41 protein-coding genes and 2 rRNA genes (2 of these 43 only partly in view) are annotated in these 52,329 nt (G+C 39.6%); 22 read left to right on the top strand and 21 right to left on the bottom strand.

Going from position 1 to position 52,329, the window contains the following annotated elements:
• Together AC0L7T_RS23300 and rrf are read left to right on the top strand one after the other, a co-directional pair.
• Positions 1-1,965 (top strand): 23S ribosomal RNA (locus AC0L7T_RS23300); it begins 923 nt to the left of the window's first position.
• Between the two features lie 103 nt (positions 1,966-2,068).
• Positions 2,069-2,180 (top strand): 5S ribosomal RNA (rrf, locus tag AC0L7T_RS23295).
• Between the two features lie 645 nt (positions 2,181-2,825).
• On the opposite strand, the gene AC0L7T_RS23290 is transcribed toward rrf, so the two are convergent.
• On the bottom strand, positions 2,826-3,776 hold the full coding sequence (locus tag AC0L7T_RS23290; protein WP_473338776.1) for a sugar phosphate isomerase/epimerase family protein: 951 nt from the start codon (positions 3,774-3,776) through the stop codon (positions 2,826-2,828).
• A gap of 134 nt (positions 3,777-3,910) precedes the next feature.
• On the bottom strand, positions 3,911-4,852 hold the full coding sequence (locus AC0L7T_RS23285) for a 3-keto-disaccharide hydrolase (protein WP_473338774.1): 942 nt from the start codon (positions 4,850-4,852) through the stop codon (positions 3,911-3,913).
• A 1,081-nt stretch (positions 4,853-5,933) separates the two neighbouring features.
• Here AC0L7T_RS23285 and AC0L7T_RS23280 point away from each other — a divergent pair.
• Entirely contained in the window at positions 5,934-6,179 is a 246-nt protein-coding gene (locus AC0L7T_RS23280) for a hypothetical protein (protein WP_473338773.1), read from the top strand.
• Between the two features lie 747 nt (positions 6,180-6,926).
• Positions 6,927-7,823: a DUF6807 domain-containing protein gene (locus tag AC0L7T_RS23275; RefSeq protein WP_473338771.1), complete on the top strand. Its 897-nt coding sequence runs from the start codon at positions 6,927-6,929 to the stop codon at positions 7,821-7,823.
• Between the two features lie 6 nt (positions 7,824-7,829).
• On the opposite strand, the gene AC0L7T_RS23270 is transcribed toward AC0L7T_RS23275, so the two are convergent.
• Positions 7,830-8,402 carry a phosphatase PAP2 family protein gene (locus AC0L7T_RS23270; RefSeq protein ID WP_473338769.1) on the bottom strand — a complete coding sequence of 191 codons (573 nt, stop codon included), beginning with the start codon at positions 8,400-8,402 and terminating at the stop codon, positions 7,830-7,832.
• Positions 8,403-8,740: 338 nt separating this feature from the next.
• Between AC0L7T_RS23270 and hisH the strand changes: the two genes are divergently transcribed.
• From hisH to AC0L7T_RS23215, 11 genes are all read left to right on the top strand, one after another.
• Positions 8,741-9,325, top strand: a complete 585-nt coding sequence (gene hisH, locus AC0L7T_RS23265) for an imidazole glycerol phosphate synthase subunit HisH (RefSeq protein WP_473338768.1) — start codon at positions 8,741-8,743, stop codon at positions 9,323-9,325.
• The gene (gene hisA / locus AC0L7T_RS23260) at positions 9,325-10,047 is read left to right on the top strand and encodes a 1-(5-phosphoribosyl)-5-[(5-phosphoribosylamino)methylideneamino]imidazole-4-carboxamide isomerase (protein ID WP_473338767.1); all 723 of its coding nucleotides are present in this window, start codon (positions 9,325-9,327) and stop codon (positions 10,045-10,047) included. The genes hisH and hisA overlap by 1 nt, the downstream gene beginning before the upstream one ends.
• 1 nt (position 10,048) lies before the next feature.
• Positions 10,049-10,810 carry an imidazole glycerol phosphate synthase subunit HisF gene (gene hisF, locus AC0L7T_RS23255; protein ID WP_473338766.1) on the top strand — a complete coding sequence of 254 codons (762 nt, stop codon included), beginning with the start codon at positions 10,049-10,051 and terminating at the stop codon, positions 10,808-10,810.
• 48 nt (positions 10,811-10,858) lie between these two features.
• Entirely contained in the window at positions 10,859-11,464 is a 606-nt protein-coding gene (hisIE, locus tag AC0L7T_RS23250) for a bifunctional phosphoribosyl-AMP cyclohydrolase/phosphoribosyl-ATP diphosphatase HisIE (RefSeq protein WP_473338764.1), read from the top strand.
• A 12-nt stretch (positions 11,465-11,476) separates the two neighbouring features.
• Positions 11,477-11,893, top strand: coding sequence for a gamma-glutamylcyclotransferase family protein (locus AC0L7T_RS23245; RefSeq protein WP_473338762.1), 417 nt, complete (start codon positions 11,477-11,479; stop codon positions 11,891-11,893).
• Between the two features lie 40 nt (positions 11,894-11,933).
• Positions 11,934-12,368, top strand: coding sequence for an HYC_CC_PP family protein (locus tag AC0L7T_RS23240; RefSeq protein ID WP_473338761.1), 435 nt, complete (start codon positions 11,934-11,936; stop codon positions 12,366-12,368).
• Positions 12,369-12,463: 95 nt separating this feature from the next.
• Positions 12,464-16,288 carry an efflux RND transporter permease subunit gene (locus tag AC0L7T_RS23235; protein ID WP_473338760.1) on the top strand — a complete coding sequence of 1,275 codons (3,825 nt, stop codon included), beginning with the start codon at positions 12,464-12,466 and terminating at the stop codon, positions 16,286-16,288.
• Positions 16,285-17,514, top strand: coding sequence for a TolC family protein (locus AC0L7T_RS23230; protein ID WP_473338759.1), 1,230 nt, complete (start codon positions 16,285-16,287; stop codon positions 17,512-17,514). Before AC0L7T_RS23235 ends, AC0L7T_RS23230 begins: the two co-directional genes overlap by 4 nt.
• 1 nt (position 17,515) lies before the next feature.
• Complete coding sequence (locus AC0L7T_RS23225) at positions 17,516-17,974, top strand: DUF305 domain-containing protein (RefSeq protein ID WP_473338758.1); 459 nt, start codon at positions 17,516-17,518, stop codon at positions 17,972-17,974.
• Between the two features lie 71 nt (positions 17,975-18,045).
• Positions 18,046-19,830 (top strand): efflux RND transporter periplasmic adaptor subunit, encoded by a 1,785-nt coding sequence (locus tag AC0L7T_RS23220; RefSeq protein WP_473338757.1) that lies wholly within the window; start codon positions 18,046-18,048, stop codon positions 19,828-19,830.
• 134 nt (positions 19,831-19,964) lie between these two features.
• A complete protein-coding gene (locus AC0L7T_RS23215) occupies positions 19,965-20,507 on the top strand; it encodes an SRPBCC family protein (protein WP_473338756.1) in 543 nt (180 codons plus the stop codon).
• 80 nt (positions 20,508-20,587) lie between these two features.
• Here the strand turns inward: AC0L7T_RS23215 and AC0L7T_RS23210 are convergent, their stop codons facing one another.
• The 5 genes from AC0L7T_RS23210 to AC0L7T_RS23190 form a co-directional block, all read right to left on the bottom strand.
• Positions 20,588-21,298, bottom strand: a complete 711-nt coding sequence (locus AC0L7T_RS23210) for a 2-phosphosulfolactate phosphatase (protein ID WP_473338754.1) — start codon at positions 21,296-21,298, stop codon at positions 20,588-20,590.
• Complete coding sequence (gcvT, locus tag AC0L7T_RS23205; RefSeq protein ID WP_473338753.1) at positions 21,295-22,386, bottom strand: glycine cleavage system aminomethyltransferase GcvT; 1,092 nt, start codon at positions 22,384-22,386, stop codon at positions 21,295-21,297. Before gcvT ends, AC0L7T_RS23210 begins: the two co-directional genes overlap by 4 nt.
• 115 nt (positions 22,387-22,501) lie before the next feature.
• Positions 22,502-23,875, bottom strand: coding sequence for a RagB/SusD family nutrient uptake outer membrane protein (locus AC0L7T_RS23200; RefSeq protein ID WP_473338752.1), 1,374 nt, complete (start codon positions 23,873-23,875; stop codon positions 22,502-22,504).
• 11 nt (positions 23,876-23,886) lie between these two features.
• Positions 23,887-26,955: a SusC/RagA family TonB-linked outer membrane protein gene (locus tag AC0L7T_RS23195; protein ID WP_473338751.1), complete on the bottom strand. Its 3,069-nt coding sequence runs from the start codon at positions 26,953-26,955 to the stop codon at positions 23,887-23,889.
• Positions 26,956-27,595: 640 nt separating this feature from the next.
• Complete coding sequence (locus AC0L7T_RS23190) at positions 27,596-27,922, bottom strand: HesB/IscA family protein (RefSeq protein ID WP_473338749.1); 327 nt, start codon at positions 27,920-27,922, stop codon at positions 27,596-27,598.
• Positions 27,923-28,390: 468 nt separating this feature from the next.
• On the opposite strand from AC0L7T_RS23190, the gene thiL reads away from it, so the two are divergent.
• Complete coding sequence (gene thiL, locus AC0L7T_RS23185; protein WP_473338748.1) at positions 28,391-29,422, top strand: thiamine-phosphate kinase; 1,032 nt, start codon at positions 28,391-28,393, stop codon at positions 29,420-29,422.
• 33 nt (positions 29,423-29,455) lie between these two features.
• Here thiL and AC0L7T_RS23180 read toward each other — a convergent pair whose 3' ends face one another.
• Complete coding sequence (locus AC0L7T_RS23180) at positions 29,456-29,833, bottom strand: hypothetical protein (protein ID WP_473338746.1); 378 nt, start codon at positions 29,831-29,833, stop codon at positions 29,456-29,458.
• Positions 29,830-31,242: a 23S rRNA (uracil(1939)-C(5))-methyltransferase RlmD gene (rlmD, locus tag AC0L7T_RS23175; RefSeq protein WP_473338744.1), complete on the bottom strand. Its 1,413-nt coding sequence runs from the start codon at positions 31,240-31,242 to the stop codon at positions 29,830-29,832. The genes AC0L7T_RS23180 and rlmD overlap by 4 nt, the downstream gene beginning before the upstream one ends.
• Before the next feature lie 322 nt (positions 31,243-31,564).
• Between rlmD and AC0L7T_RS23170 the strand changes: the two genes are divergently transcribed.
• The 3 genes from AC0L7T_RS23170 (at position 31,565) to AC0L7T_RS23160 (ending at position 37,398) form a co-directional block, all read left to right on the top strand.
• Positions 31,565-32,062 (top strand): hypothetical protein, encoded by a 498-nt coding sequence (locus AC0L7T_RS23170; RefSeq protein ID WP_473338743.1) that lies wholly within the window; start codon positions 31,565-31,567, stop codon positions 32,060-32,062.
• A gap of 525 nt (positions 32,063-32,587) precedes the next feature.
• Complete coding sequence (locus AC0L7T_RS23165; RefSeq protein ID WP_473338742.1) at positions 32,588-33,400, top strand: SDR family oxidoreductase; 813 nt, start codon at positions 32,588-32,590, stop codon at positions 33,398-33,400.
• A complete protein-coding gene (locus AC0L7T_RS23160; protein ID WP_473338740.1) occupies positions 33,400-37,398 on the top strand; it encodes an AAA domain-containing protein in 3,999 nt (1,332 codons plus the stop codon). The genes AC0L7T_RS23165 and AC0L7T_RS23160 overlap by 1 nt, the downstream gene beginning before the upstream one ends.
• Positions 37,399-37,483: 85 nt before the next feature.
• Here the strand turns inward: AC0L7T_RS23160 and AC0L7T_RS23155 are convergent, their stop codons facing one another.
• The 4 genes from AC0L7T_RS23155 to recQ are packed head-to-tail and all read right to left on the bottom strand — an operon-like array spanning position 37,484 to position 42,860.
• A complete protein-coding gene (locus tag AC0L7T_RS23155; protein ID WP_473338739.1) occupies positions 37,484-37,957 on the bottom strand; it encodes a gliding motility lipoprotein GldH in 474 nt (157 codons plus the stop codon).
• On the bottom strand, positions 37,947-39,326 hold the full coding sequence (locus AC0L7T_RS23150) for a PSP1 domain-containing protein (RefSeq protein WP_473338738.1): 1,380 nt from the start codon (positions 39,324-39,326) through the stop codon (positions 37,947-37,949). Before AC0L7T_RS23150 ends, AC0L7T_RS23155 begins: the two co-directional genes overlap by 11 nt.
• Positions 39,327-39,371: 45 nt before the next feature.
• Entirely contained in the window at positions 39,372-40,667 is a 1,296-nt protein-coding gene (purD, locus tag AC0L7T_RS23145; RefSeq protein ID WP_473338737.1) for a phosphoribosylamine--glycine ligase, read from the bottom strand.
• A 15-nt stretch (positions 40,668-40,682) separates the two neighbouring features.
• Positions 40,683-42,860 carry a DNA helicase RecQ gene (gene recQ, locus AC0L7T_RS23140; RefSeq protein ID WP_473338736.1) on the bottom strand — a complete coding sequence of 726 codons (2,178 nt, stop codon included), beginning with the start codon at positions 42,858-42,860 and terminating at the stop codon, positions 40,683-40,685.
• A 99-nt stretch (positions 42,861-42,959) separates the two neighbouring features.
• Between recQ and AC0L7T_RS23135 the strand changes: the two genes are divergently transcribed.
• Entirely contained in the window at positions 42,960-43,928 is a 969-nt protein-coding gene (locus AC0L7T_RS23135) for a KpsF/GutQ family sugar-phosphate isomerase (protein ID WP_473338735.1), read from the top strand.
• Between the two features lie 2 nt (positions 43,929-43,930).
• Positions 43,931-45,007, top strand: coding sequence for a mannose-1-phosphate guanylyltransferase (locus AC0L7T_RS23130; RefSeq protein WP_473338734.1), 1,077 nt, complete (start codon positions 43,931-43,933; stop codon positions 45,005-45,007).
• A gap of 9 nt (positions 45,008-45,016) precedes the next feature.
• Here the strand turns inward: AC0L7T_RS23130 and murQ are convergent, their stop codons facing one another.
• The 7 genes from murQ to AC0L7T_RS23095 all read right to left on the bottom strand — a co-directional run bounded on the left by murQ (position 45,017) and on the right by AC0L7T_RS23095 (position 51,625).
• Positions 45,017-45,826, bottom strand: coding sequence for an N-acetylmuramic acid 6-phosphate etherase (murQ, locus tag AC0L7T_RS23125; RefSeq protein ID WP_473338733.1), 810 nt, complete (start codon positions 45,824-45,826; stop codon positions 45,017-45,019).
• Positions 45,823-46,665: an N-acetylglucosamine kinase gene (locus tag AC0L7T_RS23120; RefSeq protein WP_473338732.1), complete on the bottom strand. Its 843-nt coding sequence runs from the start codon at positions 46,663-46,665 to the stop codon at positions 45,823-45,825. The genes murQ and AC0L7T_RS23120 overlap by 4 nt, the downstream gene beginning before the upstream one ends.
• Positions 46,666-46,893 carry a cytochrome b5 domain-containing protein gene (locus tag AC0L7T_RS23115; RefSeq protein ID WP_473338731.1) on the bottom strand — a complete coding sequence of 76 codons (228 nt, stop codon included), beginning with the start codon at positions 46,891-46,893 and terminating at the stop codon, positions 46,666-46,668. It abuts the gene before it with no gap.
• A gap of 51 nt (positions 46,894-46,944) precedes the next feature.
• Positions 46,945-48,102 (bottom strand): formimidoylglutamase, encoded by a 1,158-nt coding sequence (locus tag AC0L7T_RS23110; protein WP_473338730.1) that lies wholly within the window; start codon positions 48,100-48,102, stop codon positions 46,945-46,947.
• Positions 48,103-48,194: 92 nt separating this feature from the next.
• Positions 48,195-49,499, bottom strand: a complete 1,305-nt coding sequence (gene nqrF / locus AC0L7T_RS23105; RefSeq protein ID WP_473338729.1) for an NADH:ubiquinone reductase (Na(+)-transporting) subunit F — start codon at positions 49,497-49,499, stop codon at positions 48,195-48,197.
• Between the two features lie 124 nt (positions 49,500-49,623).
• Positions 49,624-50,466, bottom strand: coding sequence for an acetyl-CoA carboxylase, carboxyltransferase subunit beta (accD, locus tag AC0L7T_RS23100; protein ID WP_473338728.1), 843 nt, complete (start codon positions 50,464-50,466; stop codon positions 49,624-49,626).
• A 103-nt stretch (positions 50,467-50,569) separates the two neighbouring features.
• Entirely contained in the window at positions 50,570-51,625 is a 1,056-nt protein-coding gene (locus AC0L7T_RS23095) for a mechanosensitive ion channel family protein (RefSeq protein ID WP_473338727.1), read from the bottom strand.
• A gap of 159 nt (positions 51,626-51,784) precedes the next feature.
• Between AC0L7T_RS23095 and AC0L7T_RS23090 the strand changes: the two genes are divergently transcribed.
• Positions 51,785-52,329, top strand: partial view of a carbon starvation CstA family protein gene (locus AC0L7T_RS23090; protein WP_473338726.1) — the beginning only. 1,090 nt of this gene lie beyond the right edge of the window; only the first 545 of its 1,635 coding nucleotides appear in the window; the start codon lies at positions 51,785-51,787; its stop codon lies off the right edge, out of view.

Genomic DNA, 52,329 nt, shown 5'->3' with positions numbered 1-52,329 from the left:
CCTACCAAATCCTGACGAACTCCGAATGCCATTATACAGAACCGGCAGTGAGGGCTTGGGTGCTAAGGTCCAAGTCCGAGAGGGAAAGAACCCAGACCTACCGCTAAGGTCCCAAAATCCGCGCTAAGTTGAACAAAGGCGGTCCAGCTGCAGTGACAGCCAGGAGGTTAGCTTGGAAGCAGCTATTCCTTTAAAGAGTGCGTAACAGCTCACTGGTCGAGCGGCAGGGCGTCGATAATAATCGGGCATCAAGTGCGGTACCGAAGCGAAGGAAAGTATTTATATTTTGGTAGGGGAGCATTCCAGCGACAGTGAATCCGGATGGTAATGTCCGGTGGAGTTTCTGGAAAAGCAAATGTAGGCATAAGTAACGATAATGGATGGGAACAACATCCACACCGAAAGACCAAGGATTCCTGATCAACGCTAATCGGATCAGGGTCAGTCGGGACCTAAGGATAACCCGAAGGGGGATTCCGATGGAAAATGGGTTAATATTCCCATACCGAACATACAGGTAATGGGGCGACGGAGTGTTGAAAGATCCGCCCGGTGACGGAATACCGGGTTAAAGGGTGTAGGTATTTGGACTGTAGTAAAATGCGCAGTCTTAGCCGAACCTGATAGTACCAAGCGTCTTCGGACAATTGGATAGTGGTCCTAAAAGCTTCCAAGAAAAACCTCTAGCGTTAAGCGTATGTTCGCCCGTACCGCAAACCGACACAGGTGGTTGGGGAGAGTATCCCAAGGTGCTCGAGTGAATCATGGCTAAGGAACTCGGCAAAATGGCCCTGTAACTTCGGGAGAAGGGGCGCCTCCTCTTGCTTCGGTGAGAGAGGCCGCAGTGAAAAGGCCCAGGCGACTGTTTATCAAAAACACATGGCTTTGCGAAATCGAGAGATGAAGTATAAGGCCTGACACCTGCCCGGTGCTGGAAGGTTAAGGGGGGACGTTATCGTAAGAGAAGCGTTGAACCGAAGCCCCAGTAAACGGCGGCCGTAACTATAACGGTCCTAAGGTAGCGAAATTCCTTGTCGGGTAAGTTCCGACCTGCACGAATGGTGTAACGATCTGGGCACTGTCTCAGCCATGAGCTCGGTGAAATTGTAGTCGCGGTGAAGATGCCGCGTACCCGCAACGGGACGGAAAGACCCCATGCACCTTTACTGCAACTTAACATTGGTATCGGGTACACGGTGTGTAGGATAGGCCGGAGGCTGTGAATCGGCGTCGCTAGGCGTTGAGGAGCCACCGTTGAAATACGGCCCTCTGTGTGCCTGGTATCTAATCCCTGAAACAGGGAGACATTGTTTGGTGGGTAGTTTGACTGGGGTGGTCGCCTCCAAAAGAGTAACGGAGGCTTCCAAAGGTTCCCTCAGCACGCTTGGTAACCGTGCGTGGAGTGCAATAGCATAAGGGAGCTTGACTGTAAGGCGTACATGCCGAGCAGGGTGGAAACACGGGTATAGTGATCCGGCGGTACCGTATGGAAGGGCCGTCGCTCAAAGGATAAAAGGTACGCTGGGGATAACAGGCTGATCTCCCCCAAGAGCTCATATCGACGGGGAGGTTTGGCACCTCGATGTCGGCTCGTCACATCCTGGGGCTGGAGAAGGTCCCAAGGGTTGGGCTGTTCGCCCATTAAAGTGGCACGCGAGCTGGGTTCAGAACGTCGTGAGACAGTTCGGTCCCTATCTGTTGCGGGCGTGAGAAGTCTGCGGGGGGCTGTCCTTAGTACGAGAGGACCGGGATGGACCGACCGCTGGTGTACCGGTTGTAGTGCCAACTGCACCGCCGGGTAGCTAAGTCGGGAAGAGATAAGCGCTGAAAGCATCTAAGTGCGAAACTCGCCCCAAGATGAGACTTCTAAACAGGGCCGTCAGAGACGATGACGTTGATAGGCTGTAGGTGTAAAGTCAGAAATGACATAGCCGAGCAGTACTAATAGCCCGAAAACTTGAACACCTTTGCTACGTTGCATTTTCCACAAGACAAGTCAATTTACTTTAAGACATATCGTAATAATTAACGAAATTAAGTGAGCGCTAGCGATAGCAATCACGAAGATTTAGGCGGCCCGGCGCAGGGGACCCACCTCTTCCCATCCCGAACAGAGAAGTTAAGCCCTGCCGCGCCGATGGTACTGGGGTTACACCTGGGAGAGTAGGTCGCCGCCTTCATTATTACAGACCCGTAGTTAACACTGCGGGTCTTTTTTTTGCCCTTTTGGGTAAATCAACCTAGACAATACTCCAGTTTTTCATAAAACGGTGCGCACACAAGGGCTCAATACTTACTGTATAAGCTAGGTTTACCTGCCAGCATCACTATTATTAAGGCAACCTCTACCAAGCTATGAATCTATATTTGGTGCTATTAAACAGGCCAAATCCAGACTTATCCGAATCAAAGATTATAATTAAAGCGTGTTTAACAGAAAAACACATTAGTAAAATAGAAAGGTGTAGATGCAATCTACACCTAGCGCATATCCTTGCTAAGTACAAGGTGGGTGATTATGCAATGGTATTCGTATTAGCCTGTCTTGTCTTTCCTCAGGAAGGATTGGGTATCCATAATTTAGTTTATTCTCCCGGATGACCTTCACTTAGTCCCCCCCCTCTAAGCCATCAATTTTACCTAAAAAAAATAGCTTACTTTTATTAAGTAGATTTAACCAAGATATTTTTAATAGGGAAAGTACGTCCCTAGAATAGAAAGGTGTAGCTGCAACCTACACCTGGTTTTTACCAAGGATTGGAGCAGAGGTAAAGGGGAAAACAGTTATTTTGAATTTATTATCTGCTGTAAATAGAATCATACAATTACACCCCTGCTTTATTAATCACTTCCATTGTTTTTCTTAAGCCTGTAATGGCGACTTCTTGTAAGTCCTGTTTCCAATATTCTGGGTTGTATAATTCCAGGGATACACATCCTTTATAGCCTGTTGACTTTAAGGTTTTTAATATTTCCGGTAAAGGCAAAATCCCGTCACCTGGATATACCCTGTGTTTGTCTCCTAATGCAGTAACATCAGGACTAGCTGGAGCATCTGCAAATTGGAAGATGGCAATAAGGTCTCCGTTTAGAAATTTAAGCCCTTCAAACCCACCTTCACTGATATGCATATGAAACGTGTCGGGAATGATCATCGCTTTTGGATGATTGGCATCCAAGGCCACGCCTGCTGCTTGCCCCAAAGTTTTAAGAGGGAAAAATTTCACGAAAACCAAGGCCGGATTAATACCAAACTCATTAATTCCGATCTCTATTAGTTCCCGGTATCTCTGGGATACGTATTTTTGATCATAATTTTCACCTACTGTATTGGGGATGGTTTGGACGTGCTGCGATTGGATGTCAGCAGCCATGCGCATTCTATTTCGGGTGTCTTTTAAGGATTCTTTAAATGCTTCTGGTGTTGGAGGCAAAGCATTCCATAATCCAATAACACTTGGCACAAACAAGCCAAGGTCTTTAATTTCTTTGCCCAAGTCTTTTAAGTTGCCTCCTTCTTTTTCAAATTCAGCTAGTTCTCTATCCCAAGGTTCTATGGCATCATAGCCAGCCTTAGCTGCAATTTGAACTTTTTCCCTTAATGAAGCAGGTCTAATGGTTGCGGTATCCAGGCAAATGGGCCAGGGGCTTTGGCCTTGTTGGTATCTTTTTTCGGTTTGGGAATTGTCTAATGGGATTTGTGTTGCCAAAGAAGGTGCTGTTCCTGCTGCAACACCAGCCAACGCGCCAAGACCAATAAATTTTCTACGTTTCATTTTTCTATTCATTAAAAGAAACTGATATCAATACCAAGGTTTCCAGGTTTAAATGGGAATACAATTACTCGCTTGTATAACCCAAAAGAGGGGTGGCTTTTGGAGCTTACCTATCTTTTGGGTTATTTCAATAGCTATTTAGCAGGAGTTACTTCAAATTTTCTAAACTCTACCGCTCCATGGTCACCCTGGATCATAAAAGCGCCTGGTTCGCCTTCATTGCTGTCAATGGCTCCACCCGTGATACCTGGAATGATTTGGTCAGTAATAATGGCTTTTCCGTTTGCCACAATGCTTACCCTTCTCCCAATCAAGGTGATTTCAAATGTCTGCCATTCTCCTGCAGACTTTACGGCCATTTCATTTGGTGTTAGGAATCCATAAACCCCACCGAAATAAATTGATGATGGAGGAGTGCCTGGATTGTCTTCGATTTGGACTTCATACCGCCCCCTAAGGTAAATGCCACTGTTGCTTCCTTTAGGATAACGGATTTCTGCGCTAAGTTTGAAATCTTCAAATTTCTGGTCAGAAATAAGATTGGATCCAGCAGCTTTTGAAGTCAATATCCCATCAATGACTTCCCATTGATTTTTGGCACCATCTACATGCCAGCCATCCAGGTTTTTTCCGTTAAATAGTTCTATTGTTTTACCCCATTTTGGCGCTTTTTCTCTTACCAATGATGGTGCTTTAACACCGGTAAAGGAATGCTTTTCACCAGTGCTTTGGGTGATTGTTCCGGATAGTTTTCCGCCAATTAGCTGTCCATTAAATACCAAGTCTTGATCGGAATCGTCCCATTGAGGAGGTATAGCAAAGCTTACTTTTCCATTTTCAAAGTTCACCTTTGAAATAGGTCTTGCACTACCATTGTGTGCCACATAATAACCAACCAATGTCCTTATTCCTGAGAGTTTCACTTCTAGCCAGGAAGGAGCTGGTTTGCCATCCATGTCTACAGTGAGGTCCCAACGCCCAGTCAACTGTTTATCATCCTGGGCACATGCCATATTTAATGTGCTTAAGAAACTGAAAACCAATATTCCGCACAATAATAATTTAGATTTTATCATGTTATTTTTTTTGAAGTTTATTCTACTTAAAATTACTTGATTTTTATCTCCTTTTAAAATTGTTTTTTGATTAAATAGTCAATTTTGACTTTGTAGCGTCCCAAGTTGATACTTACTTTTTTGAATTGGAGCTAAATCTAGCTGAAGTACTTTTTAGATACAGGCAATAAAGAAATTTATCACATTCTAACTATCAGTTAATCATCGTTTTTGTGAAACAATGATTAAAATTTCTATTATCCAGTAAGGCATCAAAGTAGCGTGAAAAAAAATGATTCGGTTCGAGTACGCATCTCTGGTTAAGCCTTTGGGGTGAATAGTTTTGGCAGAAAAAACAACTTTATAACCCGCTTGTTCCTGCAAGATCCATAGGCCATCACTTCAAGGAGTGACTTTCCAGCTTCTATTTATTGATGGATTTATACCTAAAAGCTAAAGTGAACTATCAATCCTACTTATTTAATTTGATAGGTAATCATAGCCTATGGTTTTTATAACGCGTCTTATTTAATGCACATAGTTATTGCCAATTATTATAAGACCAGGGTATCACCTAATATAACCTTATTTAAATCACTATTCTTGTCTTTAGAAGGAAGGTTTTCAATAATTAGGAAATTATTATGTAAAGAAATACAATTAATTATAATAATTTATAGGAAAATATTGAACTTTGCATGATTATATTTTTATAAATACTAATTTATTTATTTAAATATATTTTTGTTAATATGATTCAATTCAAAATTATAAATAAATTATATTCAATTTAAATTAAACATTTTTATTGAAATGTTTTGAGTAAAAACTATTTTGTTAAGGTAATTTTCATATCTTTGAAAACGTATTTCGAATCCCTAAAAATGGAATACACCAACTTTCAATCGGGTTTCCTTGAGACCATAAAGATTCGTCCAACCCTATATTAATTTGGCGGATCTTATATACGGTTGAGTTACTACCAATTAAGCTCTATGAAAATAGATGATGGCGTAGTTTAGCAATAATACTGCGCTAAATGATCTTGTCGGGAATTTTGTAACCAAATTAATTCCTTTTCAACTATTTCAATAATACCTACATGAACAAACTACCAATCTTCATTTTATTGTTATTACTATGTGTTGCATGTTCTACCAGCTACCCAGTTCTTGTGCCAGAAGCAAAGGTCTTTAAAAAAACGGGGAACGAAGTGATGTTTATCTTTAATGAGCATGATGGTAAACGCACTGGCTATCAATGGTTCAGGGTTGATAACCCTGATGAATATAAGTTGGATTCCACCTATTACCTCAGTCCTAAAGTAATAAAAGGAGTTTCGGATTAATTGTATAAGATTTTATACTTTGATAGAGCCACTGATAAGGAATTGCTTATTAAGCATAGTTGGTTTTAATAGCCCTTTAATTTAGGTGTTGACAAAATAGGTCTGCATTTATTGGAAATTTATTTTATTCTCTGGGATTTGTCGGTGAAAAATAATTGATTACTAGTGATCTATGGGTTTTTCTTATTATTAAGTTGTTAAGTTTCCCTGCTTTAGTTTTTCCATTCGGCGCCAATTTAGCCTATTTTAGTATATTATGGGGTTTCTAAAGGCCTTGCGTTTTATTTATTAAGCGTCAATTTACTATTGTCAGATTAATGATAAATAGTTGACCTTGTTTTATGGTTAGATTCTTCAGATGGTGTAGCAAGGGCAGATTGGCAAGGCATGTCTTCATTTTTTCACCTTGGATTTGTTAAGTTGCCCTATTACGCATTCATCCTTAATCAATTGCTCTTTTCTTTCAATAAATTCCCGCTTATGTTTTCAACACTGTTGATCCAATAGCTGTCACTATTCACCCTTTTTGGTAATGCCTTGATAGGCCTTAAACCGCTATTTATTGTAGAACCGCTATAGCGTATTAAGGATTTTAGTATTTTCGTTTGGATCTAATGTTAATGGTGAAATTTCTAAAAGTCAATGGGCAAATTACTTGGCCAAGGATTTATTTTTGCAGAAGATTTCGCCTATATTTTTTGAATCCCCGATTATTCTTACTTTAGTGTATCACCAGAATAGCTAATCATGAAAAGAATAACTTCCTTATTAATATGTATTGTATTATTGCTGCAATTACCTGTTATGGCACAGAAAATTTCTGCCCAAAAAATTGGTGATCGGATAGATGTCATTATTGATGGTCAATTTTTCACCAGCTATCATTTTGCGAAAAATGAGAAATACCCCTTTTTCTTTCCCTTGAATGGCCCCTCGGGAGCCTTGGTTACGAGTATGCGAAATGGAATTTATCCACATCACAGTTCCTTGTTCTTTGGTTGTGATAAGGTTAATGGCGGTAATTATTGGCAGGAGGGATTGGACCGAGGTCAAATTGTAACCCTGAGGGCGGAAATTGAGCAAAGTAGTGAAAGCGAATTAACCATACTTAATGAATGCATTTGGACAAGACCGGGAGCATCAGCCCCGATTAAAGATTTTCGAACAATAACCATTTCTTCTACTCCTGATGGAGCTTATCAAATTGATTTTGATGTGAAAATGGAAATGCTTGAGGATGTCACCATTGAGAAGACGAACCATTCCTTGTTTAGTGCGCGAATGGATCAGGACCTGAATGTGCTCAATGGAGGAACGATGATTAACGCTGAAGGTGATCGAGGAGAAAAAGAAACCTTTGGTAAGCCTTCTTCCTGGATAGATTTTTATGGAAATCGCGGAAAGGGTAAAGAAGGTTTGGCCGTCTTGCAACACCCTTCTAACGACTGGTATCCTTCACCATGGTTTACCAGAGATTATGGGTTCATATCTCCTACACCAATGTATTGGCCGGAAGATGAGCAAAAAGGAACACAATTGAAAAAAGGAGAATCAGTCAACCTCAAATACAGGGTAATCGTACACCAGGGAGATCACCTGGAAGCGGATATTGCAGGGAAATTTGATGTCTACAGTAAAGATTGATATCGGTTATGTAAAGTATAAAATTTCTATACCACAAATCATTCCCAGCACAAAACCCCAAAACAATTCCACTGGCAGGTGCCTTCCAAGGTACCACCTTGACCAGCCAATCAAAGGAGTAACAGCCCAAATGATCATGGAAAATTCTTTGTTGATCCCCCAAAGTCCAAAGCCAGTATAAACAGCGATGGCAACGTGTAAGGAGATTTTGATTTTATGGTTAAGGAAAAAAGCTAGTAGCAGCAGTTGGATCAGTATCAAGCTTCCTATAAGTACATTGGATGGCTGATGGCTAAACCACAAAGCGGCCATTACAATTACGGCCAATACCAGGATAAAGCGGTACATGGAGGAACGTTGGCTCCTGATAGAAACATCAAAGTTTGAATACAAACCTTTCCGGGTACGGTATAGATTCCAGCCTATAAGGGGTAAAATCCCTAATGAAACGATTATGGCAAGGGTCCAGAAGGCTTTTGCTGGATTATGAATACTGAAAAGAAAGTAGACCAAAAAAGTCAGTAACAAACAAATAGGATGACCTATCCTGGAAATAATTCTGGCGATTTTATGTTTCAAAGCTTAACGTGGATCAATTAATCTTCCGGAAATTTAAGGCTAAATTTAAGTGATTTAGTTGGAATAGGGTATCATTATATTTTTACCACAAATCAATATTTTCTAGTTGCTGCCTACCTTTCGGATCTTCTCACTTAATTATAATTAATTTTTTATCACTTTGTTAGCCATTAATTAAGTTGAAAGCCCTAAGTGGGAGGCTATTTTAGGACTGGTTTTGACAGCTATTTGTATAGCTATTGTATATTTCGAGGCTAAATCTTCCACCCTACCATGAAAAGCTTTAAATTAGCAGTTGCTTAAAATGAAAATGATTAACGCGGCCAAGGCCGATACCAATGGAAGTAGCAGTAATTAAGTACAATGCAGGGAATGTAAAATCTGTATTGTATGCCATGGAGCGTTTAGGAGTCAATGCGACCTTAACGGATGACTGGGAAACGATAAAAAAAGCAGATAAGGTGATATTTCCAGGTCAGGGAGAAGCCAGTACTGCGATGAAGTATTTGAAAGAAAGGAAACTTGATCAATTGATAAAAGAGCTAACGCAACCTTTTTTTGGAATTTGTCTTGGGCTACAGTTGTTATGTGAGCACACTGAAGAGTACGAAACAGACTGCTTGGGTATTTTCCCTATAAATGTAAAGAAATTCCCCCCTTTGGAGAAGGTACCACATATTGGCTGGAACAATCTTGAGAACTTGAAAACGCCACTTTTGGAGGGTTTGGATGAATCGGCTTATGTGTATTATGTGCACAGTTATTATGCGGAAGTAGACCCAAAATATACGATAGCGACTACTCATTATATCAATGATTTCTCTGCTATGTTGCATAAAGATAACTTTTATGCGATGCAGGGACATCCTGAAAAAAGCAGTGTGGTAGGTGAAAAAATTCTTAACAATTTTCTGAAATTATAATGGAAATCATTCCAGCAATAGATATCATAGGAGGTAATTGTGTACGCCTTACCCAAGGAGATTACAGCCAAAAAAAGGAATACTCATCAGACCCTACCGAGGTAGCCAAAAGGTTTGAAGATGCAGGTATTAAAAGATTACACCTGGTAGACCTGGATGGGGCCAAAGCCAAGAAGATCATCAATACCAAGGTGTTGGAGAGGATTTGTGAAGCGACCAACTTACATGTAGATTTTGGAGGAGGGGTGCAATCGGATGAGGACATTGCCTTGGCTTTTAAATTAGGTGCGAAACAGGTGACAGGTGGAAGCATAGCAGTGAAAAACCCTGATTTGTTCACAGGATGGCTCAAATCTTACGGAGGAGAGAAATTGATTTTAGGAGCAGATGCCAAAGATAGAAAAATTGCTATTTCAGGTTGGGAAGAAACGACCGAAATGGACCTGATAGATTTCATTAAAGATTACCATTCCAAAGGCGTCCAATACGTTATATGTACCGACGTGGCGAAAGATGGATTGCTACAAGGGCCATCATTGGAGCTTTACAAGGAAATCATGAAGGAGATCCCTGGGGTTAAGCTGATTGCAAGTGGGGGAGTAGCTTCCGTAAAGGATTTGGAAGAACTCGAAGCAGCTGGGGTTTATGGTACCATTGTGGGGAAAGCCTTTTATGAAGGAAGAATAAGCCTGGAGGAGTTAAGTAGCTTTACACGAAATTAATATGTTGACAAAAAGAATAATACCTTGTCTGGATATAAAAGATGGACGAACGGTTAAAGGAGTAAATTTTGTAGAGCTGAGGGATGCTGGTGACCCGGTAGAATTGGGCAAAATATATGCGGACGAAGGGGCTGACGAGTTGGTGTTTTTAGACATCACCGCAACGGTAGAGAAGCGGAAGACCTTGGTTGAATTGGTTACCAAGGTGGCAAAAACCGTGAACATACCTTTTACTGTAGGTGGTGGAATTTCTACGATTGACGATGTAAAGGCCTTGCTTAATGCTGGAGCAGATAAAATAAGCATTAATTCTGCTGCAGTAAGAAATCCTTCCGCAATAAACGAACTTGCAAGAGAGTTTGGGAGTCAATGTATAGTTGTTGCCATTGATACCAAAAATATTGATGGGATTGATTTTGTACATACCCATGGGGGAAGAAGACCCACCTTGTTGAAAACTCAGGAATGGGCAGCAGAGGTTGCAGAAAGAGGAGCGGGAGAGATTTTACTTACTTCAATGGACCACGATGGGGTGAAAAATGGTTTTGCAAATGGCATTACCTCTGAATTGTCATCCATTCTCCCCATTCCTGTTATCGCTTCAGGAGGAGCAGGAACCATGCAACATTTTCAAGAAGTGTTTACTGCTGGAAAAGCAGATGCTGCCTTGGCTGCCAGTATTTTTCATTTCAAAGAAATACCAATACCTGTATTAAAAAAATATCTCGACACACAAGGAGTCAATATAAGGATGAAGTCATAAATCTTCCTCAATTTTGATTTTACTATAATTACTTGAGCAATAAATAGAATGGAAAATATTAAGATAGATTTTGAAAAAGTAAATGGTCTGGTACCGGCCATTATCCAGGATGAGTTTACAAAAGAAGTATTGATGATGGGCTATATGAACCAAGAGGCCATCGATGAATCTGTGAAAAGTGGAAAGGTTACTTTTTTTAGTAGGACCAAAGGCAGTTTGTGGACAAAAGGAGAAACTTCAGGTAATTTTTTAATGATTAAAAACATTGAAGTAGACTGTGACCAGGATACGCTTTTGATTACTGTAAACCCAATAGGTCCAGTTTGTCATACAGGGAATGATACCTGCTTTGCACACGACAATAAAGGGAAAACCCATTTTATTGATCAGTTAAGAAAGGTAATTAAGGACAGGAAAAACAACCCTTCAGACAAATCCTATACCACTTCTCTATTCAATGCGGGTATCAATAAAGTGGCGCAGAAAGTAGGGGAGGAAGCAGTGGAAATTGTGATCGAAGCCAAAGATGATAACAAAGAATTGTTCATGGGTGAGGCAGCAGATTTATTGTATCATTACTTGGTATTGCTGGAAGCAAAATCCTACGAATTGGATGAAGTAATGGAAGTTTTGATCAATCGCCATCAAAAGTAAATTTTACTGAGATTGTCGTATTTATTTGTTTATGGTACCTTAAGGAAGGGGTTTGGACATCCAATGGCTGAGTTATTGGAGCGCTCTGGTGAACTTTTTACAAGTGGCACATGTAAAGGCCAGTTGTATGATTTAGGTCCCTATCCTGTATTTACTTATACCTCAGTTTTAGAAGAAGCTGTTTTTGGGGATGTCTATTTACTACACAATGAACAAGAGGTATTGACGATATTGGATGAATACGAAGGCGTAGGTGAGAAGCTGGAAACAGGGGTAACATACGAACGAATAAAATTAGACATTGAATCGGTGGATGGGGTGATCCTATCTGCTTGGGTATACCTTCATTTGGGGACTTTGGATCACCTGACCCCTATAGAGGGAGGCGATTATTTCAATTATATTATAGAAGGTAAGGGGAATCAGTAAATATTGATCTGAGATTCCTTATTTGATATATACTTTTTTAATGTATACCTTTGTATTGTTGAAGAAATCATTGTCCATATTGATCGCAGCATTTTTTCTTTTTTCCAGCATAGGCCTGGCAAAAAGCAGTCATATCTGTATGGGTTTTGAAATGATGAAAGGTTTTGGTTTGTCTGCTATGCATTTGGAATGCGATATGGATACCCAAAAGCATAGCCCACTTTCAGAAAATGAACAGAAGGAAAGCAAGGATCAATGTTGTCAGAATCAATTTGAATTGATTCAATTGGAGGTTGATCAAAACCTTAATGTTGTTAATGTCAGTGCCCCGCAAATGGTTTTCATTGCGGCCTTCACTCAAGCTTTTCTATTTGGCCAGGCTTTGATGTTGACACCCATCACCTCTTTTTCTTTTGACCCTCCTCCAATACATTCACAGGACTATACTGTCTTGTACCAAACTTTCCTTATTTAATCCGATTAGATAATCCGGTCAGCTATTGACCTGTTTTTCTGCTGTTTTTTAAAATGGCAGTCATTATCTAGTATTTCTTTATTTAGGATTAAATCATGCTTAATTCAATCATCAAGTTTTTCCTTGAAAACAAACTTGTTACTGTTCTCCTTATTTTGGTGATAGTAATGTGGGGGATTGTTACTGCGCCATTTGGCTGGCAATTTGGCTCTTTACCGTCCGATCCTGTTCCAGTGGATGCCATTCCCGACATAGGGGAAAACCAACAAATTGTGTTCACTCAATGGCCGGGAAGATCGCCTCAGGACATAGAAGATCAAATCTCCTACCCACTTACAACCTATCTACTTGGTATACCCGGGGTCAAATCCATTAGGAGCTCATCCATCTTCGGGTTTTCTAGTATCTATATTATTTTCAATGAAGACACGGAGTTTTATTGGTCGCGCTCGCGAATCCTGGAAAAGCTCAATTCACTTCCAGCCGATCTGCTTCCAGCTGAAGTCCAACCTGGTTTAGGGCCTGATGCTACCGCACTTGGTCAAGTGTATTGGTATACAATAGAAGGGCGGGACCAGGAAGGGAATGCCACAGGCGGTTGGGACCTACATGAAATCAGAACAGTCCAGGATTTTTATGTCAAATACGGATTAAATGCTGTGGAAGGTGTTTCCGAAGTAGCTTCCATAGGCGGATTTGTTCAGGAATATCAGGTAGATGTAAATCCAGATGCATTAAAAGCTTACAATATCCCCTTGACCAAGGTGATGCTGGCAGTAAAGCAATCCAACAGAGATGTAGGGGCTAAAACCATTGAAATTAATCAAGCTGAGTACTTGGTCCGAGGCCTTGGCTATATAAAATCCATAGCCGACATTGAACTTGCTGTAGTCGCCGTGCAGGACAATGTCCCAATTCGCATCAAAGACATCGCAGTGGTTCAATTGGGGCCGGCGACCAGAAGAGGACTCCTGGATAAAGGAGGAGCAGAAGTAGTAGGGGGAGTGGTCGTAGCCAGGTATGGTTCAAATCCATTGAAAGTCATCAATCAGGTAAAAGATAAAATTAACGAAATAGCTTCTGGATTACCTCGGAAAACATTGGCAGATGGAAGGGTCAGCCAACTGACCATTGTCCCTTTTTATGACAGGTCTACCTTGATTCAAGAAACTTTGGGCACCCTTGAAGAAGCGCTTTCTTTGGAAATATTAATTACCATTCTTGTCGTCATAGTAATGGTGTACAACCTGAGGGCATCGGTTCTGATTGCCAGTTTGTTGCCAATTTCCATTCTGATGGTATTTATAGCCATGCGCTATTTTGGTGTTGACGCCAATATCGTAGCACTTTCAGGCATAGCCATAGCCATAGGTACGATGGTGGATTTAGGGATTATACTTTCTGAAAACATCATCAAGCATGTAGACGAAGCGCCACCAGGTCAGAAATTAGTTACGACGATCTATAATGGATCCACAGAAGTAGCCGGTGCTATTCTTACCGCTGTTTCAACAACTATAGTAAGCTTTATTCCTGTGTTTACCATGCAGGCTGCTGAAGGGAAGCTTTTTGGGCCTTTGGCTTACACCAAGACTTTTGCCTTGATCGCTGCATTAATCGTTTCCTTACTGATTCTTCCCAGCATTGCGCACACATTTTTCGGCTTTAAAATAAGTAAGCCAAGATACAGAAGAGTTGGTAATCTACTGCTTGTTTTGGCAGGGATAGTTGCTCTTTTTATGGGTTTTATTTGGGCAGGAAGCCTACTCATTTTACTTGCAGGGATTGCACTACTGAGAGAATATGTAACGCATAGGGACCTCATCATTTCTGATAGGCTTAAACCTATCTATACTAACCTGGAAATTATCGTAGTTATCGCTGGTGTGTTATGGCTTCTGGCGGGTTATTGGCTGCCTTTGGGGGCTACTAAATCACTCTTGCTCAACTTTGTTTTTGTTGCCTTATTGGTCAGTCTTATTTTAGGTACTTTTATTCTTTTAGAATACAACTACAAGAAAGTACTGACCTGGTGCCTTGACCACAAAGTAGCATTTTTAGCTGTTCCAGCTTTAATTATCCTGTTTGGAACTATGATTTGGATAGGCTTCAATAGCACCTTTAGCCCTATTCGAAAAGCTAGCAATGGGCTAGGCTGGAATATTCAGGAATCCAATGTTTGGTCAGGATTAGCGCACACTTTTCCCGGAATGCAGAAGGAATTTATGCCTTCCCTAAATGAAGGGAGCTTTTTGCTGATGCCAACTGCCATGCCACATTCTGGAATAGCATTTAACCGTAAAGTCCTTGGGCAATTGGATATGCGCATTAGTAGTATTCCAGAAGTTGAACTAAGTGTAGGAAAGCTTGGGAGAGTTGAATCGGCACTAGACCCTGCTCCAATCTCTATGTATGAGAATGTGATCAATTACAAACCGGAATACTTATTAAATAAAAAAGGGCATCGACAGCGATTCAAGGTTGACAATGACAACCGTTTTATATTATCCTCCGGCGATAGCCTATCCAATACAGATGCGCTTGCAGAGGGGATTTCAGCTTCTCAGTTTATTCCAGATGAAAATGGAATGTATTTTAGAAATTGGCGGGAGCACATCCATTCTCCGGATGATATCTGGAATGAAATAGTAGCCGTCACAAAAATTCCTGGGATTACTTCTGCTCCAAAATTGCAGCCCATAGAAACCCGACTAGTAATGTTGCAGACGGGTATGCGGGCTCCCATGGGGATGAAGGTGTATGGTCCCGATTTGCAGACCATTGAGGATTTTGGCATTCAGGTAGAAAATATACTCAAGCAGGTGCCTTCGGTGAAAACCGAAGCAGTATTTGCGGATAGAATCGTGGGCAAGCCTTACTTGCACCTTAACATCAACCGAGAGCAAATAGCAAGACATGGGCTGAGTATTGAGGATGTCCAAACCATCATTGAGACGGCAATTGGTGGTATGAAAATCACTACTACTGTAGAAGGGAGAGAACGCTTTCCTGTTCGTGTTCGCTATCCTAGAGAGCTTCGTGATGATCCAGAGTCATTGGGTAAGCTGTTAATTCCTACTCCTACGGGGGCTCAAATCCAGCTGGGTCAAATCGTAGATTTTGAATATTTAAGAGGGCCTCAGGCGATCAAAAGTGAAGAGACATTCCTGGTAGGTTATGTGCTTTTTGATAAAAGGGAGGGTTTCTCAGAAGTTACTGTCGTAGAGGATGCTCGCAATTTGATTCAAATTAAAATTGAATCTGGTGAGCTGGAAGTACCCGCTGGGGTTTCATTCAAATTTTCTGGCAGTTATGAAAATCAAGTGCGTGCAGAAAAAAGGCTGGCTGTCATCGTACCACTAGTGCTATTGATCATCTTCCTGATTCTCTATTTCCAATTCAGGTCCATAACTACTTCGCTAATGGTCTTTACAGGAATTGCTATGGCATTTAGCGGAGGTTTTATCGCTTTATGGTTTTATGGTCAAATCTGGTTTGGCGACTTTAGCCTTTTTGGGACAAATTTCCGGGACCTTTTTCAAATACATACCATTAATTTAAGTGTTGCTGTCTGGGTGGGTTTCATCGCTTTGTTTGGCATAGCAACGGATGATGGTGTGCTTATGGCGACTTATTTAGATCAGAGTTTTGCAAGAAACAAAACAGATAGTCTCAAAGGGGTAAGGAATGCAATCGTGGAAGCAGGACAGCGCCGAATCAAACCAGCAATCATGACTTCGGCCACCACGATCATCGCTTTGCTGCCGATTCTGACCTCCTCAGGAAGAGGATCAGACATTATGATTCCCATGGCGATTCCTGCCTTTGGAGGCATGATAGTAGCTGCCATTACCTATTTTATTGTACCCGTGTTGTATTCAATTCGAGAAGAACGAAAACTTAAAAAAGCTATAAAATGAAAGCCTTAGCATTATCTATAACGCTCGTGTTGGTTCTGGTTTTTTCTGCTATAGGACAGACTTTAGAAGACTATTATGTGATTGCTGCCCAAAACAACCCTGGGCTGAAAGCAAAATACAAAGCATTTGAGGCGGCAATGCAAAAAATCCCGCAAGCCAATTCACTTGCTGACCCTAACCTTTCTTTTGGCTATTTTATTTCGCCAGTAGAAACAAGGAATGGTCCGCAACTGATGCGCTTTTCATTGACCCAGATGTTTCCATGGTTCGGGACCTTGCGCCTCCAGGGAGATGTGGCTACCGTTCTGGCTGAAGTAAAATACCAGGAATTTCTGGATGCCCGAAATAAGCTTTACAGTCAGGTTTCGGCAGTGTATTATCCATTATTAGAAACGAATGAGCTGATTGAAATAGAAAAAGAAAACCTTCAAATTCTTACGACTTACAAATCCATTGCTACTTCGAAATTTGAAAATGGTAGTGGATCACTGGCTGATGCACTTCGGGTAGACATCATGAGCATCAGTGCCAAGACCAATCTTGAAGTGCTAAATAAAAAGATTCAATCGGCTAATGCCTGGCTAAATGCTTTGCTTGGAAGAGTTAATGATTCACCAATTGAACTGGAAGAAAAGCTGATCATCCCAAATACCCCAAGTGAAGTATTAATTGATTCCCTGCAGAACAACCCATTATTGGAAAGTTTGGAGCTAAAAATTCAGGCAAGCGACCTCAATCAAAAACTGGCTACCAAACAAGGCTTGCCAAAACTTGGTGCAGGAGTGGAATATGTGATTTTGGAGAGTGGAAAAGACCTGGTGACAGCAAACAATGGCAAAAATGTTTTTATGCCCACTGTTACGATGAGTATTCCCATTTTTAGAGGCAAATACAAGGCGTCAAAAAAAGAAGCTGAGCTTCTCTCGGAATCCTATCAAGCGGAAATGACAGATGTTTCCAATCAGCTTTATGGCTCCTTTTATAGGTTTAAGATAGCAATGGAAATTCAGCTGGATCTTATTTCTTCCTATGACCAGCAGGTTCAAACGATTGAACAAACACTTGAATTGCTGTACAGTTCCTATGCCAATTCAGGACAAGATTTTGAAGAAGTATTACGCCTTCAGCAGCAATTGTTGGAGTACCGAAAAATGAAGATTAAAGCCTCTGTAGCCTACTACACTGCTGAGACACAACTTAATTATTTAACCGCTAAATCTTACTAATATGAAAAGCAAGAATTATCTAAAGTTCTCCGCAATGATGGCTGTTTCATTTGTCATCATGTATGCCGTAATGTTTTTAAATGCAGATCTCTTTGAACATGTCATGCTAAGTACTACCAGGACCTACATGACAATATTAATGGTAGCGCCAATGGCAGTATCCATGCTACTCTTTATGTGGGGAATGTATGAGAATAAGAAGGTCAATTTTACGATTCTCGGGACTGCTGTCATTTTATTTATAGCTACCCTGACCATGCTCAGAAACCAAACTTTGATCGCTGATGTACAGTGGATGAAAGCCATGATCCCTCATCACTCTTCCGCCATCATGGTAAGCCAAAAAGCGCATCTGAAAGATCCAGAAGCACAGCAATTGGCAAAGGATATCATTGAAGCCCAAAAGAAAGAAATTGCTCAAATGAAGGCAATGATCAAGCGACTTGAGGAGTCAGAGTAGAGAACTATAGGGGATTTAATTAAAAAGAAAAAGTATAATCCATACAGGAACAAAGCCATACCTAATGAAATATGAAAAAGTCAATTAACAATAAATACATTTTGATTGCCATCACATTGATTGTGGGTGTGTTGATAGGCTGGTTGATTAAGCCATCGGAAAATACTATTGAGCAATCATCAGAACATGCGCATGAAGAAGCATCCATTGCTGGGGTTTCTTCCATCTATACTTGTTCCATGCATCCCCAGATTCGTCAAAATGAACCTGGTGACTGTCCTATTTGTGGGATGGACTTAATTCCTTTGGAAAACGAAGCTGTAGAAGCTGGCCCAATGTCAATCACAATGTCTCCCACGGCACTTCAACTTGCCGGTGTGCAGACGATGACCGTAAGTACTGGCAATGCGGATAAAACCATAAGATTGAATGGGGAAATTCAAGTTGATGAGCGGTTATTGTTTACACAAGCTAGCCATATTCCAGGGAGAATTGAACAATTGATGGTGAATTTTACAGGAGAGTATATTGCCAAGGGCCAGACCATCGCCTTGGTATATTCCCCACAACTTGTGACCAGTCAGGAAGAACTTCTCCAAGCAAATAAAATAAAAGAAGAACAGCCAGCCCTTTTTAATGCCTCCGTGGCAAAGCTTAAAAACTGGAAGGTGTCAGAAGCACAGGTCCAAAAGATTCTGACTACCGGAGAGGTTATTAAAAATTTCCCTATCAAAGCAAATGTGTCTGGTTTTGTTTCTCAAAAATTCGCCAATTTGGGAGATCACCTTACTATGGGGCAAGCCATATATGAGGTGTCCAATTTATCTAAGGTTTGGGTGTTGTTTGATGTCTATGAATCTGAAATTCCTTGGGTAAAAACAGGAGATGAAGTAAGTTATACTGTTCAATCCATACCAGGAAAAACGTTTACAGGGAAAATAGATTACTTGGATCCTATTATCGATCCAGCCACCAGAGTAGCTTCTGCCAGGATAAGCGTGGCTAATCCTGATCTAAAATTTAAGCCTGAAATGTTTGTTTCGGGAATTGTCAAAAGCACTATTGCTGGCGCCGATGAGTCAATAGTTGTTCCAAAGACTGCCGTAATGTGGACAGGAACTCGGTCTGTAGTATATGTAAAAAATGCTACTGCTCAAAATGTATCCTTTCAATTGCGTGAGGTCACCCTTGGCTCAGCTTTGGGAGCTGAATACCTTGTCGAATCAGGTCTTCAGTCAGGAGACGAAATCGCAGTAAACGGAACCTTCAGTATTGATGCAGCTGCACAGTTGGCAGGCAAACCAAGTATGATGAGTCCTGATGGTGGGGCAGCAATGACGGGGCATAACCACGGAGGCATAGAATTGACAAGGGTAAGCCAAAAAGTTGGTTTAAAAAAGAATATGCTAACCCAAGCTGCTAAAGAAGAGTTGATCCCTGTTTTTGAGTATTATTTGAAATTAAAAAATGCACTGACTCAGGATGATTTAAAGCTTTCAATATCACAATCTAAGGAAATGCTTGCCTATTTATCCAATGTTGACATGAAAGCCTTCGAAGGGGATGCCCACTTGGAGTGGATGAAATACCAGAAAAGCTTATCGGCTTCCCTTGAAGAGTTAGGTTCCTATAAGTCTTTGGAAGAAGTTCGCAGGTCCTTCCTGTCGATTTCCGATGAGATGATTGGAATGGCAGAGAAATTTCAGCCTTTTCCTAAACCACTATTTGTGCAACATTGCCCTATGGCTGACACGAACAGGGGGGCAGATTGGTTGAGCCTGGAAGAAAAAGTGGAGAATCCCTATTTTGGAAAATCCATGGTGGACTGTGGAGAAGTTACAAGAACCATTAAATAAGGTTTGAAAATAGTTAGATAGGGCTGTTGCTTATTATCGATTTGTTTTGATAATTGTTTGACAATTGTTAAATTAAATCATTAATAAATTTTAATCCGATTATTTATTCTGTCCTTCTATAATTCGCCCAAATCATGAAGATTCTTAAAATAGTTCTTGCCATTGTTTTAATATTGGTGTCTATCCCTTTTATAGCAGGGATATTTATTGACCAGGATTATTCCGTAGTAAGGGAAGTAACCATTGACCAACCCAAGGAAGAGGTCTTCGAATATGTTAAGCTTCTCAAAAACCAGGAGCACTTCTCAAGTTGGGCACTTAGGGATCCCACAATGAAAAAAAATTTTAATGGTGTGGATGGAGAGGTTGGGTTTGTTTCAGCCTGGAACAGTAAAGATCCAAATGTGGGAGTAGGTGAACAAGAAATATTGGCGATTGATAAAGGTAAAAGGATTGACTACGCCTTAAGGTTTAAGGAACCCTTTGAGGCTTCTGATAAAGCGTATATTGAATTTGAAGAAGTTAATGAAAATCAAACCAAAGTTATCTGGGGATTTGAAGGTCACATGGACTATCCAATGAATACCATGTTATTGATGATGGATATGGATGAAATGGTTGGCAAAGATTTTTCCGAGGGACTTCATAGACTTAAATCAATCCTGGAAAACAATTAGAAACCGGTTGGTTGGTGAATGTTATTTTTATGTGAGTCATTTTAGTCTAAAAAAACCTTTTCTAAGAGGTAATTTCCGGTTTAAATAGAACCTTTAATTTTTAGACCTTCCTCGGATAGAAAGACGACGGAATTAAACTGGTTTAGTTCCAGGCAAAAATCGATGTCTTTTTCCAGGTCGTGATTTTGCAATCTTTTTGCGTGAGAGGCTTTTTGAAGATATGCCCGCAACTCTCCATTTACCTGTTCATAGATGTATTCCATTGCCAGGGTCGCATCACATTCATGTTTCCAGCCCAATGACCAGGACAATGCCCCGGCATACAAAGAATCCTCCAGGTTAAATTTACCTTTCCAACCTGCACACAAGACCAAAACATCATTTGTAGAAGCTTGCAAATAGTCTATGGTGGCCTGAAGGTTTAAAAATGAGCCAATGAGCACCTCAGCGGCCTGTTCCTTAGCCAAAGAAATTGCTCTAGTGCCATTTGTGGTTGTCATGGCTACATTTTCACCGGCAAATGCTCGGTTCAAATAAGCCAATGGGCTATTCCCTAAATCAAAACCTTCGGCTTGTTTGCCATTGCGTTCACCGGCGATAAGCCACCCCTCTTTTTTGTAAGCTTTGCACTGGTCCAGGTCTTTAACAGGTACAATTACATTCACCCCATTTGAAAGGGCTGTTACCATGGTAGAACTGGCTCTGAAAATATCAACAACGATTACTGTTTTGTTCGCTAACTCGTGCAGGTCCAACAAGTCAGGACTGATACAGGTTTCTATGGTTTTCATTTTTTAAGCAGGGGTAGTTTTTCAATTTTGGCAGGAATTCTTTTTTTCCTTATTTCAATACCAATTTCATTTCCAGGTTTGGCATATTCTATGTCTACATATCCTAAACCAATACCAATTCCCATGCTGGGAGATTGACTTCCAGAAGTAACTTCACCGATAACCTTGCCCTCTGCATTAACAATAGGATAATGTGCTCTTGGAATTCCCCTTTCCAAAAGTTTGAAGCCTACTAGCTTTTTTTTGATCCCCTCTTCTTTTTGCTTTTTTAAACCCTCATGGTTGATGAAGTCCTTGGTGAATTTGGTGATCCAGCCTAATCCGGCTTCTAATGGTGAGGTTTCGTCGTTAAGTTCGTGACCATAAAGGCAGTAGCCCATTTCCAGGCGAAGTGTATCTCTGGCTCCAAGCCCTATAGGTTTGATGTCCAGTTTGCTTCCAGCCTCAAAAATAGCTTCCCATACTTCTTTGGCCGCTTCATTTTTAATGTACAATTCAAAACCCAGCTCACCGGTGTAGCCAGTAGCGGAGACAATTACATCTTCTACTCCCGCAAAAGTTCCGGTCTCAAAATGATAAAATGGAATGTCTTTTAGTGAAATGGAGGTTAAGGATTGAATGGCCTTGATAGCGTTTGGTCCTTGAATGGCAAATAGGCAGGTTTGATCAGATATGTTTTCCAGCTTTGCATTTTGCGTATTGTGTTGCTGTATCCATTCCCAATCTTTATCGATATTGGATGCATTTACTACAAGCATGTAGCGTTCTTCATCCAGTTTATAGGTCAAAAAATCATCTACTACTCCTCCTTGAAGGTTGGGGAAGCAAGTATATTGCGCCTGGCCAATTTTGAGTGTAGCCGCATCGTTGGAAGAAACTTTTTGAATTAGGTCAAGGGCATTGGGTCCCTCTACGATAAATTCACCCATATGAGATACATCAAAAACACCAACATTTTCACGAACGGTTTTGTGTTCCTCCATATCGGAACTATACCTAACAGGCATGTCATACCCTGCAAAAGGGATCATCTTGGCGCCTAAAGAATGATGTATACCATCAAGCGTTACTTTTTTTACTTCTTCCATTAATATCCGACTTTATTTGAAAGCTTAAAGGTAAGAAATGTGCTTAATTTAATGGAAAAGGTTTTAGAAAAAGATCGCTGCAACCAAATACATTTTCGAATTAGTTAAAATAATTCTAGTATCCAGGATTTTGAATCAGTTTAAAATTAGCCGATAACTCTCTTTGAGGAATGGGAAAAATTAATTTTGGATCATCAAAAGAGTAACTGAGGTCAGGGGTATTATTATCTACTATAACTCCTTTGGTTCGTTTAATGTCATGCAAGTTATGCCCCTCATGCGCCAGCTCCAATTTTCTCTCTTTTAGTATGTCTTCAAGACTGAGACTGCTTTTCTCAAGCAGCGAAACCCTTCCTCTTATTCTATTAATATCCTCTAAGGGCGTTGCGCCTTCACTTGTTCCTTCACGAAAGTTCGCTTCAGCACGTGTCAGGTACAATTCTGCCAATCTTATAATTTTCACATTTGTATACTGCTCCCTCCATTTATCTGTTCGTATCGCTCCAGCTCTTTCTTGGTATTGCAATAAACGATCGTCTCCAGTCTCATAAAGATTTAAATGATTTTGCATAATACTTACATCCCCATCTCGGCCTCCAAACTCAGGTGTGGAATAGAAAAGATGCATGGCATTCTCAGGGTCCTGCGCATTGACTTGTATGGTAAATAAATCTTCGGGACAATCAGATTCATTGTTAAAAACATCCATGTAATCTGGCATGAGTTTTTTATCCTGTGCAATGGCCAGGTCGATGCTTCGATTGGCAGCATCTCGTGCTGAAGCAAAATCCGCCATCTGTAAGTAAACTCTTGAAAGCATGGCAGAAGCGGCGTATCTGGTAGCAAAAATATCGTTGCTTTCTGGTAATAACTGTTCTGCATTGGTCAGATCCTCAACTATTTGTTGGTAAACCTTCTCTACGGAATGTCGTTCAACAATCCCGCTATTTTCACCACCTCTGGAAGGTGCCAGGATCAGTGGGATGGCCAGATTTGTTTCTGGATTTCCAGACACATAAGGTAAGCCAAAAAACCTTGTCAATTCGAAATACACGACTCCACGAATAAACAATGCCTCACCTTTTACTCTATCTTGATCTTCTTCCTTAACTATAGCTATTGCACTAAGGATGTTGTTGGTAATATTGATGGTGCTATAGGCTGTGAGCCAGGTGTCTGTTACAAATGTATTGTTCGTTAAAATGCTTTTATTTAACATTTCTCTGGGTTGGGTAAAAGTGCCTTCCCATCTTATTTCATTATTTGCAGCTAGCATTTCGCTGTAAAGAAAAATTCTACCTCCCCATAAATCTGATTTTCTGAGGTTTGCATAGGCTCCTATAAGGACACGTTTAATATTGGCATCAGTATCGAGAGCAGTGAGCTCATCTATTTCCTGGGCCGGCTTTAAATCCAGTTGATCGTCACAGGAAACAGTAAAAAAGCTGAGACAAAGTATAATCGGAATATTAAAGACTTTTGATGGCATATTTGACATGTTTAAAATCCTAAATTTAATCCTATGGAGTATGTTTTAGCCTGCGGGGCAGAATAGAGATCTACTCCTTGAAATAAATTGGCATTGGCAAAATTGTTGGACAAGGCTTCTGTTCCTACTTCGGGATCCCAACCATTGTATCTTGTAAATGTCAGAAGATTTTGTGCCATAATATAGATTTTAGCATGGCTGATTTTTAACCTCTCATTCCATTTTTCAGGGAAGTTGTAGGCCAGCGATACCGTTTTTAGCCTAAGATAGCTTCCGTCGGAAATGTACCTGCTTGAGGCACTGCAGCCGTTGCATTTACCCAACCGAGCTTGAGGGACATCTGTTAGGTCACCAGGTTTTTGCCATCTTTCCATTTGTTCCGCCGTATTGTTGTCAAACCAATAGCCATTATTGGCATAATATCCACCTGCGGCTTCGTAAATTTTATTGCCATAAACTCCTTGCAAAAGAAAAACCAAATCCAGGTTTTTATAAGAGAAATCATTTGTTAAACCTCCAATGAAATCAGGGTTTGGGCTTCCTAGAAATAAACGGGCAGCGGTATTGTAATCACTGGTCGTTTCTATCTGCACTTCGTCCTTGAAATAAAGTGCATCTCCAGTTGCCGGATCTACTCCAGCGTATTTTGGTCCAAAAAACACGGCCATGGGTTGATCGACATAAATACCATTCAGATAACTTGAATAGGGTGGAGGGATTGCAGTTTGGTCCTTCGAAAGGGCTCGTACGCGGTTGATATTTCTAGCAAAATTGAAAGAAGATTTCCAGACTAGGTTACTATTGGTGTAGTTGATTGTGTTAAGGAATATTTCAGCCCCATAATTCTGCATCTTCCCAATATTTTGCCTTTGCGTGGAAAATCCTGTAGTGGAGGGAACAGGAACCAACAATAACAGATCCCGGGTAATTTTATTATAAAAATCTATTTCCCCAGAAATTCGGCCTCCAAAAAGGCCAAACTCCAATCCGACATCAAATTGTTGCGTCGTTTCCCAGGTCAGATTTGGATTGGCTATTTGAGTAGGCGATAAGCCAGGAGTAAGGGCATAGGGTAAAGGTTCATACAATCCCAAGTGGTCAAAATCACCAATCAGTGCATTGCCGGTAATACCGAATGAAGTACGAACCTTAAAGTAACTTAGATAGTTATTGTCTTTAAGAAAGTCCTCCTCACTGACAAGCCATCCTAAGGAAGCAGCAGGAAAAAAACCGTATTTTTTACTGTCCCCAAATCTGGATGAGCCATCATATCTTGCACTTAGGGCGAGTAAATACTTGCCGTCCAATTTATAATTGATGCGGGTAAAGTAAGAAAGGAAAGAGGCGTTTGTAAGTGTAGATACACCATCAACAATCTCTGCAGCAGATTTAATAGTAGTAAGGCCATCCAAAGGAAATTCCTGACCGTCTACACTTGTGAATCTATTTTCACTTTTTTGAAAAGACATGCCCAAAGTTGCTTCCAGTTTATGCGGGCCTTGAAGGAAAGGTTGATAAGTAAAGAAATTATTGGTGTTGTATGTAGCGATTTTTAACCAGCGAGACGATCCGTAACCATTTGAACTTTGTCCTGTTGCCGTACGTGATCCGAAATAACGGTCATCGTTCTGTACGAGATTGTCTATGCCAAATTCGGATCTGAAAGTAAGGTTTTTAACGATATTCAACTCTCCGAAAATACTGTTGATGTTTCTTAAGCTTGTGGTGGACCAATTGGAATTTTCAGAGTCTATTAGATTATTGTAATAAATAGTGGTGGGACGGTCAGTTAAATCTCCATTCAAATCCCTGATTGGAGAAATGGGAGCCAAGGCTACCAGTTGCATGGGACTGTTAAAAAGATTGTCACTAGGCAAAGTATTGGTAACAGTTCTCGTCAAACTGAAATTTGCACCGAACTTAAAGTTTTCTGAAACGCTATGGTCGAGATTAAGTCGGCCAGAGATCCGTTCAAAATCATTACGGATCAAAATACCTTCTTGCTTGTCATAAGCACTTGATAAATAAAACCTTGTTTTATCATCCCCGCCTGAAGCTGAAAAATTCACATTGGTTACTCCAGCGTCTCCATTGAAAGCCTGGTCCTGCCAATTGGTGTTGATAGTTCCATCTCTCCAGTCTGAATGGCCTGCATACTGGTCCAAACGATTTTCTACATATTGAAGGCCTGAATCAGGATATTCTAATGGGTTGTTCAAAGGATCTTTATTAGCAGCCAGATCATTATTATAACCTGCTTCACGAAACAATTCTACGTATTGGCTCGCATTTAAAAAATCCTTTTTACGGGTAGGGCTACTGATGCCTCTCTGAATTCCTACATTGAATTTTGTTTTTCCTGAACTGCCTGTTTTTGTAGTAATGACCACTACGCCATTTGATCCCCTGGCGCCATAGATCGAAGCTGCAGCAGCATCTTTCAATACATTGATTGATGCGATGTCACCAATATTGATCATAGACATAGGATTGCTGTTGTCTAGGCTACCTGCCGAAGTTACGGGAATTCCATCTAAAATGTATAAGGGGTCGTTACCAGCAGAAATGGAAGTAGTGCCTCGTATTCTTATTTTTACACCATCACCCAATTTTCCGCTAGATGAGGCTACAAAAACACCTGGAAGCCTTCCTTGCAGGGTTTCCTGAAAATTGGGGACTGGGATATTGGCAATTTCGTCCCCATCAATTATGGAGACACTTCCCGTCAGGTCCGACTTATTTATGCTTCCATATCCTACCACTACGATTTCATCAAGCGTATTTAGGTTAGGAACAAGGCGAATGTTAATTTCCCTTTTATTTTCAACTAGAATTTCCTGCGGAATAAAGCCTAAATAAGAAAAAACGATGGTTGCTTTGCTATCCAGGGTTAATTGGTAATGACCTGAAATATCTGTGACAGTAGATTTCCCAGACTCTTTGGTGCCAATACTCACCCCTGGAATTCCCATTCCATCTTCATCCGAAATAACTTTTCCGGAAATTGTTATGTTTTGAGCCAATCCTAATAATGGAGTTACCAATAACAAAACCAATACAATAGAAATATTGCTTTTCATAAATAAACTGGTGGATAAAAAAGGGTAATTAGGTGATAAGAAAATCCTATTGATCTGAAGGACTTTAAATAAGGTTTGGGGGTCTTTTAATTGTTAAACTGGTACTAATGTAGTAAAAAATTTAACCTTTGGCATAATCCATCCTGAATTATATTGATTTATGGATTTTTATTTCCTGAAAAATCTAATAGCTTAAAGTGTTAGTTATGTGTGGATTATAGCATTTAGTTATTTACTTAACCTAACCGTTTTAAAGTAATGTGTCTAAATTTTGAATGTCGCAGTCCTCGGGATTTAGATAAAACCAGCCTAACCATTTATAGGTCTGGGTAAGGGCTTTTTGTTAGATCAGTAGTATGCATTGACATTTTAATAGGAGGTGTAAATACCTCAAAAACAGTTGTTTAATTGTCACTTCTTAAGTGATATAGGCCTGTGGTGAGGCATCCAAAAAACAGTCTGATTCTATTGATATTAACATAATAGATGGGGATTCAAGAGACTCTCCTCAGCCAAAAGCAAGTTGGAGAAAAAAATAGTTACCCTAATTTTGAGACAATAAGTTCATAGAAAAAAAATCAAAAAGCCTAAAACAGGATATTGAAATCCATATTTTAGGCTTGTATTTGTTCCTTGATAATTAAATGGAAAAACTTTCCCCACAACCACATGTTCTTGATGCGTTTGGGTTGACAAATTGAAATCCTTTGCCATTTAATCCATCACTAAATTCTAAAGTGGTGCCTGCGAGATATAGCAAACTTTTTCTATCCACAATTATTTTTACTCCTTTATCTTCAAAAACATGGTCTGAATCCGAGGTAGCATTGTCAAAACCTAAGTCATACATTAAGCCAGAACAACCTCCTCCTTTGACAGATACCCTTATATTTTCTTCTTCATTCCTGTTTTCTTCCTGTCTAAGTTCAAGGATACGATCCTTGGCTTTATCTGAAATGATGATCATATTTTTTCAAGTTTATATACCCTATTCATTTAACGACAATTAACCAGTAATGTTGGAAATTAATTCCATTATTCCTATTGAATTATGCCCCAAAGTTAACAAATCAAAATGGAATACTTGCTATGGCTGTAGTGGAGGTTTATTCCTCATTTGGCAGGAACTGAATTTTAGGTTATAACTATTAAATAAGAACCGACTTAATTAATTGTGCCTTAAGTCAATTAATTAAGTGTCATATTTATTTATGGGTATTATCTCAGATGGTTAATAGGGTGGGTGGGAATCTTTGTTTAGAATTTGTTGCAAGACTATTTCCTATGGAAGGAGTAATAATATTTGAACTTTCAATTTGCAGTACCTGCTTAAGAATGATATTAATGAAATGGCACAGCTCACAAATAAATCGTACTTTTGTGCTGGAAATTTATTGCTCTTAATTGGAGGGCTTGTTACCAGAAATAAAATGCTATGAACAAGGAAAAAAGGACTGAAATTTCGACACTTGGAGAGTTTGGACTTATTGATATGATCAGTGAGGATATAAAAAACAATCATCCCAGTTCCATAAAGGGAATAGGAGATGATGCAGCAGTGATAGGAGAGGGTGATGATCTTCGCGTTGTGACTACAGATTTGCTTTTAGAAGGTGTTCATTTTGACCTTTCCTATACTCCTTTAAAGCATCTTGGCTTTAAGGCAGTTGCTGTGAACGTAAGTGATATCGCAGCAATGAATGCTATTCCAACTCAGATAACAATAGGTATTGGGCTTTCAAGTCGATTCTCTGTAGAAGCTGTCGAAGAACTTTATGAAGGGATCAAGCTAGCCGCAGCACATTATAATGTGGATATTGTAGGAGGAGACACTACTTCCTCCAGGTCAGGCTTGGTCCTAAGTATTACCGCTATAGGAGAAGTGAAAAAAGAAGCGATAAGTTACAGGTCTGGCGCTAAAATAAATGATATTATTTGCGCAACAGGAGATTTAGGAGGTGCATTTGTAGGCTTGCAGGTGTTGGAACGTGAAAAGGAGGTTTTCCTATCCAATCCTAACATGCAGCCTGACCTTGAAAAATATCCTTATATCACATCGAGGCAATTAAAACCAGATGCCCGAATGGATATCATTCATGAGTTTAAAGAGTTGGGACTAGTACCTACAAGCATGATCGATATTTCAGATGGTTTAGCATCAGAATTGTTTCATATCTGCAAAGCTTCGGATGTAGGAGTGGCCATTTATGAGGATAAACTACCTATCGATAAGCAAACTTATGATACGGCTTTTGAGTTTAACATGGACCCTACTACTTGTGTTTTAAATGGTGGTGAGGATTATGAACTTTTGTTCACCATTAGCCAGGATGATTTTAAGAAACTGGAAAAACACCCTGACATCCATTTTATAGGGCATGTGACGGAAAAAGAAAGTGGCAAGTACCTTGTCAGTAAAAGCGGTTCTGCCGTACCATTGAAAGCTCAAGGCTGGTCTCATTTTTGAGCCCTGCCTTGAGTGAATTATAGGGGACATCCCTTACTCTTCTGGATAAGGGATGTATAAAAACTTGGTGAATTCTTCATCGACGACAAAAAGACAACAGAATTCATCAGGATCTTTGTATGACGCCTTAAATTGTTCCACTCCTTCCTCTTTAATTAATCCTCGTTGAATAAATTCATCCAGGTAGGTGATGTAATAATTCCAGTCTATTGCCTTTTCTTTTCGACTTAGAAACAGTTGCCCTATCGGTTGCTCTTCCTTACTAATTGGAAAGATAGGGTATTCTGAAAACTTCCGTTGCCGCACCTGATAGGCAGCCTCTTTAAGGGTATCGCTAATTTTTATAAAATCACTGCTAATGGTCCCCAAGTATTTCCCATTGAGTTCAGGGTCATTTTCGTTGCTGATCATCTTTGATTTTTTAATTTTAGTAAAACTACGTTTTCAACATGATAGGTTTGTGGGAACATGTCCACAGGCTGAATTTTGATAATTTCATATTTTTCGGCTAGCAATGCAACATCCCTTGCCTGAGTAGCAGGGTTGCAACTTACATAAACGATTTTCCCTGCTTCAAGGCGTAACAGCATGTTTATCACATCCTCATGCATACCCGCTCTAGGGGGGTCAGTGATTATCACATCCGGTTTTTCGTGGTTGGCGACAAATTCATCATCCAACACATCTTTCATGTCTCCAGCATAAAACAGCGTGTTGTCAATGCCATTGCGGAGTGAATTCCCCTTGGCATCAACTATGGCAGGTTCAACATATTCAATGCCAATAACCTGTTTTGCATTTTTAGCAACGAAATTCGCAATGGTACCTGTACCAGTGTACAAATCATAAACTACTTCATCACCACTTAGCTCAGCAAATTCCCTTGCGACTTTATATAACTCGTATGCTTGGGATGAATTGGTTTGGTAAAAGGATTTGGGGCCTATTTTAAACTTCAGCCCTTCCATGGTTTCTTCAATATAATCTCTTCCCGCGTAGGTTTGAACCTCTAGATCCTGAAAAGTCTCATTTTTCTTAAGGTTGACAATGTACATCAATGCAGTGATGTCGGGGAAACGTTGGTGAAGAAATTCCATTGCTTTAGCAATACCCTCCTGATCATCTTCTCCAAACTGAACGATGACCATGGACTGTCCATCGAGTGTGGTTCTAATGATAAGGTTACGTAAAAGGCCCGTTTGATTTATTATGTCATAAAATGACAAGCCTTCCTTTAAAGCAAAATCGCCAAGTTCATTTCTGACATCGTTGGAAATATTGTCTTGTAAATAACAATGGTCAATATCAATTATCTTATCAAACCTTTTGGGAACATGGAAACCCAAGGCATTCCGTTCAAATACCTCGCCTGAGTCAATTTCTTCCCTAGTGAGCCATCTGTTGTTAGAAAAAGTGAAATCTAATTTATTTCGATAGTATTGGGTTTTTGCAGAACCGATAATAGGCATTACCTCAGGCAAAGGCACTTTTGCGATTCGCTCAAACTGATCAATCACCTGTTGCCTTTTGTAGGTCATCTGGAGTTCATAAGAGATATGCTGCCACTTACAACCACCACAAACACCAAAGTGGGCACAAAAAGGAGTAACCCTGTCTGGAGAGTATTCGTGAATTTTAATTGCCTCAGCCTCTAAGAAACTGCTTCGACCTTTGGTAACTCGGACATCTACAACGTCACCAGGAGCCACATTACTTACAAAGACAACCTTCCCTTCGTGGTGTCCGACACATTTACCTTCCGCAGCTATTCTTTCGATTTTTAACTGCTCGAGGACCTTATTCTTCATTTTTCTTGACATAGGTCACAAAATTAATCATTTTCGGTCAAAGGGTTGAATATTGTCCTTCTTGGTTTCAAACTTTTATATATCTGGGTCAATGCTGTCCTAAACTTTCCAACAGGGAAAAGTTTGTTTGAATTATCAAATTAATTTTTTAACTTGTAATTTAGTAGTTAACCCTGTTGGGAAATAATTAGGTGCAATTTTCAAACTATTTTTTCACAAAATTCAATCCATTAGGATCTTTTTTTGTGTTGTTTATCAACATTATTAAAGTAAACCTACTTAAAATTAAAATATAAAGACTTTTATAAAAAATGATACCCGAAATAAAAATAATATGAAAAATATTATATGGTCAATAATAATAACAGCGATACTAAGCACTTCTTGTTCAAGTAATCCGGATAAAATCACCTACCCAAAAGATTTAAAAACTTTTTCACTAAATGATTCAATAAAATTTGATGAAAAGTGGTATGATTATAAATATAAAATCGTTTCTTACTCAAATGGTTCCTCTACACACCTTATTAAATGGGCTGAGGCAATTGAAAAGTTTCCGGAAATAGCATTTCTATTTTACATTGACAAAAAAGACTCTATTAAAATAAAGGAAAGGTTAAAACAAAGAGAATTTTATTGGCCAGTTTTTTACGATCCTGAAAGCAAATTTCTAGAATCAAATAAAATAAAAGGCCTTGGAGCACGTCCCTATTATCGTTTTATTTTCGCAATTAAAGACGACAAAATAATTGATATAGCAAAAATGAAAAACAACCCCATGTTTCCTGAGGATTTTGAGAAATATTTAAATGATTTTTTATCAGAGAATTAAACAAATAAATTTTAAAACGGGTAGTTAAAACTTGAAAAAAGACTTCCCTGATAAAACCATTAAGTGGTTAACCTACCATTAGGCGAAATGAAAATATTAGCTTTATAAAGAAATGGCGTCTTAATTAACAAGGACGCCATTTAATTAAATCAACAATCACAAAGATTACATTGTTCATAAGCTGCACTGCAATTTTCACTGCTGTAGTAATCAGGATCACAATTGTAAACTGTCATCACACCACTACAATATTTCATTCTTTGATAACAATCAGCATCCGCATTAAAAACTGGAACCATACCAATAGTCCTAGCAACAGTACTTACAGCCCTTATCGGTTTACTTTTCCTTTACCAATTTCTTGAAAATTGAACGGTCAATTTTTTTAATAATCTGTGAAAACAATGTAATATTACACATAAGAGGTTCGCATTTTTTGGTGCAAATCCAAAACAACTATTTTGGGCAAAAAATTGAACTTCTCATTTTTTATTTAGAATGCATTGTATCTTGGTAATAAAAAACATGGAAATAAAAAATAAAGTAGTGGTCATAACAGGAGCTACTTCAGGAATTGGTCAAGCTTGTGCGCTTATTTTTGGTAAAGCAGGAGCTAAAATTTGGATTACCGGTAGGAGCAGGGTTAAATTAGATGAAACATTACTTCTGCTTCAAAAGGAAGGAGTTGATTGTGGAGGTGGTGTTTGTGATGCAGCCATTGCCGAACAAAACCAACAAATGGCCGATGATGCGATCAAGCATTTTGGAAAAATTGATGTATTGATCAATAATGCTGGGATTAGCATGAGGGCATTGTTTCGTGAATTGGATTTGAAAGTGTTTCATCAAGTCATGGACATTAATTTTTGGGGGACTGTTTACGCCACTAAATTTTGCATGGATGAAATCATTAAAAATAAAGGAGCCATTATCGGTGTTTCTTCAATAAACGGTTTTAGAGGTACACCTGCCAGAACAGCCTATACGGCGAGTAAATTTGCAATGAATGGCTTCTTCGAGTCTTTGAGAACAGAAGTGATGAAGTTAGGTGTGCATGTTATGGTAGTTTGTCCAGGTTTTACTGCCTCAAATATTAGGAACAATGCACTTCTAGGGGACGGGAGCAGCCAAAGTGAATCCCCTAGGGAAGAGGATAAAATGATGACGGCTGAAGAAGTGGCAGAGGCCATGCTTACCGCATTAAGGAAAAAGAAAAGGGATTTGGTACTTACCAGTCAAGGCAAAATGGCCGTATTCCTCAATAAATGGATACCTGGAATAATGGATACAATAGTATACAATCATATGGCTAAGGAAAAAGATTCACCCTTTAAATAATGTCTAAACTAAAAGATGTACTTCGGGTTTATTTGAATAGGTTAGTAGATCTCTCCTCTAATAATCGATCCATATTCCTTCCTAAAATCATTTCCAGCCAAATGATTGATTTGAAGGATTTCCATTTTTTAAATAACCATGCATCTTTTTTTTACATCACAGAATTATTAGGTAGAAAAAGAAATATTCCCCTAATCCAGGTTTTGGATAGCCGGGATCAGAATGTCAACCAGCTTTCTGTTCGCTTAAAACGCCTGAAACAGCAAGTTAACTATACAATTGAAGAAACCGGGGAGAAAAGTTTATTCGTAGGCTGGCCATTTGTGGAGGGGAAACTTTTAAATGGGCAACTCACGCGCTGCCCATTGGTCTTTTTTCCAGTGGAGCTTATTCTGGAAGACAAAACCTGGTACCTGAGGAAAAGTGTGGGCGAATTGCCATTTTTGAATCCCTCCTTATTACTGGCCTATAGCCAGGCAATGGGGAAACCATTTGATCCGGAATGGTTGGAAGCATCTTTGGAAGATTTTAACAAGGATCCGATGGGTTTTCGAACGGATCTTTACCAATTGCTCAAAAATCAGGTGGAGTTAAACTTTAGTAGGGAAATTTATCAAGACAAACTGGACTTTTTTCCTGACAATTCCAGGGACTTTTTTGAAGAATCTTTTGATGTGGGTTTGCTAAAATTAAAACCCTATGCCATTTTAGGGCAGTTTTCTCAAAAGAGTTCTTTCTTGATGGACGATTATGAGCAGTTGATCAAGCAATCTGATCATGTAAATTTAGAAGAATTATTTTCAGAGTATTTTGTAAATAAGTCCGACAATCCACAGCCCACTACAGAAAGTAATTTATACAATACCTTTCCGATAGATGCCAGTCAGGAATCCGTTATTCATCATACGAAGTCTGGCAATTCCTGTGTCGTACAGGGCCCTCCGGGGACGGGGAAGTCACAGCTGATTTGTAATATGGTGGCTGACTTTGCCTCCAGAGGCAAAAAGGTGTTAGTAGTGTCCCAGAAGAGGGCCGCGCTCGATGTTGTCTACCGGCGTATAGCTTCCCAGGGGATGGCTAATTTCACCGCTTTGGTGCATGATTATCGTGGAGATAGAAAAGAACTCTATAAAAAAATAAATCACCAAATCAGTTCCCTTGAAAATTACCAGGCCTTGAACAGGTCTATTGATGCGATACAGCTGGAGCGAAATTTTAGCCAGATGTGCCGGAACATAGAAAGGTTTTCTGATTTTTTTGACGCTTATAAGGAAGCCTTATATGATACCAGCGATTGTGGGGCTCCAGTAAAAGAACTTTACCTTACTTCAGATTACCAAAGTGTAGGTATAGACATGACTCAGTTTTACAGGTGTTTTCGGCTTGATGAGTTAGATGGGTTTTTAAATGACTTCGAGCAATACCAGTATTATTACAAGAAATTTCAAGTAGCGGCTTCATTTTGGCTGCACAGAGTGGATTTTTCCACAATGGGACCAGAAGCCATCAAAGGTGCGTCAGCTACTTTTCAGGAGCTTTTTTCAGTAAAGATCACTGCGAAAAATGATTTGAATTCCATGCTGGCAGATGCTTTTGAATATGGGCTTATCTATCAATCCTTCCAGCAGAAAGAGAAAATAGAAGCCTTGAGTTTGTCCATCAGTGACCAGGAGATCTATGAAAAGTTCAAGGCCCTCATGATCCATGATGCAGGTACATTGGACCTGCTATGGTTGGAGAATAAGGTGGATATGATCACAAAATTGTTGATGGATGAAGGTGTGGAATGGGGCATCAGCAATCAGGAAGTGGAGGAAACATTGCAGCATGCTGTCCATTATTCAAAGCAGCTGGAATCATTGTATGGCAAAATTTCCATGAAAGTTACCCCAAATAAATTTGGGGTAATTAAATCCCTGCTTGAGAAAAATGGATTAAAAAACAACAAAGAAGACATTGCAATTTTGGTTCAAAGGTTGGAGAACCGCATGAACTTAAACCATCAATATGCTCTTCTGGAACAGAAAAAGTGGATTAAGCTTCCTGATAAACCCTTTACGATTGACCAATTTGAGGAAGTAGCGGCATTGCACCTCAAAGCATTGAAGGCCAGGTTTATTATGAGTGAGCTCGGTGTTCTGGCCTCCTATTTTTTCAAAACACAATTCTCATTCGAGCACTTTCAGCATTTACTGGAAGGTGTAAGTGTTATTAACGATTGGGTAGAGGATCATTTTTCTTCCTGGCGGGAATACCTTACAGAGATACAAATAAAACACCTGTTAAGCACTGAAGATGAAGATAAACTAAAAGAAATACAAAGTAGTCTCCCAAAGGATATTGATGAATTAACACGTTTCGATAAGTTAAGGCATAGCATGCTTGAGGAGGAAAAGAAGGTGATTGAGAAATTAATTGATGAATTTCCTGACAGCGACTACGATGCTTTAAAAACCATGTTTTTGTCCAGCCTGAAGATCAGTTGGATAAGTCATTTGGAAGCCAAATACCCGGTTTTGAAGGAGATCTATGGACCTCAAATCAAAAGTAATATATCGGAATTCGAGAATTCTGTTGAAGAAAAATTGAAAATTTCCCGATTTATTATAGAAATGAGACTGAGAGAGGGGATTTGTACTGATTTGGAATACAATAGGTTAAACAATCTTATTTCCTATAGAGAATTGGCACATCAGGTAGGGAAGAAACGCCAAATTTGGTCTGTTAAGAAACTGATTGATCATTATAAGGAGGAAATATTTAGACTTATTCCTTGCTGGCTTGCCTCTCCGGAAACTGCCTCTGCTTTATTTCCACTTGAGCAATATTTTGATTTGGTAATCTTTGACGAAGCCAGCCAGTGTTATTTCGAGAGGGGTTTACCTCTGATGTTAAGAGGCAAACAGGTGGTTATAGCAGGAGACCGGCAACAACTTCAACCTTATGATCTTTACCAAACCCGAATTCAAACTGAGGAGGAAGATACAATGGAAGTGGAAATTGATTCTTTACTGGACATGGTAACGCAGTATTTTCCTACATTTCACCTCCAAACCCATTACCGAAGTGCAACTTTACCATTGATAGATTTTTCTAACAGAAATTTTTATGAAGGAAAGCTATACATGCTTCCAGATAGAAAAGTCCTCAATAGTGGTGAGCATGGACTACATTTAATCAAAGTAGAAGGCGTATGGGAAAACCAAACCAACAAGCTAGAAGCTGAAGAAGTGCTGTTTCAGTTGCAAAGTTTGAGAATTAAATTTCCTTTAGACAGCATAGGTGTCATTACTTTTAATTATCATCAAATGATGCTGATTGCAAATCTTATTGATTTGGAAGATACCCTGGCTCAGGATGATAATATTCGTATAAAAAACATCGAAAATGTCCAGGGAGATGAATTTGATCATGTGGTATTTTCAGTAGGATATTCAAGAAATCCCGAAGGGAAATTTACAGCCAATTTTGGTTTACTGTCTAGAAAGGGTGGCGAGAACAGGTTAAATGTGGCCATTACCAGAGCCAGGAAACAAAATATTCTAATTTCCAGTTTGAAGGCAAGTGATTTCAAAGAGCGGCACATGAAAAATGCCGGAATTAGACTGTTAAAAGAATATTTGGTTTTTGTTGATGAGGTACAGCAAGGCAAAGCTACCTTAGAACTGAGGCCTGATGCTCCAGGTTATGACCGGAATTGGTCTTTTAGAGACAGGCTTATCGGGAATTACGGTAATCATGAAGTGGTAGAAAACCCCTATTCGGCAGTGATGGATCTGGAAGTAAAAGAACAAGAAAAAGCTGTGGCAGCTATTCTTACCGATGACCAACGCTTCTTTTCCTCCAGAACTTCAAAAGAAGCTTTTGTCTACCATCCACGTTTATTGACTTCCAGAAATTGGAATATTGTATTTTTATTCAGCAGACAATATTGGTTGGATAAAGAGGATTTGTTGCAAACCAAGATCGCTCAAGTTAAAACTCAATCTGGAGAATAAACCAAGATTTTGAGACCTAAGAGCAATATGAAATGGAGCTACCAATGTGAGGATAGCTCCATACTGACTTAAAAAGGTCGCTGTATTATTGACCGTAATTGATTTTTAGACCTACTGATTCTATACCTGAAAGAGTGTCTTTTCTCATGTATTGAATAAATTGAAAGGTAGAATTGGGCTGGATGACATCACCTGGAAGGGTGTCATACCTTATTCTCCTGTTGCCATATCCTTGACCAAGCGGTTTTCCCGTTTTAGGGTCAAAAAGATGGATATTAAGCAGCGAATCTACCAAGACCTTGTCGACACTATCCTTAAGAAGGTATCGAATGTAGAGATTATTGTACTCGTATTTATCATCATACCTGATACTTAGGATAGATGACAACCCAGAACTTTCTTCCAGTGAATCTACTTTGAAAGAAATGGTATCAGAAACAACCCATTTTAATGCTTCCAGTTCTTGAAAAGACTCATATACCCGACCATTATTACAAGCGGTAATAACCCAAAATAGGTTCAATATAAGGGCTGTGGCCAATACACTTTTACTTTTCATCGGGTTTAGCTTTGTTATCACCACCTTTTGGACCTTTGTTTCGATTGGGTCTCCTCCTTTTGTTCCTATTATTTCCTTGAGCTTTTGGAGCGTTAGGGTCTATTTCCTTTGGTGGAGTTCCAGGTTTTGCTTGTGCATTTTCTGGTTTGTTGTTTCTTCTATGTGGCCTTTTGTTTTTAGGATGGCGTGGTTTTTCCTCTGAATTATTTTGAGTTCTCTGAGGAGTTTCTGAAGCGTTACCTGATGTATTTGGTTTGCGAGATTTAGGTTTCCTTTTCTTTTTTGTCCTTGAGTTGGCAAATTTCTTGTCTAGTAATTCAAGGTCTTCATTTGTTTTATTGTTGTCATATTCACCTTCAAAAGCTTTGTCCTGTTGCAGGTTAAAAGGGGTAATTCCTTTCTCATTTTGCTCAATGATTGATTTCACCCTGTCACAATCAATAGAGTGCCAATTGTTATCATCATTATAACTGAACCACATCAATCGGCGAAATATATCCGTTTTTTGAAGTTTTGCCCTTCCCGCTTCAGTCAGTAAAGGTTTCTCAATATTGGGAATGTCCTTTAAGGCACTCAAATAACTTTCCAGCTCAAAGTTCAAACAACATTTTAGTCTACCACACTGGCCTGAAAGTTTGCTGGGATTGAGCGATAGGTTTTGATAACGTGCCGCTGAAGTGGTTACACTTTTAAAGTCGTGAATCCATGTAGAACAGCACAACTCTCTACCGCAAACACCCACACCACCAAGTCGGCCGGCCTCTTGCCTTAGACTGATCTGTCTCATCTCTACCCTGATTTTAAATTCAGAGGCAAGAAGCTTTATGAGTTCGCGAAAATCTACCCTGTCGTCAGCCGAGTAGAAAAAAGTTGCTTTTGAATTATCTGCCTGGTATTCCACGTCAGACAATTTCATGGAAAGCTTTATTTCATCGATGATTTGCTTGCCTCTATAAATGGTAGGGGTTTCTCTGTTTTTTGCATCCTGCCATTTTTCTAAATCCTTTGGAGTGGCAACTCTATAGATGCTTAAAATATTGTCATCGTTTTTAACCTTCCGTTTTTGCATTTGAAGCCTTACAAGTTCACCTTGTAAAGAAACATAACCAATGTGATGCCCATTGGGAACATCCACCACCACCGGGTCACCAGTAGTTAATTGTAAATGTCCTGAATTCCTGAAATATTCTTTTCTTCCTCCTTTAAATTTTACTTCAACAATATCAAATTTATCTATCTCGGGTATCCCCATATGGGACAACCAATCAAAGGCATTCATTTTATTACAATCGCTGGTACCACAACTGCCATTGTTTTGGCAGCCACCCTCAGAGGTGGAGTCGGTACTGCAGTTTGTGCATCCTGACATATATACTATATATTTAAGGGAGTTTCCTCCTCGTGAATATGGGCGTTATTTACCTAATTGGAGGATGTCTTGTCCTATGTCTTTTCGGTAATTAGCTTTCTCCCATGTAATTTCGCTTACCCTTAGGTAAGCATTTTCAATCGCCTTTTCGACAGTATCACCTAAACCAGTAATACCCAGAACCCTGCCACCATTCGTGACTATTTGGTTAGCAGAATCGCTTTTGGTTCCTGCATGAAAGGTGATGGCTTGCTGTATATTGGATTTTTCCAAACCTGAGATGACTTTACCCTTTTCGTAGGCTTCAGGGTAACCTCCAGCCACCATTACGACGGTAGCTGTTTTGGTAGGAGCAATCTCTAGTTTGTAGTCAATCAAGGTTTTGCTTGCGGTGGCGTTAAGTAGCTCCAAGAAATCACTTTCTATTCTAGGCAGTACTGCCTGGGTTTCGGGATCTCCCATCCTGACATTGTACTCAATGACATAAGGTTCTCCCTCCATATTCATTAAGCCTATAAATAGAAAACCTCTATAATCAATATTGTCTTTCTTAAGGCCTGATATTGTTGGTTTCACTACTCTTTCCTCGACTTTTTGCATGAAATCCTTATCTGCAAATGGAACGGGACTAATGGCACCCATCCCTCCTGTGTTTGGCCCGGTATCACCTTCTCCAATTCTTTTATAATCTTTTGCTTCCGGAAGGATCTTGTAACTTTCGCCATCTGTAGCAACAAATACGGAAAGCTCAATGCCAGAAAGGAAAGTTTCAATGACGACTCTTGTTGAGGCTTCACCAAATTTTTGACCTACCAACATGTCGTTAAGGCTGTTTTCCGCCTCTTCGTAACTAGTGCAGATCAATACTCCTTTACCAGCTGCCAGACCATCTGCTTTTAATACAATGGGGAGGTTTTGCTGTTTTAGAAAATCAATTCCCTCTTGTAATGTAGCTGAGGTGAAAGTGGCGTATGAGGCAGTAGGAATACCATGCGCCATCATGAATTTTTTTGAAAAATCCTTACTTCCTTCTAGTCTGGCACCTGATTCTCCTGGGCCTACTATGGGGATTCCGGAAGTTTCAGGACTTTGGGCCATAAAATCCCTCAATCCGTTAACCAAAGGCTCTTCAGGGCCTACTACTAAGAGGTCAATTTTGTTGTCAAGGCAAAAGCTTTTTATGCCTTCAAAATCATTTACACCTATGGATATGTTTTGTCCAAAAGCCGAAGAGCCGGCGTTTCCTGGAGCTATCCATAAATTTTCACATTTTTCACTTTGTTTTATTTTCCAGGCAAAGGCATTTTCTCTGCCACCGCTTCCTATAAGCAATATGTTCATTTGATAAATTCTTTTTTAGTTGGCGTGATCTGATATGAATTTAATCCGGTATACCCGCACTTCTTCTTCTGCAAAGTCATCGTCTTCAAGTTCTGCCATAGCATCTCTGATATGGTCTGATTCAGCCGTCATAAAATAATCCTGGAGGATGTCTTCTCTTTCATCATCCATGATGTTTTCTATATAATAATTGATGTTTAATTTAGTGCCGCTATAGATTATTTGCTCAATCTCATGCAGCAAGTCATTCATGCTAATGTTCAGGTTATTGGCAATTTCATCGAGATCGATTTTTCTGTCAATTTGCTGAATAATTGTGATTTTTACTTTAGACCGGATGCCGGAAGTTTTTACTACTACATCTGATGCAGTTGTGATATCATTGGCTTCTACATAGTTCTCTATTAGCCGGAGAAAGGATTTACCAAATTTGCTGACTTTCCCTGTGCCTACACCGTTTATTTGAGCCAATTCCTCAGTGGTGGTAGGATAGATCGTTGCCATTTCCTCCAGGGAAGGGTCTTGAAAGATTACATAAGGTGGTAAATTCTTTGACTTGGCTACTTTTTTTCGCTCTAACTTTAATAATTCATAGAGCTTTTCATCATAAGCCTTACCAATATTATTCATTTCTTCCGATGAAGCAGTTTCTGCCATTTTAGCGAAATCATGATTTTTACCTAGTATAACAGAATGAGGTTTTTTAATAAACGCGTTACTTTGTTTAGAAAGTAAAATGATACCGTAATTTTCAATGTCTTTTTCAAGCAGACCAAAAATCATAGCCTGCCTTAAGACGGTCTTCCAATAAATTTCATCTTTGTCTTTACCAGCACCGAATGAGGGAAGCTTGTCATGATCGTAACTTAGGATATAATCGTTTTTTTCGCCCTTCAAGAAGCTAACGATATGATCCATGCTAAATCGCTGATTAGTCTCCTTGACAGCTTTAATTGCTTTCACAATATCGTCTTGCCCTTCGAATGTCTCCTTTGTTTTTTTACAGTTGTCGCAAAAGCCACAATCCGTGGATAATGTTTCCCCAAAGTAGTGCAAAAGAAATCTCCTTCGGCAAACAGAACTTTCAGAATAGGCAGCCATTTCCTGAAGAAGTACTCGGGCATTTTCCCGTTCATTGACTGGCTTGTCCTTATTGAATTTTTCTAATTTGACAATGTCCTCATACCGATAAAACATTAAACAATGCCCTTCAAGCCCATCTCTTCCTGAGCGCCCGGTTTCCTGATAGTATCCTTCGAGTGATTTTGGCACATCGTAGTGGATGACATACCTGACATCAGGTTTGTCTATCCCCATACCAAAGGCGATCGTCGCTACGATTACATCTACCTCCTCATTTAAGAAGTCATCTTGGTTTTTAACCCTCACATGACCATCTAGTCCAGCATGATAGGGAGCCGCATTGATCCCATTTACCTTTAATAGCTCTGCTATTTCAGTAACTTTTTTTCGACTGAGACAATAGATAATCCCGGACTTACCTTTCTGGGACTTGATGTATTTAATTATTTCTTTTTTTGTTTCATTTTTAACCTTCGGTCGAACCTCGTAATAGAGGTTGGTTCTATTAAAGGAAGACTTGAATAGGTCCGCTTCCTCCATTTGAAGGTTACGCTGAATGTCCTGCTGCACTTTTGGCGTTGCAGTAGCTGTCAAAGCGATTACCGGAAGATTATCACCAATTTGAGCAATGATTGATTTTATCTTTCTGTATTCTGGTCTGAAATCATGACCCCATTCTGAGATGCAGTGTGCTTCATCAATGGCCACAAAGCTAATGTCTGCGTTTTTTAAGAATTTAACGTTCTCTTCCTTTGTCAGAGACTCAGGAGCAACATACAGCAGTTTGGTTAGGCCGGCGCTGACTTCTCCCTTTACCCGATTGGATTCTGTTTTACTAAGGGTAGAGTTTAGAAAATGAGCGTTAATGCCATAACTATTCAATTGATCCACCTGATTCTTCATCAGGGCTATCAATGGCGAAATGACTATTGCTGTTCCACTTTTAGAAACAGCCGGCAATTGATAACAAAGTGACTTCCCTGCACCAGTCGGCATTATCACGAAGGTGTTGTTGCCCTTCAGAATATTGTCCACTATCAACTGTTGGTTTCCTCTGAATTGATTGAAACCAAATATTTTTTTTAGATTATCTTTTACCTCTTTGTCCACTACATTAATAGTTTAATGAGTTACTCCCTGTCAATTATTAATGTTTAAGGTAAAACTTTCCTACCTTGTATACAAAACTAACAATTAACAGCTGTAAAATTGAATTTACTAAAAAATATTAAAAACACGGCAATAAATGTGTTTCAAAACGAGGCCGATGCGTTATTAAATTTGATCCCTCATATTGGAGTTGATTTTGAGGCTTGTGTGACGGATATTTTAAAAAGTAAGGGTAGGGTAGTAATTACCGGAATAGGTAAAAGTGCTATCGTATCAAATAAAATTGTGGCAACATTGAATTCTACAGGTACTCCTTCTCTATTTATGCATGCTGCCGATGCTATTCATGGGGATTTGGGTATGATTAAAAAAGAAGATTTTGTAATTTGTGTTTCCAAGAGTGGTAATACACCTGAAATTAAGCTTTTGGTACCTATGCTTAAACAATTGGGAAACAAGCTAATAGGTATAGTAGGCAATGCCAATAGTTTTTTGGCCCAGCAGTCCGATTATGTGTTGTTTACAGGAATAGAAGAAGAAGCTTGTCCAAATAACCTGGCGCCAACCACCAGTACAACCGTTCAGATGGCCATGGGAGATGCGCTGGCGATTTGTTTGCTTACGGCTCGAGGATTTACTGCAGAATCATTTGCTCGATTCCATCCTGGAGGCATATTGGGCAAACAGCTTTACTTGAAAGTGAAAGATGTAATTGACCTAAAGTTGGTACCCAAGGTAGAAGAGAATGCCTCTTTAAAAGATGTCATTCTAGAGATCAGTAGTAAAAGGCTGGGCGCTACTGCAGTCGTGGATGCTGAGAAAAGGCTGCAGGGGATTATCACGGATGGAGATTTAAGGAGAATGCTACAAAATAATTTTGAGTTGTCAGCTATTAAAGCCAAAGACATTATGACAAAAGACCCTAAAGTGATTTTAGTGGATGAATATGCAATAAAAGCCGCAGCGTTAATGAAGACTCACAATATTACCCAACTTGTGGTGACGGATGGTGAATCATTGGTTGGATTTATCCATATTCATGATTTGATGAAGGAAGGTATCGTATAGACATGAAGGAAAAAGACAGGTACATTGTTATATTAGCAGGTGGTATTGGTATTAAATTTTGGCCTTCTAGCAGGCGTCAAAGGCCAAAACAATTTTTAGATCTATTGGGTACTGGACGGACATTATTGCAAATGACCTATGACCGGTATGAAAATCATTTTGAAAATTATCAATTCATTATCGTCACAAGTAAGCGGTATCTACCACTTGTGAAAGAGCAGCTTCCCAATATTTCAGAGGATCAAATTCTGGTGGAGCCCATGCGGAGAAATACTGCTGCTTCAATAGCATTGGCGAGTTATAAAATTCAAAAGCTAAATCCCAATGCAAAGGTATTAGTAAGCCCTTCGGATCAGCTGATTTTAAATGAAAATTCATTTTTTGAGGCCATAGATGAAGCCATGGAAGGGGCTTCGACCGTGGAAAATCTGATAACCATTGGAATCAAACCCTATCGGCCAGACACAAATTATGGCTATATACAATTTTTCCCTGAAAAGGGACAAACGGTTAAAAAAGTAAAGACCTTTTCTGAAAAACCGGATCTGGAATTGGCCACTGCTTTTATTGAAAGTGGGGATTTCGTTTGGAATACGGGCACTTTTGTATGGAAAAATGAAAGCATAATCAAAGCTTTTGAAAAATATCTTCCAGAAATGGCGGAAGTATTTGAGGAAGGAGCGGTCTATTTTTGCACAGACAAAGAAGCTGAATTTCTTGTAAAAGCCTATAGTTTTATTAGAAACGTGTCTATAGATCACGGCATTTTGGAGAAATCAAATGAAGTATTTGTGGTGTTAGGAGAGTTCGGATGGTCGGACCTTGGTTCTTGGCAAAACCTCTATGATATCAGTGAAAAGGACAATAATAACAACTCAGTAAAAGGTAAAGCAATGTTGTATGAAACAAGTGATTGCTTCATCAATATGCCGCCAAATAAACTGGTAGTAGTACAAGGGCTTAAAGACTATCTCATTAGTGATAGCGGAGATGTCCTGCTGATCTGTAAGTTAGGTGCAAATAGTAAATACAAAGAGTATGTGACTGACGCCAAGAAGATTGGCGAAAATTTCATTTGATTTTTATTACTAATTGTCTTTTCCGAAAGCCGTAACTGCCTTTCTTACCGAGCCATGTTGGTTTAGCATTTTCAAGGCCTCTTTTTCATCGAGCCCAGTGGCCTCCATGATCATTAGTGTGCCCCGGTGAACCAATTTCTTGTTGGAAAGTTGCATGTCCACCATTTTGTTGCCTTTGACTTTGCCCAACTTAATCATGACGCTGGTAGAGATCATGTTGAGTCCTAGTTTTTGGGCAGTTCCAGATTTCATTCTTGTACTTCCAGTTACGAATTCAGGACCAACGACTATTTCTACCGGTATGGCCACCTCTTTTGCCAGAGGGCTTCCCGAGTTGCAGGTTATACAGCCTGTGAGCAGTCCTTCCTTCATTGCAGTCTTTACTCCTCCTATCACATAAGGCGTCGTGCCTGATGCTGCTATACCAATGACTGTGTCTTGGGGGTTAAAACCAAAACCCTGAATATCAACCCAAGCTTGGTTAGGGTTGTCTTCTGCATTTTCCACCGCTTTTCTGATGGCAGTATCACCCCCGGCAATTATACCAATTACCATTTCGTGAGGCACACCATAAGTAGGAGGGCACTCCGATGCATCAAGTATACCTAATCGGCCGCTGGTGCCTGCCCCAATGTAAATGAGGCGACCACCTTTCTCCATTCTTGGGACAATGGCTTCCACCAATTTTTGAATTTGAGGAATGGCTTTATTGACTGCCTGTGGTACCGTCTGGTCTTCCTTATTCATATTGGTCAATAATTCATTGACCGTCATTTTTTCCAGGTGATTGTAATAGGAGGCGCTTTCTGTGGTGCTCATATCTTCTGCTGATGGTATAGGGTTAATCCGGCTATTGGGGTTTCCAGGATTGTATTAATTTGGATGCCAAGGTCATTTCCTATCTGCCTTAAAACATCATTGTTATAGTAAGCAATGGACCCGACAAAATTCACAGGTTTATTTTGATAATCCTTGTATCGCATTACATGGCGAGAGAAGAAATCTTTAAACCCGTTATAAAAAAGACCATAACAATATGGATCTGATTTATGCTTTGCTATAAATTCACAGAAACTTGCCATAAATCGATTGGGGAATGGTCTTTTATAGACATTGTCCTGAATATCAATTATCGATAGGTGGTAGGTCTCAATAAAGGCTTCCCGAATTGGCAATGGCATGTCGTCATATATGAAATCCTGAAGAAAATGCTTACCGATATAGGTTCCCCCGCCTTCATCCCCTAACAAGTATCCAGGTGAAGGTCTACTGTCAATTATTTGGTCACCATTATAGTCTCCACTATTAGAACCGGTACCAAGTATGCAGGCAATCCCTGGTTCGTGACCACAAGTAGCCCTTGCTGAAGCCATAAGGTCATGGTCAACAAATACTTGGGCATGCGTATAAATACTATTTATGGCGCTTTTTACGGTTTCCTTATTGGCATCCGAAGTACAGCCAGCTCCATAAAAATAAACTTCACGGATTATATTTTTCCATTTCAGTAGATCTGGGGTTTGTAGTCCTAAGATCATGTCCTCCTTGGTCTGGTAATAGGGGTTAAAGCCTACTGTACGTGTTTGGTGGACTTTATTGTCATGTGTAATTACCCTCCAGTCTGTTTTGCTAGAGCCACTGTCTGCGATCAGGATCATTTATATTAAATAGCCAATAGGTTCAAATTTATCAAATACATTCTCATTATGTGGGGCATCACCAAGCTCATCTGTCAAGTCTTGACCTGCCCAATGTTCATAATGTTTGCCGTTTCTCCACAATCTGGAATTGCCTACATCATATATTTTGCCTTTGTAAGCAATCCATATTTCAGGTTTATCCTGTCCGTTTCTTAGGGCAAGTTGGTTCTTGGAAATAGAAATCATATGTTCACTCACATGCAAATATAGAACTACCTAGGATTTTTGCACCGATTATTAGTAAAGTTTTAATTGGGCATTTACCCACCTCTCTGGGATTTCTCCTTTTTGGGCGGTTTGATAATCCTGATAGCTACAAGGAATGATGGTGTCTCGGTTGTATTTCTCTCCTTTATTTCTAGGTATTTCCAGCCACCACTTGCCACTAAGTTTGCTTTTGAAAAAATGCAATATAGAAGGCTTGGAATCTAAAGAGACCGTGTATTTTATATAATCACTGCTTTTAAACGAAAGACTGTCCTTCCTTTGGTAAAAACCTTCGATGAAATACCAAATCATTGTAGCGATTACTGATGCGGTTTTCATCCGTGAATCGTCCATACTTGCATGGTACCCATATATCCCTATAGAGCTAAGTTTCTCATTGGTACCTGCAAACCAACTAATTTGACAAGCCTCTTCAGCACTTAATCCAAAAGGTTGTGCACCGATGGCTCCAGGAGCATCCGAGGAATTGATGGAACAAATGTCAAAGCTTAGTAGATCTGCATTTCTTATTAGGGGTTCGGTTTCTTTAAAATTATCTCTAAGCTGCCCTAAGCGGATATGGTCAAAATAAAGTTTTTCAAGTGTGGTGACTAGCTCAGGGTCTGTCAGGAAACTTTGGTAAGCCAGGTGGGAGTAATTGAACATGTAATTGGGCTCGTGAAGTACAAGCTCCTGGGAATGCAAATCTTGTGGGGTCCCAGTATCTTCCATGTCCATTTTAGCATCGACAGTGAGTAAGCTTACCAGTTTATTCATGTGTTGGTAGGCTTTAAATTGGCCCACATCCAGGTCGTGGCTGCCACCGATAAAGATGGGTAAAACCTGGTTTTTCAGCATTAACTCACCAATCGAACTGATAAGAGAGCGGGTTTCTGCTAAATTTTCTCCAACCTTGATGTTCCCTAAGTCTGCCAAGGTGTAATTACTTTGTCCTTTTTTTAGGTGATAAAGCTTTTGTCGAATGGAGGAAGTGCTTTCAATGGCGTTTTTCAAGGCTTCATCCCCTGTACCTCTGTATTCTTCAATGCCAATTATTGCGATATGAATCCCTTTCAGATCAGGGAAAGTCTCTCCATGGCAATGAATATGATGAAAAAATGCATTGTGCCCATATTCTCCATTTAGAATTTCGGAAGGGATTGGTTCGAAAAATGCCTGTAAATCCATGAGACGTTGTTAGAAATTGAATGTCAAAATTATAGAAAAAGAAGGCATAAAAAAAGTCCCGTTAAACTTTAACGGGACCCTTTGGTTAATTTTTATCCTCCGAAATCATCGAATCTGATATTCTCTTTTGGAACACCTAGATCATCCAGCATCTTAAGTACTGCTGAATTCATCAAAGGGGGACCACACAAGTAATATTCAATCTCATCCGGCTCATCAATATTTTTAAGGTAATTGTCATAAAGAACCTGGTGGATAAAGCCTACATAGCCATCTCCTTCTTTGTCATCCAAAGATTTTTTAACCTTCCAATTGTCTTCAGGTAATGGTTCTGACAAACCAATATTAAAACTGAAATTAGGGAATTCTTTTTCTATGCCTCTGAAATGTGGGGTGTAGAACAATTCTTTCTTGGATCTACCACCATACCAATAGGATACTTTTCTAGTGGTCCTTTCTGTGTGGAAGAGATGAAATAAATGGGATCTTAATGGTGCCATTCCAGCTCCACCACCAATATAAATCATTTCTCTTTGTGTAGGGTTGATATGGAATTCACCATAAGGACCTGATATAGTGACTTTGTCACCCGGTACTCTTGAGAATACGTATGAGGAACACACACCTGGATTGACATCCATCCATCTGTTATTTGCTCTATCCCATGGAGGAGTGGCGATACGGATGGTTAGCATTACTATATTTCCTTCAGCAGGGTGATTAGCCATGGAGTAAGCCCTAAAAAGAGGCTCATCATTTTTCATGGACAGGTCCCAAAGACCAAACTTATCCCAATCGCTTTGATATACGTCTTTTGGGTGTCCTAATTCGGGATGAGGAGTGATGTCCATGCCCTTAAAAGAAACGGTGATCGCTGGTACGTCAATTTGAATATAGCCTCCTGGTTCGAAATCCAATGTTTCACCTTCAGGAAGTTTTACTTTAAATTCTTTAATAAAAGTAGAAACGTTGTAATTGGAAATTACTTCACATTCCCATTTTTTGATACCGAAAATCTCATCTGGAATACGGATTTTCATGTCATTCTTTACCTTTACCTGGCAAGAAAGCCTAACGTGGTTTTGCTTTTCTGCTCTGCTAAGGTGCCCTTCTTCCGTAGGAAGTACTTCCCCTCCGCCTTCTTCAATGGTACACTTGCACATGGCACATGTACCGCCTCCTCCACAAGCTGAAGGAAGGAAGATTTTCTTGCTGCTTAGGGTGTTAAGCAAGGTAGATCCTGCAGAAGCAATTAAAGGTTTTTTTTCGTCCCCATTGATGATGATCTTAACATCTCCTGACGACACCAACTTAGACTGGGCAAAAAGAAGAACAAACACCAGTAGCAGAATAATAATGGTAAATGCTACTATCGAAGTAATGATTACTGAACTCATTTAATAAATTTTTATCTTTATCAGTATGTTTAACTGGTTTTGAATCCTACAAATATATTTATAATTCCCCAAAACCATCACAATCTTAGGATATTTTAATCCTTGGATTTAATATAATTACTTTCTATTGTCGGAGAAGGTTTAGCAAGGTGTATAATCTGTTTTTTAACTGCCTTCTGTCAATAATGAAGTCTAGAAAACCATGTTCCAAAACAAACTCTGAACTTTGGAATCCCTTTGGCAAATCTTTGCCAATTGTCTCACGGATTACCCTGGGTCCTGCAAATCCAATTAATGCACCAGGTTCTGCAATATTGAAATCTCCCAACATGGCAAATGAAGCAGTTACTCCTCCAGTGGTGGGGTCAGTCATAAGAGAGATATACGGGATGCCAGCTTCGTCCAGAAGGGAAAGTTTGGCTGATGTTTTAGCCATCTGCATAAGACTAAATCCAGCTTCCATCATTCTGGCTCCCCCTGATTTGGATATCATCAAAAAGGGAACCTTGTGTTTCAATGCATAATCAATTGCCCTGGCAATTTTCTCCCCAACTACGGATCCCATTGAACCTCCTATGAAATTAAAGTCCATACAGGTGATAACAATGTCCAAACCATTTAACTTGCCTACACCTGTTCTGGCAGCATCTTTTAAATTGGTTTTGGCAATGGTGTCCTTGATTCGTACAGGATAGGGTTTGCTATCTACGAAATTTAAAGGGTCACCAGATATCATGTCCTTATCCAATTCTGTAAACAGGTTATCATCAAATAGAATCTCAAAATATTCTTTCGAACCTATTTTTACATGATAGTCATCATCCGGACAAACATAGGAGTTGTTTTTCAACTCCCGGGTATGGATGATGTTCCCTTTCGGGGTTTTATACCATAATCCGTCCGGAGTATCCTTCTTCTCTTCTGTTGAGGTTTTGATGCCGGCATCTTTTCTTTTAAACCAAGCCATATAGTTTTGTTTAAATTATCCCAAACCAAATTGGGAAGCCAAATTTATAGGTAATATCTGTTAAATAAAACCAAAATCTATTTTCTCGAAAAGTTTGCGTTAATTATTGTTCCGGTTTGTCTGTGGATTTCTCCATTAATACCCTTGATTTTGGCAGGGAGTCTGGTTGGGTGTTTTGCAGATAAACGAGTAGTTTTTCCCTTACCAGGCACCTGAGATCAAATGCAGTGGGGCTATCCTTGGCACTCATCAGGCACCTTAGTTCTATGGTTTTTTCTGTCCAATCTGTCACTTGAAGCACTTGAACTTTTTTGTCCCATAAAGGAGTGGCCTCTAGTATTTCTTTTAATTTGGTCTTTAATTGACCCACTTCCACAGTAGGGTCTACATATAAAAATACCGTTCCCCATATAGCGGCAGTGGTCCGGGTCCAATTCTCAAATGGTTTTTCGATAAAATAATTGATAGGTAACACAAGTCTTCTTTGATCCCAGATTTGGACCACCACATAAGTGAGGTTAATCTCTTCTATTTTTCCCCATTCCCCCTCCACTACCACCACATCATCGATTCGGATAGGCTGTGTGAAGGCAATCTGAAACCCTGCCAATAAATTTGCTAGAGATTTTTGCGCAGCAAAACCAATAATTATTCCCAGTATTCCGGCTGAAGTCAAAAGACCCGCGCCTATTTTTCTTGCCGACTCAAAATTCATTAAAACAGCAGCAAAAGCAATGACAACCACGGCAATAATAAACAGTTTTCTAATAAAGGCTACCTGAGTGATTACCCTTCTTTCCCGAAGGTTGTCTTCTTTGTCATAGGTGAATTTTTCCAGGAAAATATACCGCAATACATTGGAGAATTCTATAATAATCCAAGTGAGCGTAATAATGGACAATACGATAAATAGTTTTTGCCTTCCAATGTAAAGCAGGTCAGGAGGAGAGAAATAAGGTTCGATGATGGGGAAAATAGCGAAAAATAAGCCCCACCTTAAGGCCTTAGAAAAATTCCGCATGGACTTTTTTACCTTATTAGTAGAAGGCTTATAGAATAGTTTTACCAGCGGTGGGAATGCAAATCCTAGAAATACATGACTAAAAATCAAAAGCCCAAAGCTGGTGCCTAAAAAAAGGAGTGTTTCTTTTTCGATCATCTTATTGAAGAAAATGAATGTAGGGTTTTCGGTGAAAAGTTAAACGTTTGTCACTTTATCCGTCTACCATTTATACTAAATATTTTCATAAATTTAGGTTTATTTTCATTGTAGTCAATTTTCTAATTAACTTTAAGCCCTTAATAATTCATCCAAAATATGCAACTTTCCTACCTTTTTCTGTTTTCCGCAATCATTTTGACAGGAGCTTATTTCACCTATGGGAAATTCGTCTTTAAAAAGTTTAAAATAAATAACAAAAACATTGCTCCCTCTCACCGACTGAAAGATGGGATAGATTACGTTCCAAGTAAACCGATAGTGGTTCTTGGGCATCATTTTGCCTCGATAGCTGGTGCCGGCCCCATAGTGGGGCCAATCATAGCCGTGACTTTTGGCTGGATTCCAGCAGTGATTTGGATTCTGGTCGGAGGGATTTTCTTTGGTGCAGTTCACGACCTGGGGAGTATGGTGGCTTCTCTTAGAAACGATGGCAAATCTATAGGCGTAATTATTCAAAATACCATTGGCAAGAAAGGCAAAAGGTTATTTATCCTTTTTAGTTTTTCAACCTTGATTTTAATCATTGCGGTATTCGCTGATATCATTGCCAAGACATTCATTAGTAATCCAGGGGTAGCTTCTGCCTCCATATTGTTTATTTTACTGGCGGTGGTTTTCGGGTTTGTAACGAAGCTAACGGA

This window comes from Cyclobacterium sp. 10D3-21, from assembly GCF_055809755.1.
This window is presented reverse-complemented; position numbering and strand designations above follow the sequence as displayed.

Bases quoted from the DNA above. Each gene is read 5' to 3' on its own strand.
- AC0L7T_RS23290 (WP_473338776.1), bottom strand. From the start codon at position 3,776: ATGAAACGTAGAAAATTTATTGGTCTTGGCGCGTTGGCTGGTGTTGCA.
- AC0L7T_RS23285 (WP_473338774.1), bottom strand. From the start codon at position 4,852: ATGATAAAATCTAAATTATTATTGTGCGGAATATTGGTTTTCAGTTTC.
- AC0L7T_RS23280 (WP_473338773.1), top strand. From the start codon at position 5,934: ATGAACAAACTACCAATCTTCATTTTATTGTTATTACTATGTGTTGCA.
- AC0L7T_RS23275 (WP_473338771.1), top strand. From the start codon at position 6,927: ATGAAAAGAATAACTTCCTTATTAATATGTATTGTATTATTGCTGCAA.
- hisH (WP_473338768.1), top strand. From the start codon at position 8,741: ATGGAAGTAGCAGTAATTAAGTACAATGCAGGGAATGTAAAATCTGTA.
- hisA (WP_473338767.1), top strand. From the start codon at position 9,325: ATGGAAATCATTCCAGCAATAGATATCATAGGAGGTAATTGTGTACGC.
- hisF (WP_473338766.1), top strand. From the start codon at position 10,049: ATGTTGACAAAAAGAATAATACCTTGTCTGGATATAAAAGATGGACGA.
- hisIE (WP_473338764.1), top strand. From the start codon at position 10,859: ATGGAAAATATTAAGATAGATTTTGAAAAAGTAAATGGTCTGGTACCG.
- AC0L7T_RS23240 (WP_473338761.1), top strand. From the start codon at position 11,934: ATGTATACCTTTGTATTGTTGAAGAAATCATTGTCCATATTGATCGCA.
- AC0L7T_RS23235 (WP_473338760.1), top strand. From the start codon at position 12,464: ATGCTTAATTCAATCATCAAGTTTTTCCTTGAAAACAAACTTGTTACT.
- AC0L7T_RS23230 (WP_473338759.1), top strand. From the start codon at position 16,285: ATGAAAGCCTTAGCATTATCTATAACGCTCGTGTTGGTTCTGGTTTTT.
- AC0L7T_RS23225 (WP_473338758.1), top strand. From the start codon at position 17,516: ATGAAAAGCAAGAATTATCTAAAGTTCTCCGCAATGATGGCTGTTTCA.
- AC0L7T_RS23220 (WP_473338757.1), top strand. From the start codon at position 18,046: ATGAAAAAGTCAATTAACAATAAATACATTTTGATTGCCATCACATTG.
- AC0L7T_RS23215 (WP_473338756.1), top strand. From the start codon at position 19,965: ATGAAGATTCTTAAAATAGTTCTTGCCATTGTTTTAATATTGGTGTCT.
- AC0L7T_RS23210 (WP_473338754.1), bottom strand. From the start codon at position 21,298: ATGAAAACCATAGAAACCTGTATCAGTCCTGACTTGTTGGACCTGCAC.
- gcvT (WP_473338753.1), bottom strand. From the start codon at position 22,386: ATGGAAGAAGTAAAAAAAGTAACGCTTGATGGTATACATCATTCTTTA.
- AC0L7T_RS23200 (WP_473338752.1), bottom strand. From the start codon at position 23,875: ATGCCATCAAAAGTCTTTAATATTCCGATTATACTTTGTCTCAGCTTT.
- AC0L7T_RS23195 (WP_473338751.1), bottom strand. From the start codon at position 26,955: ATGAAAAGCAATATTTCTATTGTATTGGTTTTGTTATTGGTAACTCCA.
- AC0L7T_RS23190 (WP_473338749.1), bottom strand. From the start codon at position 27,922: ATGATCATCATTTCAGATAAAGCCAAGGATCGTATCCTTGAACTTAGA.
- thiL (WP_473338748.1), top strand. From the start codon at position 28,391: ATGAACAAGGAAAAAAGGACTGAAATTTCGACACTTGGAGAGTTTGGA.
- AC0L7T_RS23180 (WP_473338746.1), bottom strand. From the start codon at position 29,833: ATGATCAGCAACGAAAATGACCCTGAACTCAATGGGAAATACTTGGGG.
- rlmD (WP_473338744.1), bottom strand. From the start codon at position 31,242: ATGTCAAGAAAAATGAAGAATAAGGTCCTCGAGCAGTTAAAAATCGAA.
- AC0L7T_RS23170 (WP_473338743.1), top strand. From the start codon at position 31,565: ATGAAAAATATTATATGGTCAATAATAATAACAGCGATACTAAGCACT.
- AC0L7T_RS23165 (WP_473338742.1), top strand. From the start codon at position 32,588: ATGGAAATAAAAAATAAAGTAGTGGTCATAACAGGAGCTACTTCAGGA.
- AC0L7T_RS23160 (WP_473338740.1), top strand. From the start codon at position 33,400: ATGTCTAAACTAAAAGATGTACTTCGGGTTTATTTGAATAGGTTAGTA.
- AC0L7T_RS23155 (WP_473338739.1), bottom strand. From the start codon at position 37,957: ATGAAAAGTAAAAGTGTATTGGCCACAGCCCTTATATTGAACCTATTT.
- AC0L7T_RS23150 (WP_473338738.1), bottom strand. From the start codon at position 39,326: ATGTCAGGATGCACAAACTGCAGTACCGACTCCACCTCTGAGGGTGGC.
- purD (WP_473338737.1), bottom strand. From the start codon at position 40,667: ATGAACATATTGCTTATAGGAAGCGGTGGCAGAGAAAATGCCTTTGCC.
- AC0L7T_RS23130 (WP_473338734.1), top strand. From the start codon at position 43,931: ATGAAGGAAAAAGACAGGTACATTGTTATATTAGCAGGTGGTATTGGT.
- murQ (WP_473338733.1), bottom strand. From the start codon at position 45,826: ATGAGCACCACAGAAAGCGCCTCCTATTACAATCACCTGGAAAAAATG.
- AC0L7T_RS23120 (WP_473338732.1), bottom strand. From the start codon at position 46,665: ATGATCCTGATCGCAGACAGTGGCTCTAGCAAAACAGACTGGAGGGTA.
- AC0L7T_RS23115 (WP_473338731.1), bottom strand. From the start codon at position 46,893: ATGATTTCTATTTCCAAGAACCAACTTGCCCTAAGAAACGGACAGGAT.
- AC0L7T_RS23110 (WP_473338730.1), bottom strand. From the start codon at position 48,102: ATGGATTTACAGGCATTTTTCGAACCAATCCCTTCCGAAATTCTAAAT.
- nqrF (WP_473338729.1), bottom strand. From the start codon at position 49,499: ATGAGTTCAGTAATCATTACTTCGATAGTAGCATTTACCATTATTATT.
- accD (WP_473338728.1), bottom strand. From the start codon at position 50,466: ATGGCTTGGTTTAAAAGAAAAGATGCCGGCATCAAAACCTCAACAGAA.
- AC0L7T_RS23095 (WP_473338727.1), bottom strand. From the start codon at position 51,625: ATGATCGAAAAAGAAACACTCCTTTTTTTAGGCACCAGCTTTGGGCTT.